A 56357-nucleotide genomic window follows, 5' to 3' on the forward strand; every position below is an offset into this window, starting at 1 on the left:
CTCATGTGCAGCATTCTTATGCACAATCGCACATGAGACCGCGGGTGCAGCGCGCATCCGGCATTCCCTGCGCCCTCAATTTTCGAGGGCAAGGAAATTTCTGGCAAAGCTCGGGCGCAATGCGTCGCGAGAATGCGACATCATGTTTGGGCCTCGGTGCAGCGACAAACATCGCTGTCGTCCCGGCCTTGAGCCGGGACCCATAGCCACAGGAAGAAGTTTTGCGAACGGTCTCTGTTGCCGAGCCTTCACCGAGAGATCACGCGGTATGGGTCCCGGCCTGCGCCGGGAAGACGATGAAAGCGGCTTTACGAGTTCGTGCCGGAAGCGGCGCGCGGTGAAGCCTCGGCCAGCGATCGTCCGACGTGCCGCAGCATCCTGCTCGCCTGCGCGGCGCTATGGTCGAGCAGCCAGCGGCCGAACGCGTCGGGCGACAGCGCACGGGCGTAGAGAAATCCCTGCACCACGTCGCATCCAAGTTCGGTCAGCAAATTCAGCTGCCCGTCGCTTTCGACGCCTTCGGCGACGACGGTGAGATGCAGACTCTGGCCAACGCGAACCACCGATGTCACGATCGCCAGCGCGCTGGGGTCGCTCTCGACATCGTGCATGAAGCTGCGGTCGATCTTCAGCTCGCGGATCGGCAGATGCGCCAGCCGGCTGAGGCTCGAATAGCCGATGCCGAAATCATCCAGCGACAGGCCGACCCCCAGGTCGCGAAGCGCATGCATCGTCTCGATCGCAACCGAGCGCTCGTTCATGATCACGCCTTCGGTGATCTCGAGCATCAGCACTTCCGGCGGCAGGTCATGGTCTGCGAGAATCCCGGCGACCGTTGCGGCCAGGTTCGGATTCTGGAAATTGATCGGCGACAGGTTGACCGACACACAGGGGATATCCACGCCGGCGCCGCGCCATTCCGCCATTTGTTGGCAGGCCTCGCGGAGCGACCACATGCCGATCTGTTCGATCAGTCCGCACTCTTCGGCGAGCGGGATGAACTTCGAAGGCGAGACTTCGCCGAGCACGGGATCATACCAGCGCGCCAGCGCCTCGACGCCGTAAATGCCGCCGTCGCTGGTCCGGATCTGCGGTTGATACTGCAACTGCAGAACGTCGTTTGCGAGCGCGCGCCGCAGCGCCGCGCTGTGGGCCAGCCGCTGTTCGGCCAGCCGGTCCATGTCGGCGCTGAAGAAACGAAACGTGGAGCGGCCGGCCTGCTTGGCCTTGTACATGGCGGCATCGGCCTGCTGGATCAGCGTATCGATATCGGTGGCGTTGTCCGGATACATGCTGATGCCGATGCTGGCGGACATCGCGACCTGCTTGGCGCCGATCTGAATCGGATTGACCAGCGCCTCCGTCAATCGCGACGCCATCAGCGAGGCTTCGGCCGCGTTGCGGTTCGGCAGCACGATCACGAATTCGTCGCCGCCGAGGCGCCCCAGCATGTCGCCCGGCTGGATCTGCGCGCGCAGGCGCTGGGCAAATCCGACCAGCAATTCGTCGCCGGCCGAGTGTCCGAGCGTATCGTTGACGTCCTTGAAATTATCGATGTCGAGAAACGCCAGCGCAACGTGTCCTCCGTCGGCGCAGGCGTTGGTCGCCTCAAGGATCAGATCGCGCAGGCGCGCGCGGTTCGGCAGGCCGGTCAGCATGTCGTAATAGGCGAGCCGCGCGATCTGGGCGCGGGCCTCCTTGCGCTCGATCGCGAGCCCGCCGAGATCGACGCAGGCGTCGACGATCCGCTGATGCCAGCGGCTGGGCGCGCGACATTCCCGGTAATAGAACGCGAAGGTCCCGATCACGCGCCCGTCCTTGCCCTTGATCGGCGTGGACCAGCAGGCGCGCAGGCCAACCTCGAGCGGGCGGGTCTTGAACGGCTGCCAGCGCGGGTCGGTGTCGATGTCCTCCGCCAGCACCGGCTTGCCGAAATAGGCCGCGGAGCCACAGGAGCCGATGTTCGGACCGATCGCGACGCCGTCCAGCGCCCGCGAATAGTCCTCGGGAAGGCTGGGGCCGCCGAGCGGGTGAACCAGTCCGCCGGCGTCGATGTGAAGCAGCGAGGAGACGACGTCAGGCGCGATCTCTTCGACGCGCCGGCAAAGCCGGTCGGCGATGTCGGCGATCGGGATTTCATCGGCCAGCGCGCTCAAGATCAGCTGCTGCAGCGAACGCAGCTGCTTGGTCTCGGTGATGTCGGTCAGCAGGGCGAACATGTAGTTGGACCGTCCGCGGCCGTCACGGAACGTCTTGACGTTGGCCGAAACCCAGATTTCGTCGCCGTTCTTGTCGTAGGCGAGGACTTCCTCTTCGCCGCCGGCTTCCTCGCCGACCCAGCGTCGCAGCTTGGCCAGCGTCCTGCGGTCGGTATGGCGGCCCACCAGCAGTTCGCCTGCCTGCCGGTCCTTCGCCTCTTCAAGCGAGTACCCGAACATTCCCGTAAACGCGGCATTGGTGTAGACGACCCGCAGATTGCGATCGGTGACGACAACGGCGCGGCTGGTCCGGTCGGCGACCAGCGAGAGCAGGGCCAGCCTTTCACGCCGGGCGACCTCCTTGGTGATGTCCCGCACGAATGCGATGGTGCGGCATTGACCGTCGATCTCGATGTTCGAAAGCCAAAGCGCCACACGAATCCGGCTGCCATCCTTGCGCGCGATCGTGATCTCGGCGGTGCGTCCATGCGGAACGTCGTTGCGGCTCACCTGGTCCGAGGCCGGCGTCGCGACATGATGATGTTGCAGGTCCTTGAGGCCGAGATCGCCGACATGGCAGCCGAGCGCTGCTGCGCGGTTGAGCCCGAAGATCAGCTCGGCCGCGGCGTTGCAATAGCTGACGTGAAGCTCGCGATCCAGGATCAGCACGGCGTCGTTCGCCCGCTCAAGCGCGGCCAGCAGAACGTCCGGCGTTTCGGCCACGGGGTAATCGCCTGTGCTCATCATCCAACCCTGATACCCGCCTGGAGCCCATCGGGGCCTTGGTCCGATAGGGCGGCGGCGTCATTTTGGTGAAAAGCCTAGGGAGCATGGGTGTTGAAATGGTTCTTCGATCCCGCCCCGGCTGGCGGAAAGAGATCATCCTTAAGGATTCGCTAATAAATATCCGAAGCAACCGGCCCCAGCGGCCAGGCTGCAGCGCAATTTCCGTGTGCCTGGCAGAAAAAGGAAAGGTGCCGGCGGCGGATCGCGTCGGCACCCATCCATTTTCGTATGCTTGCTCGTATTCCTGCGCCCCCCGCCACGAAGCGAGGGCCGTTGACGGCTCAGTAAACCAGACCGGTTCCCGGCGGCTTTTCGAGCGCTGCGGCGAGCGAGCGGTATTCCTCGCTCGAGGTGCCGGCAAGCGCCGCGATCTTGTTCAAATGGTATTGCGCGGATTCGCGGTTGCCCTGTTCGACCTGCCACAGGCCGTAATATTGCCAGGTCTTGACGTGGGTCGGATCGGCCTTGAGCGCGCGCTCGTACCAGATCTGCGACACCTTGTAGTCGCCGAGCTGGCGATAGGAGTAGCCGATCAGATTGGCGACCGCGGCGCTGTCGTCGCGGCCGAGCGCCTTCAACTGTTCGATCGCCGAGGCGTAGTCGTGGCGATCGTAGATCGCCGTGTAAGCGGAGCGATAACCGGTTGCAAATGCGGCTTCCTGCGTGCTCGGGCGCACTTCGCTGGATTTCTTCTTCTTGGCCTTTTGCGCCGGCGGCGGCGGATCGTTGTCGGGTGCGGCGTAGACCACGCTGACGACGGGAGCCGCCGTTAGCGCCAGCGTCAACATCGCCAGCGTCAGAAGCCTAATAGCAAGTTTGGTCATGCGTCTCTCCAGTTGAACAGATCAAGAAACCCGACTTCGAGAAAATCAGTAGAAAAGGATGGTGCCATCCATCCTATACCGAAGCTCGTTGATTTGAACACCTGGCGGTTGGGAACATTCCCAAACGCTTAATGCCATTCCCGTGATTTTTGCGCTGCGGCCGTATTGCGCTGGGAACATGACGAAGATGTCATGCAGATGAATGAAGTCCGGCGTCGCGCTTCACGACGGGTTCAGCGCGTGGTCGCTAGCGTCGTCTGCATGATCAGCGAGGGGTCGGTCACGTGGCCGGAGAGTCCTGCGATCCATGGAAGAGGAGACAACCATGTTCAAGACCATTTCCGCAGCGCTGCTTGCCGTATCGGTTCTCGCCGCACCCGCGCTGGCCGGTTCGCCCGGCAAGACCATGCACGCGCCGATCAGGGCGGAGCAGGCGAACGCGAAGTTCTTCAATGCCAATGCGCGGATGGGCCGCCATCACCACAAGCATTATCGCCACCATCATCGCCACCACAAGCACATCGGCTTGCTGAAGACGCACACCACCCCGAAAGTCGTGATCAAGCACGTTCCGCACGGCAAGCGCGGCTGATAACTGATCCGCGGGCGCGGTTCGATCCCATTGCCCCCGACGCGTCGGCGGGTATCAGGCCAGCCCACGCGCCATTGCTTCCCCAATGGCCGTGGGTTGGCGCCGTTTTCAGCGGTCCAATCCGGGCGCGATAACCGAGTTGCGAATTCCATTTCGGCGCCGCCCGGTCTAAGAGATAGCCTCGGGGGCAGGTGGAAGACTTACGCTTGGGGACATCAGCAAAATTTGCGGCGACCGTGTTGCTGCCGATCGTGCTCGCGGCCTGTGCGGGCAGCGACGAGGGCAGGAGCATCACCTATACCGACGACCGCGGCGTCTCCAATCAGCCGTTTCCCAACAATTACAAGGGCGAGATAGTCTCGTTCATGAAGACCTATCTCAACAATCCGGTCGGCGTGCGTAACGCCGTGATGGCGGAGCCGATACAACGCGTCGTCGGGGGACGGCTGCGTTACGTCAGTTGCCTGCGCTTCAGCCCGCGCGATTCCGACGGCAATTACGCCGAACCGCGCGAACGCGCGATACTTTACGTCGATGGCCGGCTCGACCGCATTATTGAAAACGCCAGTGAGCCCTGCGCCGGTGCGGTCTATGCGCCATTCCCCGACCTGGAAAAGATGGCGCGGTAGCGATCAGCGCTCAGGTTACGCGCGTTGCTTTGCCGCCGCGGGAGAGGGGCTTGCCGACGCGCCGGTCGGCTTATCCTGCATTGATTTGATCAGGTTGTTGCGCACCGTGACCACCGCCTTCTGCAGCTTGGGGAATTCCTCCGGTGAAAGCCCGGAAGCCTTCACCAGATTCCTTCCCCCGAGTTTTTCGCGGAGGCCGCGCCCGGCCTCGGTCAGGCTGACCAGCACCTGGCGTTCGTCGGCGGCATCGCGCTGCCGGCGCAGATAACCCATCGTCTCGAGCTTCTTCAGGATCGGGGTCAGCGTGTTGGATTCGAGAAACAGCTTTTCGCCGAGACTTGAAACCGTCTGATTGTCGTTTTCCCACAACGCCACGATCGCAATGTATTGCGTGTAGGTGAGGCCGAGTTCATCGAGAAGCGGTTTGTAGGCCCGGCCAAAGGCGAGGTTGGCCGAATAGACCGCAAAGCACAGGAAGTCGGCGAGCTTGGGATCCGATGGCCGGGGATCCGCAGACGTTGGGCTCGACGATGTTGGGTTCGAAGACTTGGTCGGTTTCATCCTGATGCTCCCGGACACACCTGATCGTGACGTCCGATGAGCATATATATCGGATACGATTAAATCGGAAGGGTTGACATCAGGATTTATGACGCTAATTAGATCGCGTTCGAATAAATCGTATTCGATTCATCTCGTAGGAGACCCAAATGTCCGACAACATCAACCTTGGTCGCCGCCGTTTCCTCGGCGCCGCAGCCACGACGCTGGCAGCCGCCCAGCTCGCCCTGGCTGGCCCGGCCGGCGCCCAGTCCGGTAACGCCAAACCGGTGACGGCGATCAAGCCTGGGACGCACACGTCGTTTCCTGCCATCAAGCAGGTCAATGCCGGCCTCCTCAATGTCGGATACGCCGAAGCAGGACCCGCCGATGGTCCCCCGGTCATCCTCCTGCACGGCTGGCCTTACGACATTCACGCCTTCGTCGACGTCGCGCCGATCCTGGCCTCGGCCGGCTTCCGGGTGATCGTCCCGCATCTGCGCGGCTACGGCAGCACGCGGTTTCTCTCCAGCGACACGCTCCGCAACGGCCAGCAGGGCGCGCTCGCCGTCGACGTCATTGATCTGATGGATGCGCTCAGGATCGAGAAGGCGGTCATCGCCGGCTTCGACTGGGGCGCGCGGACCGCCGACATCGTCGCGGCGATCTGGCCGCAGCGGGTCAAGGCACTGGTCGCGGTGAGTGGCTATCTGATCGGCAGCCAGCAGGCCAACAAGGCGCCGCTGCCGCCGAAGGCCGAGCTTGCCTGGTGGTACCAGTATTATTTCACCACCGAGCGCGGCCGGGCCGGCTACGAAAGATATACCCGCGATTTTGCCCGGCTGATCTGGCAAACGGCTTCGCCGAAGTGGAATTTCGACGACGCCACCTTCGAGCGCAGCGCGGCCTCCCTCGACAACCCGGATCATGTCGCGATTTCGATCCACAATTACCGCTGGCGGCTCAGCCTGGCCGAGGGCGAGGCGAAATACGACGATCTGGAGAAGCGGCTCGCCGCCTTTCCGGTGATCCAGGTGCCATCCATCACCCTCGAGGGCGATGCCAATGGCGCCCCGCACCCCGATCCTGCCGCCTATGCCAAGAAGTTCTCAGGCCGATACGCGCACCGCCTGATCACCGGCGGCATCGGCCACAATCTGCCCCAGGAGGCACCACAGGCCTTTGCCGAGGCGGTGATCGACGTCGCCGGCTATTGAGCCGGGACGGGTTTCCGGGGGCCTGAAATCGGGCATCCCGGAAACCCCCGAATGACGCTCTTCGGCGAAGGGTCCCTCCGGCTAAGCGGAGGGTCCTCCGTTCCGAAAGATGAACGGAATTCAATCACTTTTTGGCGACCCTTGAACCTTGCCTTAGTCATCTCCGACATCAACAAAGCGGGATACCTGCCAGTTAACGCAGGAAAAAACCTTATATGCGAGGGAACCAAAGCGCTTTGTTGCCGCGCCGTCACAGTTGAGCACCGTCAGGTGCTCCGGCATTGCCGCAAAGCAACCTAATTGAGGTCACGTTGTTTGGTTTGATGACGGAACGTTAGTCACGGGGAATGAAGATGAAAAAGATTTTGCTCGGCGCTGCCGCGCTGGCCGCAATGGCGGCTCCTGCTTTCGCGGCGGACATCCAGCCTCGCCCTTATACCAAGGCGCCGGCCTACACCGCGCCGGCGCTCGTCTATAACTGGACCGGTTTCTACATCGGCGGCCACGTCGGCGGGGCCTTTGCGGGCACCGACTCCCTGCAAAGCAGCGACGCGCGCTTCCTCGGCGGTGTGCAGGGCGGCTTCGACTACCAGTTCGCGCCCAACTGGGTGGTGGGTGCCGAAGCCCAGTACAGCTGGCTGAACGGCGGCAGCAATAATGGCGTGCTGTTCCCGGGCGGTACGCTGGTGACCAGCAATACCGACCAGCTCGGTTCGGTGACCGGCCGGGTCGGCTACACTTGGGGTCCGGCGCTGCTCTACGCCAAGGGCGGTTATGCCTGGCGGGACGGCAACAATCTCGGTGTCACCGTGGGCGGCCTGCCGGCGGGCTTTACCACCAACGGCAACCGCAAGGACGGCTACACCGTCGGCGGCGGTCTCGAATACATGTTCGCGCCCAACTGGTCGGCCAAGGCCGAGTACCAGTATTATGATTTCGGCAAGACCACCTTCACGGCTGGCCCCGCCGACATCACCGGCCAGAGCTTCCGGAACGACGAACACACCGTCAAGGTCGGCGTGAACTACCGGTTTGGCTGGGGTGGCCCCGCGGCCTCCAAATACTGACGGGCTTGCTACGTAACCAGACGAGAAAAGGCCGGCGGGAAGCCGGCCTTTTTGTTTTCAGGAGGCGCTGCAGGAGGGCACGAACGGCTATCCGCAGCTGTTGGCACCCCGCAAAAATAATTTTCGCGGTGCACGCAACTTTTTGTCATCTTCGGCTATTATGGTCCAGTCGGCTGGTTGGACAATCAAACATGCGTGCTTTTGCGTTAGGGCTGATATTTTCCGCAGCGTCGCTGCCATGCCTTGCTCAGACTGTCCTGAAATCAGAACCGCTCATCCTTGCTCCCTATGAAATCGCCTTCGTGCAGGACGCCAACTGTCCGGTCGGGAAGGTGCTCAAGGTGACCGGCGCGATCAGGGGACTGAACCGTCGCAAGGCTTGCGTCGTGCTCGCCTCGGAACAGGCTTCACTGGCAGCCGCGACGCCTTAAGAAGGCGATCGTTCGATTTTTTCCTCCGGCCGTAAGGCGGGGCCGGTCGCCTGCGCCTCTATCTCCGCCAGCAATACCCGCGAAGCGGCTGCGTCAGGCCGCTTTCGAACCCAACTGCAGCACCGATCGGGCGTCGCGCTCGGCCTCGGCCTTGTTGCGCGCCGGATCTTCGTCCGGGTCCGGCTGGCAGGGCCTGATTTCGTAGTCATTGTCCAGCACCGGTCGCGGTTCGGATCTTTCCTCATCGGAAACCGCATCGACCACGAGCCCCGACTGTCGGGCCAGCCCCCAGACGTCGGCCTCGGTCGGATAGGCCTTGCTCAGCTTGGCCTCTTGGCAGAACAGCGCGTAGGGCATGCAGGGGGGCTCCAAGAAAAACGGTCAACGTTGCAGCCCCATTTGGGTTTCAGGCTTGGCTGCTATGCCATTCCTTCAGAGCTCGGGAAGGCAAAAATGGTCCGTTTCGGCGGTATTTTGGCGGAGTCCTTGAGTCGTAAACGAGTCATGAATCCCGGAAAAAAGAATCCCCGAGACTCCTCGGCTAGAATCGCTGGATGTTTCGGCCATGAGAACGATCCTCCAGACTCACTCCTGCGAGCGTGTCCAACTCACGCTCACGGTCGCGCTGCTGGTGGCTTGCGCGGCCAACATCGCGCTGGTCTACGCCTGGCTGTAACGGCCTAGTTCGGCTTGAGCCGAACAGGCTTCTTTTTTGACGCGTTTTCTGCACGCGAACCGGGGTCCACTTCGCTTGAAAACGCTATGTCGATTGACCTCGCGTCCAATCCACTCATCATGCAGACAATAAAGCGAGCCGCGGCGAGCGGCCCGACGACATTGCAGGGACGAGGGCGGGAATGATCGAGACGCTGCAAGCGCGGGTCAATGGCGATGCGGTACTGGTCCGGCGCGGCCGCTACCTCACGACCAGCTTCCTACTTGAGGTCGGCCAGTCAGCCTTTCTGATTTCGATCCATGAGGGTCGAATCGTGTCGGTGACGCCAGGGCCGCTGGTGATGCCGTCTTCGGCCTTCGCGCTTCGCGCCTCCGAGGAAGAATGGAAGAAATTCTGGAGCGAGCGCCCGCCGCCGGGCTCCAACGATTTGCTGGCGCTGATCAAGCGGCGCGTGCTGAGGGCCGAAGGCGATCTGCAGATCTTCATGGCCCATCTGCGTTACTTCAAGGAAGCGCTGGCCAAGCTCCGCGCTACGGGAGCCGCCGCATGAGCGCGAGGTTCGAGCCGATCGTCGGCCGCTACATGCATCTGGAATTGTTCGGCCGGCCGCACCGCATCTATGTCGAGCAAGCGGGCGAGGGCACGCCGTTACTGTGCCTGCACACCGCGGGCAGCGATGGCCGGCAATACCGCGCGCTGATGAACGACGCGCGCGTCACCTCAAAACATCGCGTGATCGCCTTCGACATGCCCTGGCACGGCAAATCCTCGCCGCCGGCTGGCTGGCACGACGAGGAATACCAGCTGACCTCGGCGCAATACACGACCATGGTCCTGGAAATTTCGGCGGCACTCGAGCTCGACAAGCCGATCCTGATCGGCTGCTCGATCGGCGGCCGCATCGCGCTGCATCTGGCGCTCGAACACCCCGAGCGCTTTCTTGCCATCATCGGCCTGCAGGCTGGCGCGCATGTCGATCCCTATTACGATCTGAATTTCCTGCACCGGCCGGATGTGCATGGCGGCGAGGTCTGCGGCGCCATCGTCTCCGGACTGGTGGGCCCCGATGCGCCGGACAGCGAGCGCTGGGAAACGATCTGGCACTATATGCAGGGCGGGCCCGGCGTCTTCAAAGGCGATCTCTATTTCTACAAGCTTGACGGCGACATCCGCGGCCGCGTCGCAGAGATCGACACCGGGCGTTGTCCGCTGTTTCTGCTGTCCGGCGAGTATGATTACTCCTGCACCCCGGAGGAGACGCTTGATGTGGCGAACAGCATCAGGGGTTGTGAAGTCACCATCATGAAGGGGCTCGGCCACTTCCCGATGAGCGAAAATCCGGAGCTGTTTCTGACGCACCTGCTGCCGGTGCTGGAGAAGATCGGCAGGGCCTAAAGGGTTTTCAAGCGAAGTGGATTCCGGTTCGCGTTAAGAAAACCCGTCAAACAAAAGGACCTGAAACAAAAGGACCTGAAACCAGAGGACCTGAAACCAGAGGACCTGGGCGAACGGCTATTTGCCCCGCGGCGGCGGTCCGGTGTCTTCGTGCAGCGCGGCGTGGACCTTGGCCATGGTGGCGCTGCAATAGGCCTCGCGCTCGCGGTTGAAGCGTTCCTGATGCGCGCGGAAATTGGCGACACGGGCGCGGATCTCGGACTGGAAGTCGACCTTGGGCTCGGGACGTGCGCTCTGGACCGGCTTCGGCGGCGCGACGGAGATGGTTTCAGCCAGCATCGCCTCGATGTCAGGCATCGACACCGCAGGCGTGGCTTTGGGCACGTCAAAGCTAGCGGGCGCTTCCGGGCTTACGAAAGAGGCCGGATTCGCGAGGAATTGCGCGGCGTCCGGCTTCTTTCCGGTCACCGATTGCACGAATGCCATCGTCTGCGCGATCAGGAGGTCGCGTTCTTTCATCCATTTCATCGCACACCTCAGCCTAAATCATTCCAGCAAAAGGCCTTTGTGGAATCAAGGGCAAGTGTTGAACTTGGCTAATGAAGGCATTCGATTTGCCGGCGAGGTGACAAAAGGGCGACACAACAGTGGGGATACGCTGCGTAAAGCCTCCGCCAGCGGGTATCGGGGCGCCGCTGGGCCCAGACACAAAATGGCGAAACAACCCCATGCAAAGCAGAATAGGCAACTCGCAGCCCGGGTGTGCCTTGCGAAAGGCATGAGGAAACAGGGTCGGCCGTCACAGCCTGACCCTCATCTTGATTAGCGCTCGCGTGGATTGGTGTTGGGCACGAACGGCGCGCCGATCACCCGGACCGGCGTTTGGTCGACAAGACGGGCCGGTTGCCGAGCCGCCGGCGAAGCCGCGGCGGCGTTGGACGACGACGAAGACGTCGCGGCGGCGGACGACGACGATGTCGCGGCGGCGGCATAGACCGGCCTGGTTTTGCTCACGGCGGAGGCGGGTTCCCAAAAGCCAGCGGCGCCTGCGATGACAGCGCTCACCAGCGTCACGCCGGTGAGCAACACCAGATTGCAGTTTTCTTCCCGAATTCTCATGCAGCAAAAACGTGACCGGCCGGGGTTGGTTCCGGGAGGCCACGGGAACCCAAAATGCCGCAGGTATCGGATGGAACAAAGATTAAATGTGCACTTCGTAACACAGGGCCCGGAACGATTCCCGCGTTGCAACGTAAGGTCTGCGGACAGGCAAGCGGGAGATAACAGCGGTGGTGGGCAGGCAGTATCTGACGCGTCAAGCAACTACGCTTCTCAAATTCGCACGAACAGTCACGGACCCGAATGTGGCAGCGGGCCTGGTCGAGAAGGCCGCTGATCTCAAATCCCGGGTCGATGATCCGAACCGGTCGGACAAGAGTCCGAGAGCGCCGGATGTCGAGCGGATCAGCAGTCGATAGCTCAGCTACGCCGCCATGCAGGAAGGCCGCAGAATCTGCGCTCCCAAGCAGACGCGCGATCGACGAACCGCATTCCGGAACTCCGCTGAATCACCGGAACAGAACTCCGTTTCCCAAAAATGCAAAAACTAACCTGGGCAAGTTCCTGCAACAGGCTCGCTCGGCACGCGTTAACCCGGCAACGGAAAGGAGCGCACATGCGAAAGATAGCACTCACTCTCGCGGCCGTTGCCGCGCTTGCGACAACCGCTGTCGTCAACTCGCCGGCCGAGGCCCGCGGCGGGCGTAACGCGGCGATCGGCTTCGGTGTGGCCGCAGGCGTGCTGGGCGCCGCCGCGGCAGCCAACGCCTACAACAGTGGCTACCATTATGGACCGAGGTACGGCTATTACGGCGGTGGGCCGTACGGCTATTACGACGATGGCCCGCGATACTATCGCCGCCACTATCATCGACACTACCATCATTGGTAACGAAGAGGCCCGGAGCAATCCGGGCTTTTTCTTATGCGCTGTTCAGACGAACAGCTTCGCGACGGCCAGCACGATCAAAGCTGCGATACAGAGATACATCAGGCCGAATAGGCGCCGGTCCTGTTTGGCGTGCCGTTCGGAAATCTTGCCAGTCATGAAATCAGTAAATGGATCTTGCACGGTGGCCCTCTGAAGCAAGGCCGTACAGGTTCTGATTTGCGATTCCCGGTCAAGAGTCGCTTGAGATTTTTTGATCTTGCGGTCTGCATAAAGCGGCTCCAGAGAGCGGCGCCAAAAGTGCTCACTGTGAATAGCGAGGATAACGGGAAACTCGCCGTGGCTGTGAATATCGAGGATTGAGGGCAGAAAGCTGCTTTAGGTGCCGGACAATTCGAAGCGCGCACTTCAGAACCGTATTCATCAAGCCATTGTTCGGGAGGTGCCATGTTGAAGTATAATGGTGTCAGCTCGCCGGCGGCTTATGTCTGCCACGTGGTCTGCTTCTTTATCGGTTGGGCCGCGCTCGCGCTTTTCACCCTCAATCGGGTGAAAGTCGATCACTCCGAAGGGCCGAGCTGGAATCCATTTTCAAGATTGCCAGACGGCTCGCCTGCGATTTCCGAATACGCGGTGGATGTGCTCGGCGTCGGCGTCATGATGGCTGCGCTCGGGCTCGCGTGGCTGATACGGCGCTGGATGCTGATGTAAACGGTGCAGGCGTTGTTGTCGTATATGTGACTTTGAACGCGGACTGGTGCCGGTTGAGAGGATTAAAACTCCCGACCTTCGGTTTACAAAACCGTCCCGCATTCAATTATATCAATACCTTACGGCGATCGTGACCTATTGTCGGAAAATGTCATTTTTTGTGAACAGTTTTACAAGGCCGCTATCCAGAGCCCGCGCGTTAGGTTAAGTGACCCAAGGTTGGGACAACCGCGGAGTGATCATGACAACGGTGCAGGCCATTGCATTTGGGGCCATGCTAGCTTGGACCCCAGCGCTTATCATTATGGCGTTCTTGTTGTGGGAAGTTCCCGACCTCGACGAGAAGGATTAGCCTCGTTGCGTCGCCGGTGTCACCCGCGCTTTGCCTTGCCGTCGACCTGACGCTAGAGCGACAAACCATTTCCATTTTCGATCGATGCCCTGGACCACTCTGAGCAATGCCCGATACTCCATGATCTGGCTCCCTCCTCGGTCTCTCGCCTTACGGCTTCGCTGAGCGGGCTGTTCGACTTCAGCCGCTCTTTGCTCGGGAATAAGAACTCCCAAACGACTGCCCGCTATGTAGACCATCCGTGGATTCTGATGCCATCGAGGCCGGCGTGATGCCGGACGAGCCCGCTTGAGATCGGCGCGCGGCAGTCTGTTCGCCTGCAGCGATTGCTGTTCCAGAATTAACCCGCAACGCGGACATCAAGCTTAACACGCGAGTTTCGTTGCGACCGTTCTAAACAGGGTTAGCGTGGCTGCAAGTCGCGCAAATTGGTCGTCCCCCAGTTTGGCTTGCGTACTGCGCGGACCAGGGGTCGCTTCATGAAGACCGGTATCATCGAGTTCAGCGGACGCACAATCGCCTGTCTCATTCGCAACCAGTCCGAGACTGGAGCGGGGCTCGAGGTAGTCAGCCCGGTGGGCATCCCGGCGCAATTTACACTTCTGATCGCCGCTGAGCGCATCAGCTGCACGGTGATATGGCGAACCGAGAAGTTGATCGGCGTCAAATTCAATGGGTATTTCGAGGGAAGCCAGAAACGGTTCGGCGGGAATCAATGATATGCCACCCAGCGTCGTCCTACGCGGTCGACCTTAGCGGGATGGCGCTGGCCCGCTATGACATCGCCGCTACCAATTCGCAAACCGCGGAGCGGCGCGCGCGCCAAATATCTTGACCATCGAGATCTGGTCTCATGACCACCGGCGCGTTGGGCGGCGCATTCGCGCGAGTTAGCTGTTCCCGCTGAGATTCCCGCGCGGACCTTTGGTTCAAAAAGCAGGCCGCTGGCTCAAACAGCCGATTAGGGATTAGGGGGCGAAATATAGGCCAGTACTGCCTTTTTCTGTTCCGGGACTACTCACTCTGGAGGATGAACAGAGAGCGGCAAGATCGCGGCGCTGGCGAGGACCAAAAAGGGCCACCCAAAAAATTGAAAGGGACCAATCACCTAAGTGGATGAGGGAAAGGGTAAGGTCCGTCGTTTACCCGGTACAAAGCCCGGCAAATTTTGGACATTTTCAAAGCAATCCCAGCTCAACACCAGCTTCTTACGATAGTGACGGGATGCTACCGAGCGAAATTCTCGGCCTTGTGCCACGACGCCAAGAGCGTCCGAACTAGGATATCAGACATCTTGCACGGTCATTTGCTGGCCATGGGGCGCGAAGCGGTTTGTACTGAATCACGATCAGGATCAGGATCAAGATCAAGGTTACTAGCGGCTTGCCTGCTCCGGCTAATCACAAGACCAAGGCAGCCCATTGCGATTAAAACAGCTCCAGCGATCATTAGCCAATGCGGCAAGTCAATCGACGACAGCAGGTCCATTTATTCCCCTTCGCCTTCAGTCTGACCGTACAGCATCATTTGGTTTTTTGGGTATTGGCGGATGTCTCCCCGTCGAGCCAATCTTGCTCCTCGGCCAACGCGAGCCAAGCGGCTTCCATCCGCTTGAAACGCTTGTGAGCGGGCTCGTTCTCTGCAGCCTCAGCCAGACGCAGGCAGTTCTCCGCGTTCTGCCGGTAGATTTCAGATTGCTTTATCATTGCCGCGCCTCTTCGGCCCCATTTCTCTATCGCTTTTGGTCAGTCCAGCGGCAGTTGTAAGGAGCTTATCGGAAGAGCTCAGTCTTTATGTTCGGTCCAACTGCGTTCGCCGCACTGACATTCAAACATTCGTACCGTCAAGCCACGAGTTGGGTCCATCATCTTGTGAACCACTTTGGGCTGCGCGCCACACCTGCACCTGCGATGCTCGGGCTTCTCCGGTCCTGAGAGTTTATCGCTGCTTAAGTCGTTCATTGCTCACCCCGCCAAAGGTGAGTCAGTAAGTGCTAAAATGCACTTTGGTTCCCACTCGCTCGCGGAAAACGCGCTCATCACCCAAATGGGTTATATTCAAGTACCACTAACGGCGAGGCCGCAACCGTTAAGCAAACAAATCCGCGCCGGCCGGTGTGTACTTCACGAACGTCCTGGACTCGTGCAGCAGCCAGCCGCGCGCGACCGCGAGATCGAGACCAGCTTTGTACCCGGCCGGGCTGGCGCCTTCCTTGAACAGCATTGGCCCGTTGATCTTCTCAATGTGGATCCGGCCGTCTTGAATGGCTTCCGTAGCGTTGACGATTTCCAGCAGCTTGCGCGCGGCCTTCTCAGCGGCGGAATAGGGGCGGTCGCTGCTTGGCTTCATGCGTGCTGCGAATCCATATGTGCATCCTGAACGTGACGGCCGGTTACCGCTAATCTATCGCGGCGCCCGAGACAGCGTGCCCGTCCACTGGTTGATTGCGTCGGCAGCGGAAGGCCAGCGGCATGCATTGCGTATTTCCAAGCCGTCCAGGCGCGCTGGCGCCGATACTCGACGAAGTCGGCTTCCGTACATCGTGGCAGATAGTCTTCCACGCCGTTTCAAATCCGCCCCGCGCCTGGTCGAGAGAAGCCGCTACGGATTGCGGTTCGCAGGTGCGATCGGCACAACGAAAGAGGCCGCCAACCGAGGTACTCCAAACTAGTTCGGAACGATCAACCGAGTTGCGGTAATTTGGCTAACCGTAGGCCGCCTTTTTCCGCGTTGCCCACGGTTGGAATGGCGGCCCCAACTCAACCCCCAGCCCCAGGTTGGGGCCGCTTCTCATCGGCATCGCAAAATGAAGAGGCCGCCAACTGAGGCGGCCTACAAGGCGAACAATAGAATGCTGATGCCACCACGGCCGCGCGCTTTGCTACTTTTGAAACGGGGCGAGTTGCCGCCCTTTCCCCACACGGTGAGTGTATGAGCTCCAGCGAAAAAGCGGCCGTCAAAGTGTCAGTGGCTCCCAGCGGCCAAAGGCGAGAGCAGGTGATCGTTGGGGTGGCCTTCTTTGTTCCTGTTGTCCTTGCAATGGCAGGTTGGTTCTACCTGCTTAGCAAGCTCCTTGCGAAGACCTACGATTGGTTGTTTGCATAATTGCAGCGGAGCGCGCAGCGCAGCCATTGGTCGATTGGGTATTCTTGCGGCGGCTTTTGCCGGCCAATGAAAAAGGCCGCAGGCGTTGCGCGCTGCGGCCCGTCCGGGAAAATTGATTGTCAGTGCAATGACAATACTCCCAACCCCGGTAACGTCGAATCTGCCGCAAGACTTTCGAGCAGGGGAGTCTTAATTGGTGTTCCGAGAAGCGAAACATCCTGGATGTTGCTAGGCGGTGACAGTTCCTCGCACCACTCAAGAGACGCTGGTGCCGGTTGAGAGGATTGAACTCCCGACCTTCGGTTTACAAAACCGCTGCTCTACCGCTGAGCTAAACCGGCGAATGGAAGCGATGGCGGGCCAGGCCAGATAACGCGCGGGGTTCCACCAATCTTCGGCGGTCGAATACCAGACTTGCCCGGAAAGGGCCAGCACCTCGAAAGCCGCTGCCATAACCCCTGCACATGAGAAAGGCGGCCTTCCGGCCGCTTTTTTTCGCTTCTCGATGCGCCAGCGTTATTGGCAGAGATGCCGCCGGCCGTCTTCGCCGCGGAACAGGGTGCCGGGGATGCAGACGAAGCCGTTGCGGCGGGCGTATTCTTCGCCACCGATCGGTTCGACTGCCATCGCGGACGCGGTGCCTGCGGCGGTGTTGCCCGGTCCGAAGCCGCTGCGGTCATTCCAGCGATTGTAGCTGTTCTGCCAGCTGCCACTCTGGCGATACGCCTGATCCGTATTCGCCTGACGCTGATAGCTGCCGGAGTTCGTGACCTGCTGCGCCATGGCCGGGCTCGCCAACGCGGATGCGATGATCGCAGCGGCGCCGAGGATCTTGATTGTTGTCATGCGGTTCTCCTTCTTTTCGTGACGCGAGGTTTCTCGTGACACCAGTTTTCGTCACGCCAAGCCAGGTCCGGGGTGCAAGGTCGTTCCGTATTTTCCCTGGCCGCAATTCAATTCGGCGTTATTGGCCCGGACTTACCGCTCACGCCTCGTCAGCAGGGGCGCCAGCGTCCGTCGGGGCCCATATACGTCGCGTCGGGTTGAATGCCGCAGGCGGGACGCAGGCTCTGCGGGCGTTGGACGGGATAGGCATAGGAATCGTCATAGGCCGGCCCGCCGTAATAGGCGTAGGAATCCCTGTTGCGGAACGGGGCGGTCGCAATCGCGCCCGCTGCGCCAACCGCACCGCCGACGACACCGGCTGCGACTTCGCCGGGCCAGAAGCCGGATGATCGATGGCGATAGTTGTGATCATTCGTCCACTGCTGCGCCATCGCAGGCGTCGCAATCGTCGCCGCCAGCAATGCCGTTGCGCCCAGAAGTTTCAGCTTTGTCATTGGTTGCTCTCCGCGAATGTTGTGCGGGGCCAACCGATCGCAGGGCTGGATGTTCCGATTTTGGGTTGTGCGGCGTTCAAACCGGTGTGATGTTCCTGTTCCCGCATTTTTGACGCCCACCCAACACCTTAAAAGAGTCCCTCAGAGAATTTTATGCCGACGCGTGACCTCGATTACCGCTGCGACGACGTCAATTTGCGGGGCTATCTCGCCTGGAACGACAATGCCGCAGGTCCGCGGCCGGGCGTGCTGGTGTTTCACGAGGGACTGGGGCTCGGCGAGTTTGCGATGGAACGCGCGCGGCGGCTTGCGGACCTCGGCTATATCGCGCTCGCCGCCGACATGTTCGGTGACCGACGGCAGGCGATCAATCTGCAGCAAGTCGCGACCGTGGTCGGCGGCCTGCGTGCCGAGCCGGAAAAACTCCGCGCCCGCGGCCGCGCCGCGCTCGCGGCGCTGGCGGATTTGCCTGAGGTCGATACCAGCCGGCTCGCGGGAATCGGGTTCTGCTTCGGCGGCTCGGTGGTGCTGGAGCTCGCGCGCGAGGGCGCCGATCTCAAGGCTGTGGTCAGTTTCCACGGCGCGCTGGCGACGAAAATGCCCGCGCAACCCGGCCGCGTGAAGGCCAGTGTGCTTGTCTTGACCGGCGCGGAGGATCCGCTGGCGCCGCCCGATCAGGTCGCCGCGTTCGAGAACGAGATGCGCGAAGGCCACGTCCGCGACTGGCAGGTCATCCTCTATGGCAACACGCTGCATGGATTCACCAATCCCGCCGCCGACGGTTCGATGATGCGCACCGCGCTCTACAATGAGCAGGCCGATCGCCGCTCGTGGGCATCGATGCAAGGTCTGTTTGATGAAGTGTTGACCTGACAAGAGCAGTTGATTGGTGTTTGATAAGCGCTTGTAGCGCGCAGGGGGCATATGTTCGGAATTCTGGGGCTTGGGTTTTTGCTGGGCATGCAACATGCGCTCGAAGCCGATCATATCGCCGCCGTCTCCAGCATCGCCGCGCGCCGCAGCCGTGTCGGTGACATCGTCAGGCACGGGCTGACCTGGGGACTCGGTCATACGCTGACGCTGTTCGTCTTCGCCGGCTGCGCCATCTTGCTTGGCAGTGCGATCCCGGAGAGTGTGGCGCGTCCGCTCGAGGCCGCCGTCGGCATCATGCTGGTCGGCTTAGGTGCGCATGTGCTGTGGCGGCTGTGGCGCGACCGCGTGCATTTCCACAAGCACGGCCATGGCGACGGCACCGTGCATCTTCACGCCCACAGCCATGCCGGAGAAACCACGCCGCATCTGCGCACCGCGCACGCCCACGAACACGGTTTTCGCTGGCGCACATTGCTGGTCGGGTTGATGCACGGCATGGCGGGCTCGGCTGCGTTGCTGGTGCTGACGGTGTCGCAGGCGTCGAGTCCGGCGGCCGGCCTCGGTTATGTCGCGCTGTTCGGGGTCGGCTCGATGATCGGCATGGGCGCATTGTCCACCGTCATTGCCGTGCCCCTCGCGCTGTCTGCGCGCTGGCTCACCTGGGCCAATCGCGGCCTGCAGGGCGCCGTTGGCATTGTCACGATCGCCATCGGAGTTACGACCCTCGTCGAAAACCTGTTTGCGTGAGCTATTTCCTCTCTCGTCATTCCCCGATGCGCAATTGCGCATCGGGGAATGACGAGAGAGAGCGAGAATGACGGCTCGCCCCGTTAACAATTGCTGATCGGGTTCGCTCGCAATTGAACGGCGGGGGATGCTGACGCGTTAGCCTTACCGGCAGTTTGGTCCGGCCCCTTAACCCTTGGGGGTGCCCGTTCGACTAAATTGCGGTCAGAGGAAAACGGGGTCCTAAGCGATGCGCATTGGCGTGACACTGGCAATTCTGATGGCGACGACGTCGACGGCCTTGGCCGGCGGCGGCTTTGAAATCGTGATTCCGGGTCGCCCCGGTGTTCCCGTCATCATCAACGGCGTCGATGCATCCTATTCGGTGGTCGAGGGCGACTGGGGCCTCCTCAGGGGCACGCATGTGCAGCCGACCGTCTATGGTGGCCGCTATGACGATCCGGTTCCGCGTGTCGGTCATTATTATCCGAGCGCGGGTCATCTGCCCGGTTACGGCCGTCTGGAAATCGAGCCGCCGGCGAACCGAAGGTTGCCGCAGCCGGCCGAAAGCTATCACCAATCCTGGTCTGCACAGTCGGCGCCGCTGCCGGCGCAATCCAACGTGCCCGTCAATCCGCCCGAGATCATCTACGCACCGCAGGACGACCGGCGTCCACGTCGGCATCCCACGGGACTACTTCCGCGCCCATAAGACCACGCCAACAAGAACACCAACAGGCAAACACCTACAGGAGAGAGTAATGCGTCATCTGATTTCAGGACTAGTCGCGGCAGTCGCCGTGACGGCCGCTGCGCCCGCGATGGCGTGCGGTTACGCCAACTGCGGTTACGCTGCGCCCGTCGTCTACGCCGCACCGGTTGTTGCGACCTACACCTCGGCGGGCTGCAATCCCTGTGGCGGCGTGGGTTGGGGTTATGCCCGGCTCGCCGATCCCGTGCAGCAATATTACTACGTCAACCAGGGCCCGACCTATTCCGGTCCCGGCGCCTGGGCTCCGGCCCGCGTCTATCAGGAAGACACCGTCGTCGGCTATCGTCCGTATTACGGCTACGGTAGCGGCGTCGTAGCCCCGCGGGCCTACGGCTACGGCTACCGCTACGGCGTTCGTCCGGGCATCCGCTACGGTTATGGCGCTCGCTATGGCTATGGCGTCCGTTACGGCTATCGCGGCGCGCGCTTCGGCCGTTATTGATCCGAACGTTCGAATCAATACGTCGGCGCCCGTTCGCATCCCTGCGAGCGGGCGTTGTTTTTATTTCATCAATCCCAGCCTGGAGGCGCCGATATAGAGCGCCAGCACCGCGGCGTTCGAGACGTTCAGGCTCTTGATCTCGCCGGGCATGTCGAGGCGCGCCACAACGCTGCAGGTCTCGCGCGTCAATTGCCGCAAGCCCTTGCCTTCGGCCCCCAGCACCAGCGCAAGCGGTTGCTGTAGTCCGACAGCGCCGAGGTCTTCGCTGCCTTCGCTGTCGAGGCCAACGGTCATGAAGCCACGGTCATTCAACTCGTTCAGCGCGCGGGCGAGATTCTGCACGGTCACCAATGGCACCATTTCCAGCGCGCCGGACGCCGACTTCGCCAGCACGCCGGTCGCCTCGGGGCTGTGACGCGCAGTCGTCACGATCGCCTTGACCGCAAACGCCGCGGCCGAACGCATGATCGCGCCGACATTGTGCGGGTCGGTGATCTGGTCGAGCACCAGCACGATGCCCTCCTGATCAAGCGTATCGATATCCGGCGAGGGCAGGGGATCGGCCTCCGCGAGCAGGCCCTGATGTACGGCATCGGGGCCCAGCCGCTGGTCGATCGCGCTCGGCCGGACGAGTTCCGGGGGCACGCGGGTGTCGATATTCTCGTCGGCGAGACGCCGGGCGGCGTTCTCGGTCAGAAACAGTTTGCGGATCTGGCGTTCCGGATTGGCCAAAGCCGCCGCAACCGTATGCCACCCATAAAGAATCACCGGCCCGTCCGGGCTGGTGTCCCGGTCGCGCCAAGCCGGGCGACCGCCCGGTTTCCGGCCTTTTTCGAAGGGTTTGCCGCCGCCACGGCGGAACGGCGGTTTTCGGTCGCGATCGCTCATGGGCCAGCTTGTGTCACGGGTTCCGGATTATGGCAATTTGGCCCCTCGAGGCGCGTTTTTCGAGGCTTCCCTTGGTTGACTTTGCCATGGCCCTTCGCCCATAAACGCGCCCGACCGGGAGCGCGCCATCGGCTCCTGGTATTAACGTCATCCATGGCCTGTCCGCCGCCAATCAAGCGGTTGGGTTTGCGATGCAGTTAAACGGGGGAGTGTCCCGAGTGGCAAAGGGAGCTGACTGTAAATCAGCCGTCTTATGACTTCGAAGGTTCGAGTCCTTCTTCCCCCACCATCGCCCGAAAATGGCGTTGATTTTACTTACTGTTTTGGCCTGCGGCCCGCACCTTCCCGCTAGGTGCGGGCGGTGATGTTCCGGTTTCGTCTAGTTTGTGGCCCGCCTGGGCGGCAAGTCGAACGCGGTTTGCGTCCCGCGTGTAGATGCCGGACGTTCGGCCGCCGTCAACCCACCCGAATATGGCGTCAAGCTCCTTTTCGGTCGCGCCGTTCTCGGCCGCGATCGTCGCCGCGATCTTCCGGACGCCATGCGCGCTTTTTTTGATCCCGGCTTGCCGGGTCGCCTGGGAAAACTCGTTGCCGAAACTTTCCTTCGTGAACGGCCGGCCTCGGGCGCCGCAAATCCATGTCAGGTCGCCTGTCGGTCCGATGTCGAGCGTCCGCTGTAGCGCCGGCAGAATTGGAAGCGTCACGGTAACGAGCTTGCCGCTCTTTTCGGTCTTGAATTGCACAACCCTGGAAATGGTGCCGTCCGGATTCTTGATGTCCTTTTCGTGCTGCCTGCCGATAATCGCCGCGTCGCCGCGTCGCGGGCCTGTGTAGAGCAAAACGTCGAGCCAAACTCGTTGCCGGGTGCCTTCCGGCCATTTTTGTCGGTATGTCTCGATATCCTCCCGTGTCCACGCCGGGAAGCCCTTACCCTTTTTCCGCTCGGGCGCCTCTATGTCGGCGTCGGCGGTTGGATCGGATTTGACGTGTCCGCGCTTCTTCGCCCATCGGAACATTCCCTTCAAGGTGTCGAGAAAATTCCGCGCGGCCGCCGGCGTGTTCGACCGGCGATCGATCCCGGCCTGGATATCTTTCGCGCGCATTGCGGCAAAAGGTTTCGCCCCGTTCTCCTTCAAAACGTGCGACATGATGTTTTCGCGTTGACGGCGGGTCGATGCTGCGAGCCCGGTCCAGGCGCCCGTTTCTCGGTAGCTATCCCAAAGCCATTGTAGGGACGCTCGCGAGGCCGTGGGCTTGCTTCCGATCGGCTCGCCATTCACGGCCGCTATATACTCCAAATCGAATTCCGGAGTCCCGTAGGGCGCGCGAAGGCGTGTCCGCGGACCTTTCCCGATCCGGACAAACCAAACGGTTTTGCCGTGGCGGTTGGTCTCGCGTTGAAGATGCGGCGGGCGAGGGCGGGGCATGCCTTGCATTAGAGGGTAAATCCGGGGTCCGGTTCAATCTCAAAATCTGATTTTTCCGTTCTCGGCTCGGGCACCAAGCCGACGACTATAGTCCCGTCCGGCCGAATGGTGACGTCGGCAGCGCCGGCTTGCTTCGCGGCGCGGATCGCGCGCGCAACGTCGGCCTGGGTGACCTTTGCATGTCGTCGGCTCATCGTTTCACCTTGGTGGGTATCTGCGCAGCCATTAGCGACGGCTGGCTATAAGCGTAATGTTCCATTTTGCCCCTCAGCCCACCGGTTCGAGTTTGGCGCCGTCAGGCGCGAGCCCGTATTTCGCGAGTAGTTCGGCCGGCGCCTTGCAGCCGACTTGCCCAGGCTCAGGCCCCACGTGCTTTGACCAAACGCGCATCTTGGCGAACATTTTCACGGCGCTTTCGATGTGCAAATCAATACCGGCGGCTTCCGCGAGGTAGGCAACCGCCGCGTGATCGGACCAGCGCTGTTGATTGAGCCAGGTAATCGCCTGCGGGATAAACCGCGTCCCGAATTCCGGATCGAGCCCGCTTTTCACCAGCGCATCGAACCGCTGTTCCGCCGGCTTGCGCGGGTTAGGACCGTCGCGCCGAGGATATTCCGACCAGAAGGCATCAAATCGCGAAGCAGGCTTTGCAGGCTTAGGCGCCTTGGCTGCTATCGCTTCTTCCAAATCGATTTGCACGCGGGCCGGTCGATCCTTCGACCGAGAGAGAGGGTCCGAGGTACAGGTCCTAGGTCCTAGGTCCGCAGTCGAAGCCTCGCGAGGTTTCGCGAGGGCTCGCGAACCGTCAACGAATTCAGGCAGACGAGACTTCGACGGTTTGTCAATCTTCTGATGTTCCAGCCACTTAACGATTTCAAGATAGGCGGAGCCCCCGACGGAGTATCGCCGGATCTTCCCGGCGAACTCCAACTCGTCAAGCCAGTTATCCACAAGGCCGCTGGCGTCGTCGTCGTATGGGTATAGAAGGCTCGCGAGCATTCGCGAGGCGGCGCGAGACCTCCCCGCATCGTCAACGATCGTCCAAAGCTGAACGAACAGCAGCCGAGCGTCCCGCGAAAGCTTGCCGATGCTTTCCGACTGCGGAAATTCCGGTTTGATGGTTCGAATTCTGCCCATTAAGCAGCATCCCCGGTCGATCGTTTAATCTTGTTCCGGCAGATGCCGCAGAAATAGCGGAAAGCCCTTTCGCGGCTCCATGGCATTTTATCGACTGCGGTTTCCATTGCGCCCTGGACCTCGTAGACGCGACGGTACCGGCGCCGATGCGATGGCGGAAGAACTCCTTCACCCATAGGATGATCTGCGTCACCGCCCGCCCTAAAACAACTGGGGCTCATCCAATATCTACTACCTTTTGCGAAAACGACCAGAGCGTGCAGCCGTTGATGCCGTAACGGAGAAGGCAGTGAGGCCGACATCGACGAGCTCATCGGGCAGTCTGATTGTCTCTTTCGGATCCACGGACCGGCCAGCGCGTCCCGCTCGACCAAAGCAGTGATCCGGCGTACGACGCCATTCGTCTCCCCATTCTCGATCTAGACATTCCCTTCGCCCTCGACCGCAGCTCGGTCCTGGTGCTGCGCGCCGATTTGCAGATGCGTTTGATAAGCAATCGAGACAGCTCCTCGAAAGTCTCAAGGGTTAGAACGGCGATCTAGGTCTCACAACGGTGGTCTAGGTATCGCTAACTCGCTTGATAAGCGCCAAGCCATTTGGCACTCTTTGGTGAGCGTCCTCCGGCATCGAGGTTTTTTATGCTAAAATCATTGTTTGCAATTATTGGCGCGGCTTTCTCGATTGTTGTTCTTTCGAGCAGCGGCGCCTACTGCGGCACCTATCCCTTCGGAGATGAACCGTATCGCCTGAATTGGGGATATGACCCCGAGATACAATCCGGGTGCTGGAAGTGGAATTGGCAGCAGTATCATTGGGACAATCACTGTCCGGTCTATGTTAATCCCAAGGCGTACATGTATCCGCGATCGCGTCGCGTGGTCTTGCGAACACGGGGTTAATACCAGATTGCGCGCTGGTCATTCTTAGTTCGCTCTGGAAGCTGATTTCTTGATCAGGAACGCTGAATCGTGCAAGCGACCTGGTTGTGCTTGCCGAAGTTCAGCAGCGCGTTTTCCCTGAAGCCGTCCAGCCAGAGCCCCCGGCCTGCATAGCGATACCCCACACCCATCGGGACAAGCCGCACATGCATCGAGCGGCGTGGCGAAGTGACCAGGGACGCGGTAACAACCTCGCCAACGACACTTACCGCTATCGGACAAAGCGGATACTCCCTGCCGTTCTCGCAAGTGAAGACAATTTCGGAACAGCCGCCTCGGCCCGTCGTCATCAAGCCGAGGTCCGCAGCGGCGCTCGGCTGCGGACCGATGCCAATCGCAAATCCGAAGCAGGCTGCAGTCAATACAAACTTGCCAAATCCCGCGCCCATCGCTGCCCCCAAACTCTAAAATATGGATCAACAGAGCAAGAATCGCTCAAAAGGTCAAACGTATCTTCGGCAGTCTGCCCGGTGTGCGGGTCGGTCCAGGTCCCAGTCCGGGCCCAACGCAATGCCACATCCATCGCTCACCTGGCGGTGCTGTGCCCCAACCCCAGTTACGCTCACTGAAATTTTAGGATTTGCGTTCGCCCGCGGGTACTTGACTTCAATCGTCAAAACAACGTCGCCCACGAATTCCGGCAGTGATTTGTAGAACGAGACTTCGGCCGGCACTTTGAGCGCAAGGCACGCTTTGTAGTGGGCGGCCTTTACGGAGTTTTGTCCGTGACCAACCTCGAGGTCGGGGGCCGGCCAGCCGAATGGCGTTTAGGCAGATCCGCATTTGCGCGTCCTTGTTGACAATGCCTTGATCGAACGTTCGATCATTTGTGTCTGCGCGCTGGCGACGCCATTGAGGATGCAAAAAGCCTTGCTGAGTGCCAGCGACAGTGCGGGCATCGAGGGGGGCTCCACGGGACGAAACGACGTACTCAGCCGACTCGTTGTTCTGCCAGTTTTACCCGGTCATAGTTCTCTAATTCAGCCTAACTGTCTGCTTTGGCGACGATCGATTTGGTAGCCGCAGCCTGAACATCGCAGACTTAGCCCGTCACCCCTTCCCGGGTCTTGGAGAAGGCCGATCGAGGCATTCCCTAGGGCATCGTCGTGCAGTCCCTGATCTATCTGTGTGTCCATGGGCACGTGTTTCGACAGGTCGATCGTGCGCTGGTTGCGACATTGGGGGCGCCAAAGCCACGCCGGATATGCCGGCAAGAATGTGCACGGCGGGTGCTCCATTGAACAAAAACAAGAGGTTAAAGGCATGAACGATCGTACCTTGGTTGACCCGTAGTTTTACTGGTTTTTCCCGATCCGCCTAGCTGACTCGCCTCGAGTGCGCTGTCTTTACTACAATCACACTGAAAGCATTGATTAACCAAACAGTTTTGTTGACCCTCCTTGCGGTTAACAATACCTTAACGCTCAATTTTGAAGCCACTTTTCTAGATCCTTGATTCAAACGCCTGCCTTTCGCTTCGGAGATATTTCATGAACGCACCTTTTCAGGTTGCTCAGGCTTCCGGCGTGGGAATCAGCAACAACAACGCGGCGCCGCGCATCTTCAGGCTAACAAAACCGCTTGGTGATCAGTCCGTCGTCGTCAATCTCGGATACGAACAGAAGGTCAAAGTCGACTTCTCCGGCATCGCCAACGAAAAGATCACGCTCGTACGTGTAGGCGAAAAGCTGATCATCCTGTTCGACAACAAGTCGACGGTGACGGTCGAGCCATTCTTCGATTCAAGGCATGACGCTCTTAACAATCTCTCGGTCGAAGTGGCGCCGGGTCGGGACGTTTCGGTCAGCGAATTCGCGAGCCTGTTTCCGATCACGACGGATCAGTCCGTCCTGCCCGCGGCCGGTGAAGGCAATGGCAATGCTCAGGGGAGCGGAGCGAACTTTAACAACAGCGCTGTTGATCCGCTGAGCACGGGCGGTCCGCTCGACCTCCTCGGGCAGGAGTCGCTCGGCAATTTTGCTTCGGCTCTGCAGCAGTTTGCCGGCGTACCGAATGATACGCCGATAGCAACGGCACCTTCTGCGGGCTTCACACTCTCGAATACATTGCTGATACATGACGAAACCTTTGCTGTTCAAAATGCGTTTGGCGCGAACGATCAGGGAGGTGCGCTACCTTCGGTATTCCAGCAAAATGGACTGATCGGTTGGGCGCAGAGTCCTGTTTCGGCAATTGCCTCTACGACAGCAGACTTCGGGACAAACGGGGCAGGGTCCGTCACCTATGCGTTGACAACTGCGTCGGGCGGAGCGTTCAATGGCGTAGCCTCCGGGCTACAGGCGACGATAACCGGAAACACGATTTTCCTCTTCACCGAGGGCAGTCTGATCGTTGGTCGCGAAGGTAACGGCAACCTGGCCAACGCGGGCGGTGCCGTCGCATTCCAAATCTATCTGGATCCCGCCACGCGCCTACTCAATGTCGCCCAGTACGAGGCGATCCAGCATGGCGGAGCGTCAGATCCAAACGACATCGCCTCACTCGCCAACGTGGTCTTCGTTCAGCAGACCGTTACCGACAGTCTCGGACTTACCGCGACGGCGGTGTCGTCCAATGCATTGGGCGTGGCATTCCTCGACGACGGCCCGAGCATCAGCCGCGATGACGGCGGTGAGCGGCCTTCGTCGGCGGGGTTCCTCGAACTCGATGAAACAATCGGTCAGGGCGAAAGTCCGCAGATCGACCGCTACAATTCGGGTGAATCCGAGTCGAACGGCGGGCCGTCGAACGGTATCGTCGACGACACCGGCGTTTCCACAATCACTGTGTCGACGGCACCCCTCCAGGGTCAGGCGATTGGCGAACTGTCGACCTCGGTGGGTGCTCTGGCTGCTTTGTTCCCCGCTGCAAATATTGCGTTCGGGACCGACGGCCCGGGAGCCAACGGCGGTGTCACTAACGTCCTGACGCTGGTTCTTTCGGCAGGGACCGTCGGCACGACGCTGACGGCAACTGCGCTGGAGGGCACCGCGCTTGCCGGCATGTCCGCAGCAGAGCGGGCGATCGTACTGGTTCAGGTGGATGCCGACACGATCGAGGGCAGGATTGCCGGCACCGCCGCTGCCGGCGACGAGTTTGTTGCTTTCCGTATCACCCTTGAAGGCGGCAGCGATCCGGCCACAGCGAAGATTACGGTCGACCAGTTCCTGGCGATTGACCATGGCGGTTCGGAGAATCCATCGATCTTCGACGAGCAGGCGTTCCTGCGTCTGGTTGGTGCGGGTACGCTCAACCTGCAGCTTACCACCACGGTCACCGATGGTGACGGTGATCAGGTCAGCTCGCCGGTCCAGGTCACTCTGGTCAGCAACGAGACTTCGTTCATAGCATTCGACGATGACGGCCCGACGATCACGCGCGGAGAGGGCGGAGAGACCCCGTCTCTGGTAACACTCAATCTCGACGAGACGATCGGCGCGGATCGCTACAACACGGGCGAGGTGCCGCAGGACAATAACGGGGAGGTCGACGACAAGGCGACCACGGTGACGGTGTCGGAAACGCCGACCCAGGCGCAGGCGATTGGTGAGTTGTCGACCCAGCCGGGTGCGCTGGCCAATCTGTTCGCGGCCGCGAATGTCGATTTTGGAATGGATGGTGCCGGGCCGCAGGGTGGCATCAGTAACGCATTGACGCTGGTTCTTTCGGGAGAAAACGTCGCCACGTCTCTGACGGCGACCGCGCTGGGGGACACCGCGCTTGCCGGCATGTCCGCAGCCGAACGTGCGATTGTTCTGGTTCAGGTGAACGCCACGACGCTCGAAGGACGTATCGTCGGCACAGCCGCCGAAGGCGACGAGTTTGTCGCCTTCCGCATCACGCTCGAGGGTGGCAGCGATCCGGCGACAGCCAAGATCACGGTTGACCAATTCCTGGCGATCGACCATGGCGGTTCGGAGAATCCGTCAGTTCTGGACGAGCAGACGTTCCTCAATCTGGTCGGCGAGGGCACGCTCAACCTGCAGCTCACCACCACGGTCACCGATGGCGACGGCGATCAAGCCAGTTCATCGGTCCAGGTCAATCTGATCGGCAACGAGAACTCGTTCATCGCTTTCGACGATGACGGTCCGACGGTCACACATGGAGAGGTCGGAGAGACGTCGTCTCTGGCAACACTCAATCTCGACGAGACGATCGGCGAGGATCGCTACAACACGGGCGAGGTGCCACAGGACAATAACGGGGAAGTCGACGATAAGGCGACCACGGTTACGGTGTCGGAGACGCCGACCCAGGCGCAGGCGATTGGCGAGCTGTCGACGACGGAAGGTGCGCTGGCCGGTCTGTTCACCAATGCGAGCGTTGATTTTGGCACGGACGGGCCGGGCGGCGATGGCGGCATCAGCAAGGAGCTGGCGCTGGTGCTGTCGAGCGATGGCATTGCCACGACCCTGACGGTGACTGCGCTGGATGGTACGGCGCTGGAGACCATGACGGCCGGGGAGCGGGCGATCTCGCTGTTTCAGGTCGACGCCAACACGATCGAGGGCCGGATTGCCGGTACCGCAGCCGATGGCGACGAGTATGTCGCGTTCACGATCAAGCTGAACGGGACCGATCCGGCGACGGCGACGATCACGGTGGACCAGTTCCTGGCGATCGACCATGGCGGTTCAGAAAATCCATCAGTGTTCGACGAGCAGACGTTTGTGAATCTGGTTGGTGAGGGCACGCTCAATCTGCAGCTCACCACAACGGCGACCGATGGTGACGGCGATCAGGCCAGTTCATCAGTCCAGGTCAATTTGATCGGCAACGAGAATTCGTTCATCGCGTTCGATGATGACGGTCCGACTATGGTCGCGTCCGGGTCAATTGTTGCGAACGTTGACGAAGATGGCCTGCATGCGCCGGGTCTGTCGGATTCCAATCTGGATAATTCCCGCGACGGCGAAGTCGATGGCAACGAATCCGCCGTCGCGACCTCTGCTGTGTTTGGAACACTCGGCGCGCTGGTCAATTTCGGCACCGACGGTTTTGGCAGTTTCGGTCTCAAGCCCGTCGCCGTACCGGTCGATAGTGGGCTGACTTCGGGCGGCAAGCCAATTCTCATCGTAACCGACGCCAACGGCTTGCACGGCTATGTCGATAACATCACGCCGGGATTTGACGGCGGCGATCGTGAAGTGTTCACGCTGGCGGTTGGTTCAGACGGATCTTACACATTCACGCTCAAGGACCAGATCGACCACCCGACGCTGGATGGCGCGCAAGTCGGCGACAACACGGAAAATACCAAGGTAATTGACCTGTCGTCCTATGTAGTGGCGACAGACGGCGACGGCGACAGCGTTTCTCTTGGTGCTGGTACGTTCACCGTTTCGGTGCTCGACGATATTCCGGTCATCACGGCGCGCGCGCCGAACGAGACGACGGTTACGACCAATGAGACGATTACCTACACGCTGCAGGCAGGCAACACCGATGTCCGCGGCATGGATGGCCAGAGCAATCATGATATCAAGCTGAGTGGCGTCGACGTCTACGAGGGTGACAACAGCGTCAACACGACCGGCAGCAATATCGGTATCGGCGATGGCCAGATCGTTGACGGCTACGAAGAGTCTGGTCCGAAGAACAATCCGAACATCTCGGGGCCTGAAATACTGACGATGGAATTCCTCAACAGTTTTGTTGTCGGTGTTCCAAATAGCAATAGCTATGACGTCTCTTCCACCACCTTCAAGATCGATGTCGCGGAAGCTCATGGCATCGAGTCCGCCAACGTTTTCGTGTCGGCAACCGACAACAGCAGCTTCGTCGCATTGACCTTCACTGTGAACGGCTCGCCCGTCACGGCAACGGCCGTCTATCAGGGCGCGCTGCAGGTCGGTTACGTGCTGGAGGGAGTGCCGGATCTTGCTACGGTTCACGCAGCCGGCGCGACGCCGTTTGATGTGTTCAAGGTCGGCAACTACAACGACTTTCAGTTCGATACGACTTCGTCCGGCAATCCGGAGACATTCACCGACGGCAATTCGTTCAAGGTCTTCGGAATTGAATCGACGATCACGACGACAACCGTAGTCACCGAGACGTTCAAGATCAGTGAAGACGAGAGCCCCGGAGTGAATACCGCGGCCGATCCGAACGCCGCCAATGACGTCAATCCATTGGTTGATGTTCCGCCCGGCGCGATCGTTGAAGCGAATGCCATCGGTTACGCGAAATCGTCGACCAGCGTGCTTGCTACCGGCTCGTTGTTCTCAGGTAGCGTCGGCGCCGACGAGGAGGGCACCTATTCGTTCGCGATTACCGACAGCGCCGGGAATCCGATCACTTCTGTTGCTTCCGGGCTGACGACGCTGGACGGCATCCATATCATGCTGTCCACCGACGTAAACGGGGCCGTGGTTGGTTCCGCCGGCCAGACCGAGATATTCAAGGTCTACGTCGATAGCGAAGGTTTCGTCTGGATCGGCCAGTATCAGCCGATCGCCCACGGTCTCGACGGATCGAGCCTGGCCACCCACGACGACATAGCGTCGGTTACGGCCGCCCTTCACATCAAGGCCACGCTTACGGATTTCGATGGTGACTCGACGAGCGTCGTGTCTGGCGTGGCGCTGCAAGTCCAGTTTCAGGACGATGGACCTCAGGCTTTCCTCGAGGCGTCGCAGACTGTCGCGGAAGGCTCAACTGCGACGGGCCAACTTGATTTCGTCCAAGGGACGGACGGCGCCTCAGTCACTCACGTCAACGGGATCGTGCTTGTTTTCGGAAACGACGGATATTCCCAGATAGTTCCTGGCTCCCATGGCGGCTTCCAGGTCACTGCCACCGGCAGCTATAGGTTTATCGCCCAGCCCGACGATGTTTTTGTTTCCGGCGGGCTCGAGAGCTTCAGCTACACGGTTACCGACGGCGATGGCGACACTTCGGTTGCGAATGCAACATTCTCGGTCACCGACGATGCGGACGTGACCACGATTACGCTGTCCGACGTGTCGGTGGTCGAAGGCACGGCGACGGCGACGATCAATGCGACGGTGTCGAACCCGGTGACGGGTTCGGCGCTGGTGATCACGCTGGACAACGGCGCGACGATCACCATCCCGGTCGGCCAGTCGGCAGGGACCTCGACCGCGTTCGCGGTGGTGCACAACGGCGACGATCCGTACATCGATCCGCAGAGCTACCCGGTCGCGATCCAGGGCACCACCGGCGGCAATTACGAGGCGCTGAACACCACCGATACCGCCACGGTGTCGGTCACCGACGATGCGGACGTGACCACGATTACGCTGTCCGACGTGTCGGTGGTCGAAGGCACGGCGACGGCGACGATCAATGCGACGGTGTCGAACCCGGTGACGGGTTCGGCGCTGGTGATCACGCTGGACAACGGCGCGACGATCACCATCCCGGTCGGCCAGTCGGCAGGCACCTCGACCGCGTTCGCGGTGGTGCACAACGGCGACGATCCGTACATCGATCCGCAGAGCTACCCGGTCGCGATCCAGGGCACCACCGGCGGCAATTACGAGGCGCTGGACACCACCGATACCGCCACGGTGTCCATCACCGACGACAGCGATCCGGTGACGGCGACGCTGACAACGTCCGCCACGACTATATCGGAAAGCGGCGGTTCGATTACCTATACCGTGACATTGACGGGTTCGCCTGGTGCCATTGACCCCGACACCAACCTGGTGTTCGCGCTGGCCAATGGTGAGCAAGTCACCATTGTGGCGGGTGCGACCAGCGGCTCTGCGACCAGGTCTTACACCGATGCGGAAATCACGAACCAGGTCTCGATCGGCAATTCGATCGCCTCGGTGTTCAGCGGTGGCACGGAATACGAGCAACTGCAGACCACCGGGACGACCACGGTTCCCGTCGCTTACTCGCCGGTCGGAAATACGCTCGCCGCGGTAGTTGACGATGAAGGACTTGCGCACGGTCTCGCGGGCGGAACGAACGACAATACAACCACCAATGCCGCCCACCTCAGCGGAACGTTGACCGGCTCGGGAGGCAGTGGGGGGCTCACCTTTGGCTTTGCCAACCTGAATGGCGGGACTGGAACAGTCGGCCAGGAAAACGTCAGCTATGGGTGGTCGGGAAATACGCTCACCGCGACGATTACCTCAGGTGCGCGGTTGGGATCGGTCCTGTTCACAGTCGACGTCACCCCGTCAACAGGAGCCTATACCCTCAACCTGAAGCTTCCCATCATGCAAGCCACCGGGGCCAACGAAAACGATGCGTTGCTTGCACTCCAGTATCGTGTGACGGACAGCGCCAGCAACAATGGCGTTGGTACGCTCAACGTCACGTTCAACGACGACGCGCCCGTCAATTTTGCCGCGCAATCGATGGTGATCGAGAACGGGGCCAATTCGATCGGCAGCGGAGCTCTGAATTTCCACCAGAGCATCGGTGCCGATGGTGGAAGCCTGGTCTTTACCGGTACGAATAACGCGCTGTTGCAGACGACCGGCGCGGTCACCGTGAAATCCGGCGGACAGGATATTCACCTGTTTGGATTTGCCACCGGTGTCTTGACGGGAAAGATAGGCGCCGACGCGCTCGGGAACGGCGGCACTACCGTCTTCACGGTAACCCTGTCGCCCAGCACGGTCGATCAGAACCAGGATGTTTATACCGTGCGATTCTTCCGTCCTCTGGACGATGGTTCCGGCGGCAGCATTACGCCGTCGAATTTCTCGGACCCGTCGTCACAGAATTTCAAGGTGATCGAAGGAGCGTTGAACGACGATATCGTGATTTCCGCGGCTGCTTCGCCACACCCTCGTGTGAACGGAACCAACAGTGGCAGCACCACAAGCTTCGGTGCCGGCGGCACTACCGTCGGTAGCGGTGAACTTCTCAGGTTTGACTTTGCCACAGGTGCGACGGTAGACGGTGGCGGAAACAACAGTATAACTTCGACGCTGGCCCATTATGATGTTAACGGGTTCAGCTTTACGGTCGACACGTCCGGTACGTCGCAGATCCTGTTGCGCGCCTATGATGCCAATTCCGACACCGACTTTAGCAACGATGGGCAGGATACCATCACACAGATCTACAAGAACGGTGTCCTTGTGCCCTTGGGGGCAGCGGCCCCTGGTGGTGGCTACATCATAAGCGCAGCAGACGGCGATCAGATTTCGGTCTTTACCGTAAACGGGTACAATCGAACCGAGGTGATCTATTCGTCGGGCGCGGAATTCGCCGTCGAAAGTGTCGGCTATCTGAAGTTCACGAGTGGCGAGGCCAAGCCGCTCAGCTTTAACGTCACCGCAACCGATGCAGACGGCGACACCTCAACCGGTACGATAGCGGTTACGACCACACCGCTCAGTACAACGATAAATGGAACGGCCTCGCATGACCTTCTGGTTTCCGGAAATGCCGGCGAGATCGTCAATGGCTTGGGTGGCAACGATACTGTCATCGGCGGACTCGGCGCCGACACTCTGGACGGCGGGACTCACAGCGTCGGCGGCGGGGACACGGTCAGCTACCAGAACTCGTCGGCGGGCGTGACTGTCGACCTCACCCTGGTCGGCACAGCACAGACATCGACGGGTGATGCCAGTAGTGACAAGCTCAGCAATTTTGAGAAAGTTATCGGCTCCGGTTTTGCCGATACGATCACCGGTGACGCAAATGCCAATGCCCTGATTGGTCTCGGCGGGAACGATACCTTGAACGGTGGCGGCGGTGATGACATCCTGATCGGTGGGGCAGGTGCCGACACCCTCAACGGTGGGACGCATGGCAGCGGTGGAGACATCGCCAGCTATTCGGGCTCGTCCGCAGGGGTAACAGTCAACCTCAACACCGTTGGAGCGCAAACGTCGCTTGGAGATGCAAGCGGCGATATTCTCATCAACATCGAGAACCTGATCGGCTCCAGTTTCGGGGACGCGCTCATCGGCGATACCAATGCCAATATTTTGACGGGCGGATCAGGTGCCGATTATCTGACCGGTGGCGGAGGAGCCGATCGCTTCCACTACGATTCATCTTTGGAAGGAATCGACCACATCGTTGATTTCACGGCCGGACAGGGCGATGTCTTCGAGATTTCTTCCGCCGGGTTCGGCGGTGGATTGCCGACCAGCGGTGACGCTACTGGCATATTCTCGGCGGACGCGACGAATACCTTCAGTTCCGGCAGTGAACGCCTCCACTTCAACACCGCGACACATGAGTTGTTGTACGATGCGGACGGCAGTGGAGCGGCGAGCGTCGCGGTTACTCTCGCCGTTCTCGACAATGCAGCAACTTTGGCGGCGAACAACATTCAGTTCACCAGCTGAAGGCTGAACTGGGTCTATTCGGAAGGGGCGCGGATGCGCCCCTTTTCTTTGATCACATCAAGAGCATCAGGCCGCCGCCCGACATATTTTCGCTGTCCGGCTCGAAACCCGTCCAGTCGGGCGTCCCTGCGCCAGCCGAGGCCGCCGGTGCGGCTTCCACCTGCCCATCCGGAATCCCGCGCTTCGCATAAGGCGCGGCGAACAGATGCACGCCATGCTGATTAATGGCGAACAGCGGCGTAAAGCTCGAGGCGTCGGAGTCTTCAATCAATGCGGAAAGCCGGTTGTCCAGGATCAGCCAACGGCCGTCGAGACGAGCGGCCAGCACGGCATGATCCTGACGGACGGCGCGGTCGCGAACCAGCACGAGCTGGAGGTCGTTCTGCGAAAATCCCGCCGCGGTCAGTGCAACATATTTGGCAATCGCATAATCCTCGCAGTCGCCTCTCCCGGTCGCAAACGTCGCAAGTGGGGTGCTCCAGCGATCAGCTTCGCCATGCTGGGAATAATCGCTGACATAGCGGATCGCCGCGTTGACGCCGTGATTGGCTTCTTCAAGTTTGTCGCGTCCGGACTTTGAACTGACCGCGCCGATCAACCGTTGGAACTGAGCAGCGTTGGCAGGACAATTTCCGGCATCGTTACGGCATTGATCCAGGACAGCCTGTTCCTTTGCCATGGCGGCTTCGACGCCCCGCCACTTGCGCCAAAGAAGGCCGTCAGGCGCGCGGAACGTGAACAGCCCGAATGGCTCCAGGCCGACGGTCGGCACTTCCTTTACCGCGAGCGGTGCATCCGTCGCGGTATGCGAAGGAGGGAGCGAGGCAAGGCGAACGGCATCAGGTCCGCGGCCGCGCTGACGATCGAGCTTCGCCAGTACGGCGTTGATGCTGAAGAAAGTCGCGGGCGGCCGGTCGGAGCCGGGCATGAAATCGCTGGTTGTGTCGACAACCAACGGTTCATCCGCTGAGAATGAAGGGGAGGCTGCGCAAACGATGGCCGCCACAGTAAGCGCAGCAATCAATACAGACGAGCGAAGCTTCCGCAAATTTAAGTGCGGTATCATGACGTCCCCTGTCCGGAACGTCAGTCAACGTCTTTGCGTCGATCTTCCGCCCCAATCTGTTATCGGGACGCAGCCTGCGCCTTCGCTTCTTATGTGAAGTTAAATATGGGGGCGCTTGGAGAGTAATGTCGAAAAACCGGTCAATCACCGGTTTGTGCGATCGTTCAAAATTGAACAATCGAAGGCAACGATCCGTTAAGCAAACCGCCCTCGCTCAACGTTCGCGCAGGGCGTCGTCGCGCAAGGTACGTGCCGGCTTGAGCAGATAATCCAGAACCGATTTCTCGCCGGTGAGGACTTCGACCGTCGCTATCATGCCGGGAATGATCGGCAGGGAATTCTTGGCAGTTCCGAGATGGTTCTTTTCGGTGCGGACCATCACGCGGTAAAATGTTTCCTGACGCTCCGATTTCTCGGCCTTGTCGTCGACGATGGTGTCAGCGCTTATGCGCTCAACCTTGCCTTTGAGCGAGCCGTAAACGGAAGAATCATAGGCAGAAATCTTGACCACCGCGTCCTGGTTGGGGCGAATGAACGCAATATCCTGCGGCCGAATCCGGCCCTCGACCAGCAAGGAATCGTCCAGCGGAATGATATCCATCACGTTGGCGCCGGGTTGCACCACCGCGCCAAGGGTGGTGACGTTCAATTTGTTAACGATGCCGTGCACTGGAGCCTTGAGGTCTGTACGCCGCACGCGGTCCTGCGCCGATTTGATGTTCTCATCAAGGACGGCCAAATCGCCCTTTGACTTGGCGAGATCCTCGTCGGCTTGTGATCGAAATGAGGTTACTGCAAAGGCGATCTTCGATTGTGACTCGGCAAGCTGCCCCCGCATTTCAGTCGCCTGACGGTCAAGCCGCAGCATTTCGATCTCAGGCACGACCTTCTGTTCGTATAATCGGCGCGTGAGGGTGAGTTCCCGATCGAGCAATTTGAGGGAGCCGCTGAGACGAGTTACCTGCTGATTCAACACATCAACATCCTGCGCCAGCTTTTGTGCGCGCATTTTGAAGACGCTCGCCTCTGTCGCGACGGCAGCGGGTACTACTTGATCAAGCTGATCAGGGAACGTGACTTCGGTTCGTCCTCGTGCTTCCGCTTCGAGGCGCGCCACGCGAGCAGCCATGGCTGCGCGCCGCTCTCTGATTTCGCCGAACTCCGACGCGAATTTGGTGTCGTCGATACGCATCAGGGATTGTCCCTGTTGTACGATCGCCCCTTCCTGCACCAGGATATCGCCTACGATACCACCTTCGAGAGTCTGGACCACCTGAGTCTGGCGCGAGGGCACGACCCGTCCATTGCCGCGCTTGACCTCATCCAGAACGGCAAAATGGGCCCAGACCAGAAAGGTCGTCAGCAAGGCGAGAAAGGTGAACAGGAGCATACGGGACGTCTGCGGCGTGCGCAGAGCAGCCGCGGCGCGGACGTCGTTGGCAAAGGCAAAGTCAGATGGAGGCATTGGGCTTTTGTACCAAGGTTGCCCTTTGAGTGGGCTGCGGGTTGCCGTCGCCTGCAGGCGCCGTCGGCTGACCTTTGAGGATGGCCAAAACTTTGTCACGTGGCCCATCCGCCACCAGGCGGCCGTTATCGAACAACAACAGACGATCAACCATTCCGAGAAGCGAGAGGCGGTGAGTGGAGATGATGATGGTCATCTGCTCTCCGCGCATTGCTTTCAGTCGCTCCAGGAATTCGGCTTCGCTCCTGATATCGAAATGCGCCGTTGGCTCGTCCAGGAACAGAACGCGCGGCTTTCGGATCAGTACGCGCGCCAGTCCGATAGCCTGCTTTTGTCCGCCAGACAGACTGCGACCACCTTCCGAAATGGGCATATCGTAGCCCATCGGATGGCCGGCGATGAAATTTTCTACCCCCGACAGTCGCGCTGCCGCGAGGACTTCTTCATCGCTCGCCTCGGGCCTGCCCAAAGCAATATTATCGCGCAATTTTCCAAAGAACAGGTCGGTATCCTGCATCGCAAATCCGATGCCGGCGCGAAGATCCGAAGGGTCGTATTGACGCGAATCGACGCCATCGACGAGAATTCGTCCCTCCTGAGCTTCGTAGAAACCGAGCAAAAGGCGCCCGACTGTCGTTTTTCCCGATCCGACACGTCCAATAATGCCGATCCGTTCGCCGGCCTCGATCTTGAACGAGACCTTATCCAGCGCTTTGCCAGGAGCGTTTGGATAGGCGAAGGAGACGTTCTCGAAATTGATGCGGCCTTCGCTGACTTTCCTGGCAACGTAGGCCCGCTGCGGAGACCGTTCGCGCTCCAGCGACATGATGCGGTCGATCGCTTTGAGCGCCGCGAAGGTTTGGGTCCCGCGCGTTATTACCGAGGCAATGCCGGCGATCGGGGACAGGACGCGGCCGGCCAGCATATTGGCCGCGACGAGGGCGCCAACGGTCAGCTTGCCATCGAGGATAAGAAAAACACCGACAACCACCAACAGAAGGCTGGTTATTTGCTGTGCAGCGTTTGCGCTCGTTAAGGTGAGCGATGCCCAGAAATGAACATCCTCGCCCGACCGTGCCGTGGCGGCGACCGACCGCTCCCAGGCCGTCTGCATCCGGGCTTCGGCACCGGTCGCGCGGACCGTTTCCAGGCCGGAAAGCGATTCGACGAGAACGCCGTGGCGCGCAGAGGATTCCGCCTGCAGTCGTTTCATTGCGCGGTCAAGCGGACGCTGCATCGTCAGGCCCAATGCGATCATGATTGGTAACATGATGAGCGGAATCCAGGCTAACGGTCCCGCGACGATGAACAGCACACCGATAAAGAGGAGTGCGAAAATCAAATCGGTTACAGATACCACACTGCCCGAAGTGAAGAACTCGCGCACTGAGTCGAAGTCGCGGAGCTGATTGGCAACGATACCGACCGAGCCGGGACGTTGTGCCAGCTTGATGGCCATCACGTGTTCAAAAATATTCGCAGCGAGCACGACATCTACGGTCTTGCCTGTCACGTCGATCATGCGGCTTCGCACGGCACGAAGTACAAAGTCGAAAACTATCGCGAGGCCAAGCCCGATCGATAGCGCGATGAGCGAAGGGATCGCGCCGTTAGGGATGACCCGATCGTAGACGCTCATCGTGAACAATGGCGTGGCAAGCGCGAGCATGTTGACCAGAAAGGCAGCCAGCGCGATGTGGCCGTAGCTGCGCCAGTACAGCTTGACGACTGACCAGAACCAATGGGTCCGCGGGAGGTCTCCCGCAGCGACTGCGCGTGCGTCAGCTTCAGCTGCCGCCCTGACAAGAAACGCATAACCGGTGTAGTTTGCGATCAGCGAACTAACGCCAGCAATCCGAGGATTGCTCCGATCCAACGCCGGATCGAGAACCTTAACGCTTTGGTTTTTCGCGTCGATCCCGAGGAGGATCAGCGCAGTCCCGTCTTTCATGATCAGAACGGCGGGAAGAACCATTGCAGGAATGTCGAGAATGGCGCGCTTGACCGCCTCAGTTTCCAGGCCGGCACGCCTGGCTGCCCGGTCATACAAGGCAACGGAAAGTCGACCATCAAGTATTGGAAGCCCCCCGAGCAGTGCCTCACGGCTTACTGCGCGACCGTGGTGGGCAGCCAGATAGGTCAGGGAGGCGGCGAGGGGATCGCTTCGGAGCGTGTCTGCGTTGGTCGAAGCAACGACCGTCGCTTCCGGCTCATCATTGGATGGCCAGCCTTTGGCCGACTTGGGCGTCCGAAACAACAAAATCTAAAGCCTCTGATCGAAAACGAACCAGACCAGCGAAATATCGAGCGCGGCCAGAAACTGTCACGTTACAGCAGTCTGCGAACCGAATCATTCGCGAGGCGCGAATATCCTGACAAACAGTTAATCGGGCCCCATTAACTATGATGCACTGGCCGTTATTGCGGCCCGCACTTGCAAGTCTGCAACGCTCACTTTTCGGGAGCGAAGGCTGTCAGCAGCCAATGAGGCTTGCCCTTTTCGGCGCCGGCGTACGCCATGGCGTTGGGGCCATTCGGGTTCACGAAAGCAACCGACCCCTCCGGCTTGTGGCCTCGTTTTTCGGCGAACCATTCCATTGCGCCGATCATTCTAGCTGCAGACGTCCCACGGGGCCAGCGATCCTTGAAGCCATCTTGGGGGTCAACTGCTGCATAGGAGGTCACGCCAACCTGAGCACCGACAGGAGCATTAGATACGCGGAGAGGTTCCGACCCCGTCTGCGGCAGCATCACTCGCAGCGTAGGAAATTTGTAGGGAACCAGTCCGCCCGGTCCGATGTCGAGCGGAGCAGCATCCACGGGAGGCGGGGCCTTGAGGTATTCCAGAAGCGTTCCCATTGCCGCGAGCAGCTGGTAGTCGGCGAAAACGATAACGCCACGCGAGGAGGTGAGCGATACAGCCGCATTGAAGTACTGGTTCTGTGCGTTCAAGAGATCAATCAGCGAGCGCTGACCAAGCTCGTATTCCTTGTCGAACGCGGCAATCGTCTTCCGGTCGGCCTGCAGCTGCCGGACCAGGGCGGCGACCCTGGTTGCAGTAATCGTCCGCGCCGCCCATGCCTTGTCGATCGACTCGAGCGCGTCGCGCTGCAACCGCGCATGGCGCATCGTGGACTCGGTGTGGCGCTCGGCCATTTCCGAGCGGCGCCAGACATCTTGGCCGCCCCGGAAGATGTCCCAGGACATCACTACTTTGCCGCTATAACTATCGTGGGTAGCGCCCAAATAGGGATACGTATTATCGTTGTGAGTTGCGCGGCCTTCGAGGGCGAAATTTGGAACGAAGGCGCCGTCCGTCACTCGGTACGCATGCTTTGCGGCGGTAACATCCGCTTGCGCGGCCAGAATGGTCGGATTGAAACGGGTAGTCACCGCCAAGGCTTCATCCTTGGTGCTTGGCAATCCGGCGAGGGGGCCGGGGAATCTCAAATTGAAGGGCTCAAGCCCAACAACCTTGCGGTATTTTGCCCGCGCTTCTTCCAGACTCCTGCGAAGCTCAGCGAGAGTGGCGCGCGCATTTTCGACGCGCTCCCGGGCCTGCTCGAGGTCGCCTTCGCCGGCCCGCCCGCCCGAGAACCGCGTATTCACGTTCGAGAAGATCTTCTCGTGGCTGGCAACGTTCTGCTCGCCAAGGCCCACCAACCGCAGGTACCGCACGACATCGACATACGCCTCGGCAGCGTCCAGAGCGATCAACTCTGTCCGCTCGCGTACGCGAAACGCTGCAGCGTTGACTCGGGCAGATTGGCGCCAGATGTCGTGGATAGAAGCAAAGCCATCGAAAAGGACTTGCCGGACGACCACTGATTCCTGCGAGCCATTCCGCCACGCTCCATTTCCGGCGATCGGAACGGGCAATGCGCTTGAACTTACAACCGGATTGCTCTGGTCGAATTTTTCCGGACCGTAGCGAGCTTCGATCCGCACTTGCGGCAGCAGGGTGCTTTGGGTCTGCCGAAGCTCGGATTCGGTTGCGCGCCGATTTGCTGACGCCTCGCCCACGCCGGGATTGGTTTGGACGGCTTGTTTCAGCGCATCATTTATTGAATACGGCTCAGCTGCCAAGGGGCCGCCGGCCAAAATGAGGCCCGCGATCGCCAAATATGCGGATTTCATTTGCCCCATCCCCGTTAGCCAAAACAATAAACTTGCGTCTAAAATAACGTCGAAAAGCTTAAATTCTGATCTCAGCCTAACAAAAGGAGTGGTAGTCACCTATGATATTTTTGCAACATTGGGCGGGAAGAGTCGGAACCGGGGGCGGATGTGAGGCTCAATCCCACGCCATTTGAACGTGAGCATTAGACCCGTTGCATGGTCCGTTGCGATGGATGCCATCCTTCTTGCAAAGTCCAAAGAATAGCTAAACACGCTCCCGCTTGTGTGCCCTGATATGTTCGCCCTGGAAACACGAGCCCCGTTTCCGGAAGGCCATGACGCTGCCGAGGAAATCTTTGACCTTGCCAGTAGTTCTCCTGATGAAGATTCGGGAAAAACCGGCAATATTGCCCCGCGTTTTTTAAAACGCTAACCCCACTTGCCCGCCGGGAATAGCGGGGCTTTTTCGTGAGATCAGCGATACGACGGCCACGACACCGGGTGGAGGAATCTCGGCCGAGCCGCGGTGCGGGCGTCGCTGAAAATCCTCTAAGACTTTCAAAGGGTCGAAAAGGCCCGCACTTTTCCATAATGTCTTGATTTTGTTCGTATATGTTACTACTTCTTCCCCCACCTGGCTCCGCCAGCTACGGCTAGGCAGGCCCTATCGTAGCGAAGGCTGCCTCGCCGAAGCCCGGAGGGCGTAGGCGGGCCACGGGCTTCATCCTCTACTCAAGCCATTGAATCAAATGAATAAACTCCTCGGTGTAAATCGCCGATGGCACGATTAGGCCCGCTGGAGGCCAGTTCGAACGAGCTCCTCGCTGGTGGGCTCCTTTCTCCCTGCTCAAAACCACGGTGCGAGACCGCCTGTCAGCCTCCGTGGTGGGCGATCCCGTTGGGATGCCGGGGTGGTCACTCCACGCTTACGGTAGTTGTCCACGGCCCGCGTACCGCCGGGAATTGCAGAACGGGACGCACTCGATCATTTCGCGGATGGTGCCGGAGGCACGCCCAGCAGTTTGGTGAATCGATAGGCAATCGCCGCCTGATTGAACTCCCGTGATTGGAAATGCCGGGAGGCGGCCTGTTTGTGCGCGGCCAGAAGGCTGGGGCTTTCGAGATACCTGACGATTGCACCAGATAGGTCTCGTCTCGGCGTCCGTTGTCGCCGACAGGATCTGTCCCGTATCGCCATCTTCAACAGCCTCCCGGCAACCGGGATGGCTGGATACGATCGATGCCAGACCGGTTGCGGCGGCCTCGATCAGGATACGGGGAATGCCCTCGCCATACCTTGTTGGCAAGCAGACGACGTCGCATTGCCGCAGCAGGTCAGGCATGTCCCTGACGTGACCGAGAAAGCGGATCTCCTTCATCTGTTCGAGATCGCTGTGCGGAATCGCGTCGGGATCATGATCGTCCGGGAGCCCGGCAACGATGAACTCCACGTCGGGACGATGAGCCAGGTCGCGCGCCGCCATCAGAAACGCACTCAGGCCTTTCGACTTCAAAAGCCGGGAAGCGAACAGAATTTTTGTCGGGGGACCGGTTCGCGGCGTCTCCAGCGGATAAAACAGATCGGGCTCCACACCGGCGCCGTCGATGAGCGAAGAATTCTTGTCGTTGGCGATGCCACGCTCTGCCCAAAAATCGCAATCGTGCTCGGTTTCGAAAGTGAAATGCACGCAATCCGGTCGTGCCAACATGCGAAACGCAAAGAGCGTCAGCGCGCTTGCGACCGGGTAGCGCCGTTGGCCGGGCGCTTTCGGCAAGGACATCATCCGGCCCAAACCGGGAATGGTAATCAGAATTCGTTTCGGAAAAGCGTGGAGGAAACGCGAGGCGATCGACACAAATCCGGAAAACTGGCGGGCTTGAGCGTGACAAGATGCACGGCGTGCGGCTTGAACGAGCGGATCGTTCGCGCGGTCCGGATCATCAGCGCCGCATCGCCGAGCGGATCGAATTTGAAGCGCTCGATGGGTACGTGAATGTATTTCCAGCCCTGAATGCGGTTTTCGGCAATTTGATTGCCGCCGGCAATAACCGTCACGTCAACACCAATGGACGTCAGATGGGTGACGACGGAGAGACGATGCCTAAGGAAGTAGGCGCCATCGTTGCAAATCACGAGAACCCGATATCCGGTGCCGTCGTTTGATTTCCTCGGCCTGCTTGAGTTCGTGAGCGCCGTTCTGGAGCTGATCGGGGCAGTGATTTCCGGCGTTGTAAAGCTTGCCAGCGATGTGATTCGCCGGTTGACCGGACCGCCAAAACTCCAGCCCTGAGCGTCGTAGCCCTAGGTGGTACCATCAGGCGCCTCCGTGGTCGGGAACGGCTTGCCGGGAATATAGAGGGCGATCGGGCGGATCTCGTAGACCGCGGTCGGATTGACCTTGCGCAGGTCGCGGGCCACCGCGATCGCGGCGTCGGCATCGGCGCAGTCCACGACATAAAGTCCCAGCAACTGCTCCTTGGTTTCGGCAAACGGCCCGTCGATCACGACCCCGGCGCCCGGTCCTCGCAAGGTGCGGGCCTTGCCCGTCGCCCCCAGCCGCGCCGACGGCCCCAACAATTTCTGTTCGTTGAGCCGGTCATGAACCCCAAGCAACTCGGTCATCAGGGCGGCGTCCTCCGCCGCCGTCCAGGACATCACCTCGGCTTCCACGTGGTAGGCCAGAATGGCGTAAAGCATCGATATCTCCTTGGCTAAAGCGTTTTCGAGCGAAGTGCGTGAACCTGCGCGGACGTTTGGCAAAAGCCTGTCTCGACAATTCCGTTTCAGCAAAGTGTCGGACGATCGCCGGGTGAGGCACGTCACGAAACATTCCGGAAACACGATATAGGGGTTCGGTGCTTGAACGCGCGGCGGCAGGTTAACGACTGATGAACAGAACGCAGCAACTGCGCATCATCCACGGAGACGGTCATGCAACGCAAGCCAGCCTCGATCATCAGTGACGCCACCCGGTCCCATTCGGCGTCGCCCGCATCGACGCAGCCCGGCGATTGGCACGATGTCTCCGGCCATCACCGCTATTACGGCAGTTCGGCCACCAATGGCGGCGAGAACATTGTCGAAAGCCGCCGCGGCGCGCGTCCGCGATCGGTCAATCTCTGCGGCTTCTGACCGGCCTTCGCGTTAGCGAGACCACCCCCAATGGCCGACGTCACCCTAGGCGCGCTCTTCATCCTGTTCCTGCCGTTTCTGGTGTCGCTGTTCGGGCAGGGTGGAATGGCGAAGATGCTCACGCTGGTGACGAGCATTCTGGCGCTGCTGCTCAGCGTCAAGGAATACGGCGCCGTACTTCCCTGGATCACCGGCATGGCGATCGCATTGGCCTCGGTATGGGAACGAATCCGGCAGCGCCGGATGGCGTGAGCCGTCGGCTCAAAAGCTTCTGAACCTCTGAATCGAACAGCCCGGCCCTATTGCTCTCGTCCCGGGCTTGCGGAACAATGCCGCCAGCGATGGAGGAAGAGATGGGGGCAGCGTTCGCCGTAGCGCTTAACGTGCCGTGCTGAAGATCGTCTTGCTTGGCACGTTCGTGAGCGCCGGCTGTGTTGTGGCGGCCTTTGCACAATCCGGCAATGCCGGCGGCACCATCGGCAATGATGAAAAGGCGCTCTCGGGCACCAGGCAGGAATTGCAGTCGAGCGGACCGGACCGAGACAGCAATACGTGCGTCGTCGCCGATCCGACCGGAACGCCGCTCAACATCCGGACATCACCGAACGGAAAAATCGTCGGCAAGATCGCCAACGGCGAGCGCATTCGGATTTCGGACCAGACAACCGAAAACGGAAAGCAGTGGGCCTATATTTCGAATGCCGCTTCCCGGCCGATCGGTTGGGTGTTTCGAAAATTCCTTGTGTGCAGATGAATTGCTCTGGTCGCGAGTTGCCACAATTCTGCGCCCACAACCAAAAAGGCGCGGCGGGATTCCTCCCGCCGCGCCCCAACTCTTGAACTCGCTGGTCCAGGGCTGAGAGCGCCCCGTTGCCAGGCCTCTAAGTGCGAGAGCCTAGCGGGCGATCCCAGCGAGGTGACAGCGCTTGGTAAGAGACACTGGATCACCTCCTTTCGTTGTTTGTGGAAATAAGAGTATAGGCAGCGAATCTGTCGCTGTTAAGGGGCGGACCGGCACGGATTTTGGCCGGAACCGGACCAGTTTGCCGGGCGGCCGGGCGTCGTTTGGCGGTTTCCCGGCGGTTTCCCTGCGGGTTCCGGGGTGGTTGAGGCCGCCCGCATGGCGTGTTAGTTGATCGCCCAACGCGGGTGTAGCTCAATGGTAGAGCAGCAGCCTTCCAAGCTGAATACGAGGGTTCGATTCCCTTCACCCGCTCCATTTCATTTCCCGCCGTGAAGAAACCGATACCAGGCATGGCGTCAGCCGGGAGCGAGCAACCCTTAGCTGACGAGCAATCCTTGCTTGAACAGAGAACCAGGCGGCGGCAGGTCTGATGCGCATCATCTATTTTTGCCTGGGCTGGGTGATGGTCGCGCTCGGCGTGATCGGCCTTGTGATGCCGCTGATGCCGGGGGCGGTTTTTCTGATCGTGGCGGCGGCGTGTTTCGCGCGCTCCTCGCCGCGTTTCGAGGCCTGGCTGCTCGAGCATCCGACACTGGGCAAGCCGTTGCGCGATTGGCGCGCCGCTGGAGTTATCCCGCGCACCGCCAAAATCATGGCTTGCGCGGGGATGGCGCTCGGCTTCGCCGTGTTCTGCTATACCTTCGCGCCGTCAGTGCCGCTCGCGCTGGCCGTGGCGGCGGGTTTTTTGGCCTGCGCCGCGTACGTCGTATCGCGGCCTGGGATGGCCGATCAGGATACGTCCGCCTAACGTACCAAATTCGGTGTCACGGCAGAGAGTCAAACCGAACTCTCCCAGCGCTTGTAGATGGTACGGCAGCAGCCTCCCAAGCTGAACACGGAGGTCCGACTCCTCCTAACCTGTTCCTGCAGGGCCGTTTCCAAAAGGATGTTCTGCATTGACATGCAATTATAAGATGCAGACAATACTTGGATTTGGGGAAGCGAATGATTACGCGAATTGTCTTAGGGGTTTTGGTTGCTATTGCGTCAACGTCGACTTTGAGGAGCGAGGTAGTCACGGCGAGTCGGAACGGCGAGCCGCCGAGCGATCTGATTGCTCTCGGTTCGAATACTTTGGCGGTCGTGGACCACGTCAACGCAAAGATTTTCTTCGTGACTCCGTCCGGAGATGAGCTGGGTCAGCGAAGTTTTCCACGCGACTTTCGGGTTGATCGTCATCTTTATCTAAACGATCAGGTCCTCCTGAGCGACACCGCAACAACTCGAGCCCTCTCGATCAAGCGCGGCGATGTGCAAGCGGCCTCTCTCCCGGATATCAAAGTTCTCCCGACCCATCCGCAAGATGTACGTCAGCGGGCAATTCGGCGCACGCATCGACGCATTGGAATTCAGGTGCCGAACCTCGCTAAGGAACTGGACGTTAGAGCCGTCACGAGCGGATATCTCGCGTCCGCCCTCTACCTGGGACAGGATGAAAAGGGGCGCTCCTACACGCTGGCACGAGAGCTGCAACTCGCGACTACTCAGGACATGGCGGATGGCAAGACCGTTCTTTACGACGGCAAGCCAATTACGCGCAATACAATCAAGATTACCGTAATGGTGGGACGTCATGACGCCGAAGGTCAGCGTACTGAAGTTGCAAAAATTCCGATCAACGTAGCGTACAAGCTGGCGTTTGGGCGCTACGTTGCTGTGGCGCCCGATGGCAAAGTGTATGCGATGCTCTTGAAATCATCTGGCCTAGGACTACTCGAGGCGAAGTTCACAAAGGAGACACAGCAAAAGAAAAACAGGAAACCCATTGCTGCAGGTGCGGCAACGGCGGCGGCGGCTGACCTGTTGGCTGCTGCCATTCCGATCGTATCGTTAAGGAGCCTTGCGGAACTATCCGCCGACTCTGCAGATGAAAAGGATACTCCTGGTCAGGAGGCGGACTCGGGCCGCGCTGTCAACACGACGATCGCCGCCATGAAAAAGGAAGCAACTAAATGGCTCAAGTTCTCGTGGACACCGCAAGCTTCTAATCTTGCCGACGGAAATTTTGAGAACTGCAAAAGTAATATCAACGCGCCTTTTGAGCTGCCGCATCAGTTCAAGGTTGCTGTGGTCGGCACGCCTATACCCTATGTTCCTTACAACTGGGGTGGGAAAGTCTCCCTCAATCAGATTAAGCATGAACTCGAAAGGGGCTACCGTGCTGGCAACATATGCAGCAAAGCCGACGATGCATCGCCCAACACGACTGGCATAGATTGCTCGGGCTTCGTTGGCCAAGTCTGGGGCGTATCGTCATTTGGAACATCAAATGCCCATCGGCGCTCCCTTTCTTTACCTGGTATCAATAAGATGAGGTGGGGGGACGTATTCAACCGTTCTGGCAAGCATATTCGCATGTATGTTGGCGAGGATACGGAGCGACGTGATGAAGAAGGCTTGCGGTTCCGCTCCATCGAGTCTGCCAGCATGTGTGGAGGTGTCTGCGAACGAAGTCACAACATCGAACAATACAATGGCTATGAAATTCGGCGCCGAAAATGAGACCGGCCATGCGATTCTTGGCGACGTTGGTCACACTGGTGTTCGCTAGTGATGCCTCGGCTCAGACTTTCAGGCCCGATCGCGCGGCGTTTTTCAAGAGCTGCGCTCAGATCACGGATTACGAAAAAAGGGATGGTGTTCTGATAGACCTTGGGAAGCGCAAGCTGAAGGACCAGCACATCAGAACCATCAATTTTTTGTTCGATCATTGGGAAAGAGTTGGCAACGAGGACAAGCGGCAGCTCGCTTACATCATCGCGACCGCTTATCGAGAGACGCATGGCCGCCTTGCACCTATTCGCGAGGCTCCGAGATGTGGCTTGGACGAGGAGTGCCGGGAGGCTGCGATAGCTCGAGTGCTTGCCAAATATGCCAGAGCTCGGGGCAGGCCGCCAAAACCCAATTACGCGCTGCCCCACAGCAACGGTCGTCGATACTATGGGAGAGGGTATTCACAGCTCACTCTGCCGGAAAACTATCGCAAGGCAGACAAGCTTCTGGGGACCGGAAGTTTGCTTTATGATAAGCCGGATGAGGCCCTTAATCCGGAGTATTCTCGCCGATTTCTGATCGAGGGGCTTTTGAAGGGCCTTTATACGAGGTGGAAGCTGTCCGATTTCTTTTCTGCAAACAAAGCCGACTGGATCAATGCGCGTAAGGTCCTTAACCCCGGCTCTCCGAACAAAGAGGTCACCGCCGCGTACGCCCAGGATTTGAACAGGTGTCTCGCTGAAGGACCGTGACCGCCGCCACGAGCACAGTGGCGTCCGCATGCCAGTCCTGATCCCAAGTAGCCTTGTGCAGCTGGCCGTCTCGAACGATGCTCACGAGCCCCGCAGAGCCTCATCAGGAAACCCTCCATGCAAGTCGACGTCAAAACCGCCACCGACCGCCTCATGCGCTTCCTCGCTGTCGAGGGCGTGACCGGAAAGGAGGCCGCGATCGGACGCGAGCTCAGCGCGGCGCTGCAGGAAAGTGGCGTGCCGGCGAGCGCGATCCGCCTCGACGATGCCAACACCCGCATTCCCGTGCCGACGGAGACCGGCAATCTCATTGTCGATCTGCCCGGCCGCGGCGCGATGCATAACCAGCCGCGGATCATGTTCATGACCCACATGGACACCGTGCCGCTGTGCGCCGGCGCGAAGCCAAAACTGGCGGGGCGCAAGATCGTCAATGACGCGAAGACCGCGCTCGGCGGCGACAACCGCGCCGGCTGCGGCGTCCTCGTCACGCTGGCGGCCGAGCTTGCGAAGCAGAATCTCGATCATCCGCCGATCACGCTGCTGTTCTGCGTGCGCGAGGAGAGCGGGCTCTATGGCGCGCGCCACGTCAAGACCGACGAACTCGGCTCGCCGGTCATGGCCTTCAACTATGACGGCGGCTCGGCCTCCAATGTCACGATCGGCGCCGTCGGCGCGGATCGCTGGCAGGTCGAGATTTTCGGCCGCGCCTCGCACGCCGGCGTCGCACCCGAGCGCGGGATTAGTTCGACCATGATTTTGGCACTTGCACTCGCCGACGTGAAGGCCGGTGGCTGGTTCGGCAAGGTGGTGAAGCGCAAGCTGCAGGGCACCAGCAATGTCGGCCCCGTCACCGGCGGCGAGGGCCGGCCGGCCGGCGACGCCACCAATGTCGTCACCGACTATGTCCATGTGCGCGGCGAAAGCCGCAGCCACGACAGCAAGTTCTTCAAGGAGATCACGAAAGCCTACAAGGCGGCGTTCGAGAAGGCCGCTAAGAACGTCAAGAACAGCGACGGCAAGTCGGGCCGCGTCAAGTTCAAGGCCGAGACCGACTATTATCCGTTCCGCATGAAAGAGAGCCTGCCCGTGGTCAAGCGCGCGATCGAGGCCGTGTCCGGCATCGGCGCAACACCTTCCATCCGCGCCGCCAATGGCGGGCTGGATGCCAACTGGATGGTGCGCCACGGCGTTCCGACGGTGACCTTCGGCGCGGGTCAGAACGAGCCGCACACGATCGACGAGTGGATCAATCTCGACGAATACGACAAGGCGTGCGCGCTCGCAGTCCAGCTCGCGACGATGCGGTGAGTGTGTGCCAAAAATATCCGGGCGAGCTGTGCGTAAGCCTGCGCGGCGCCTCATTCGCCGGGAACCAGGCTCCCGAGCGCCGGCGGCGATGCACGCCGATGCTTTCGGCGCGAAAGATACAGCAACAAGCCGGTGACCACGAATAACGGCATCAGGGCCGCGGCCAGCATGAACACGAGCTTGCCCGGCCATCCTCCGAAGATGCTGCCGCGGTGGATATCGAACATTCTTACCAGGATTTTTTCGCCGGCCGACTTGTCCGCGTAGAGCTCCGACGAAACCAGCCGGCCCGTGACGGCATCGATGCGGAATTCGTCGCGCGCGCCATCCTGGGATGCATCGGGCGCCCGGGAGCGGATCCGGACGACCGTCCCCGTACCGGCCGGCAGCGTCAGCAGTGCCGTCGTGAAGCGGCCGTCCCGTTCATGCAGGAATGTCGACCAGACGCGATCGAGCGCAATCGGGGCGGTGTCGGTCGCGGCCGTGCCCTTTGGCGATTTCGGCTGCATCTTCGGCTGCGCCTTTGCCTGCATCGATGCTGCGGCGACCGGGGGGCGCGACAACAGCCAGGTGGCGCCGTCCTTGAACCAGTCGAACGAATACCAGAGGCCACTGAGCCCCATGATCAGATAGGCCACCAGCACCCAGGTGCCGACGACGGAGTGCAGCGAGCGGTAGAAACCCCGGCCATGCAATGCCAGATTTGGCTTGAGCCATATTTTCACGCTGCCGGCGCGGCGCGGCCATCGCAGCACGATTCCGGAGATCAGGAGCACGATCAGGCCGATCGTGACCGCGCCGTTGATCGGCCGGCCGTAGCCATTGCCGTCGCCGGGCAACAGCAGCCAGCGATGCAGTTTGCGGACGGTGACGAAAAAGTCCTCGCCGCGCGGCGAGCCGAGCAGGCGGCCGTCATAGGGATCGACATAGACCGAGGATGGCCGCGAGCCGCCTTCGTTGCGGGCAAAGCGGATGCGCACCGCCGCCGACGGATCACTCGTCATCGTCACGGCCGAGACCTTGCCTAAATCCTGGGCGGCCTGCAGCCGCGCGACCAGCGCATCCGGCGTCAGCATCGGCGTGGAGCGGGCCTCGACCCGCATGATGCCGGCATTGAGGCTGGCGCCGATCTCGTCCTCGAAGCTCATCATCGCGCCTGACATCCCGACCACGGCCACCACCAGCGAGATCGCAAGACCAATGACGGAATGGACCTGCAACAACGCGGGCTTGATCGAGTATGTGCTCATGGCGGAAAAAAACATGGATGGAACAAACATGTCGCGGGGATTGGCGCCGGAATCGGCAGGGCTCGTCGCATTCGCCGCCTGTTCAAAACAGCGTTGCCGAACAATACCGAAGAGATGTCCGCCCCGCTACCCGGGGCGGACATACGTAGTTTGTAATCATTCTATGTTGCGCGCACGTGCCCGTAGAACACGCAACGCCTGTTGTCAGAACTTCACCGTCGCCGACAGCGATACCCGCCGCGCGTCGCCCATGGCGACGTTCAGATTGTTCACCGCGGAGGGATAGTAGACGTTGTCGAACAGGTTCTTGACGTTGAGTTGGTAGATGACGGGCAGGGTCTGGTATTTGGTCTCGTAAGTCGCGAACACGTCCGCGACGACATAGGAGGGCAGGACGAAGGTGTTCGCTGCGTCGCCGGGCCGGTCGCCGACATAATGCGCGCCGGCGCCGACCCGGAGCCGGCCGGGCAGGGCCGTGCCGAAGTCGTAGACCAGATAGAGCGAGGCCGTGTTCAGCGCCACGTTCTGCAGCGCCTTGCCGGTCAGGACCGGGTCCTCGGTTACCCGCGCGTCGGTATAGCCGTAGCTGCCGATCATGCTCCAGTTGTCGGTCAGCTTTCCGGTGACGTCTAGCTCGACGCCGCGCGACCGGACCTTGCCGGCGGTGCGAAACTCGGTCACGCCGGTGGCGCTGTTGAGCTGCGATACCAGCACGTTCTTCTTGTCGATGTCATAAAGCGCCAACGTGCCGGAGAGTCGTTTGTTGACGTCGAACTTGACGCCGGTCTCCCACGAAATGCCTTCTTCGGGCGCAATGTTGGAGCCGATCACCACACCACCGGTGAGGGGCGCAATCGTCGAAGTCGGCTTCAGCGACTGCGTATAGCTCGCATAGAGGGAGATCTCTTCGGTGAGTTTGAGGATCGCGCCTCCGAGCGGCAGCACCTTGTCACCGCTGAGATTGGTGTTGGCGACGAAGGGGCGCCCACGCCCTGCCAGTTGTTCGAATTCCATGTAACGGATGCCGCCGACCAGCGCGAGCCGGTTGGTGACGTGAAGCGTGTCCTGGAAAAACAGCGCCCTTGTGCCGAGCTTGTCGGTCTGGTCGCTGTCGCTGGCCGAAACTGTCGTGCCCGGCTGCAGCAGGCCATAGACCGGGTTGTAGATGTTGAACACGTTGGGGGTGGCCTGCCGGATCAGGTCCTTGCGGTAGATCGTTCGATACTGGGCGTCGCCACCAAACAGCACGTCGTTGCGCATGTCGCCGAGCCAGAACCCGCCCTGCAGGTAGGACGTGCCGTAACTGACGTTGCTGAGCGAACCCCTTGTGCCGTCATTGCTGCGGGTTATGATGCCGGTGACGGGATTGACCGCGGTGATGCGTAGCTGATGGGCGCTGAAGCTTTCGGTGTTGTAGCTGTAGGCCGCGTACAGCTTCCAGTCCTGGTTGATCCGGTGATCGATCGAGGCCTGCATCAGGTCGGACGTCCCCCACATGTTGTTGTAGGGCTCGTCGAGCCGGCGTGTCGCCGGTATCGCAAGCGGCTTGTTGGTGCGGGAGTCGAGCGCGGTGCCGCGGTCGAATGGAGAAAGGAAATCGCGGTGCTCGTAGTTGAGCTGGACCGTGGTGTTTTCGCCATACCAGGCCAGCGACGGCGCGATCAGCGTTTCGCGGCGATTGCCGAAATTGCGCCAGTAGTCCTCGTTGACGCCGTAGGCGATGAAACGATAGGCCAGACCGTCCTTGCCGATCGGGCCGGTGATATCGAAGGTCGCATCGGCGCCGTGTTTCGAACCAAAGGTCGAGCCCAGCACCGAAATCGAGCCGTGCTGGTAGAGTTCCGGACGCTTGCTGATGGTGTTGACGATGCCGCCGGGATCCATGATGCCGTACAGCAGCGAAGCCGGTCCTTTCAGCACCTCGACGCTTTCGACGGCGGGATTGAGGCTGCGGCCCTGAACCAGCGGCATGCCGTTGCGCATGATCGAGCCGTCGCGGTTGTCGCCGAAGCCTCGCCTGATGACGGCATCCTGGGTGCCGGCGAGCGTGTTGGTCTGGGTGATGCCGCTGATATTGATGAGTGCGTCGTCGAGATTGCGAGGCAGCTGATCCTTGATCACCTGCTCGGGTACGATATTGACTGATTGCGAGGTGTCGAGCGGGGAGGCGCCGGTGCGCAGCGTGGTCGAACTCGGCATCGCGCGATAGCCGAGTTTGGCTTCATACTGCGCGGCCGCTGCCGCGGCGGCGCGCTCCGACGGCGTTGGCTCCGCGGGCGCAGCATTTCGATTTCTCTGGCGCGCGGCGGCCGCTTGAGTCCGCCGCGAAGAGGTCCCCGCTGCGCGCGCGGGCTTAGCTCGTTGCGTCGGCGATTCCACCGTCACCGGCGGCAAAGGAACGCTCGATTGCGCGCTGGCGACCGTCGTGGAAGCGGAGAAATCAACCAGCAGGAATGCCGCGCCGATAAGCAGATGCGCACAGCTCTTTTCGGTTCGATTTCGATGGTCCTGCACGAGCCGGCAATCAGCGCTAACACTCACTTCGATTCACTTCCATGCAGAGACAACATTTGCGATGGCTGCCTCTAGCAGCCGCCGCGAACAAAAAGAACTTTGCTGGAATTGAATCTCTCTAAGAACCGGCGGGCTTCAGGCCAATGTCTGCAAATCCATCACGGCGATGAATTTGTAAGCGGCAGTTGCAGAATAATCATGCGGGCAAGCCCCTTCCAGCGCTGCGACACCATGTCGAGATGACGCAGCAACTGGCGGCGGGACAAACCGTCGGAAAACGCTAGCGGATTTCGCAATCATTGGCGCTTCGGCGCCCGCAATTCCCGGCAGCGTGATCTGACACAGTCGGGCCGGTGGATCTCACGCCGTATGGCCGGGATCGAAATCCGACGGGGTCTTCTTCCTGCGCTGCGGGACCATTATTGCGGGATCCGGCTGTCCCGGTACCCCGCGCGGTCCGAGTTGCTCGCGCTGAATGTCGTCCTCAGATTGCCTCGGTCGGCCGTCATCGACTTGCCGGCGAATTTTGATGCTCTCGTCGTAGATTTGCCGACTGGTTTTGGTTTCCGGCATGTGGGCACCCGCTTTCAGTTGCTGAGTTCCTTGCGGTTCGACCGTTCGAGTTCACGTGCTTGTCTGAAATCGTCGATGTGGTGAGTGTTGGGTACATAGGCGGCTTCCTTGGCGAGCAAGTGATAGACGCGCGCCACCGTGCGCTGTCTCTTCTTGACGTGCCCGGGCGGCATCTGCCGTGCCTTGCCGATCGCCTCGCGCGCGTGAGCGAGGAAATAATGATGTGAGTCAGACATTCGCGTTCTCGTAAAAAAGCGCCTCGGTGCCCATACAAACCAACGTCGTCGGCGAAGTTTCGTTCTATTGGGGAGGAACGGAGAATCCCGAAAAGGGCGCGGAACCCGTGCCACCGACGGCCCACCCGGTCCCGGACGGCCCTTCCGCTTCACCGTGGCTTTGCCGCTTTGCGCCCCTTGGCGGCACGGGAGCTTCGTCGCCGGCTGTATTCCGTTGCCGGCCAGCGCTTGTCGCTGATGGCGGCGCGCACGACCTCGATCACGGTCTTGCGCACCTCTAGGAAGGCCTTGGTCTGCGGCCGGTCCGCCAGCGCGATCAGTCCAAGCGAGCGCGTCAGCGGCGGATCGATGATGCGCCGCGCATGATATTTCTCCGCCGCAAGGTCAGAGAGCACGGTGGCGCGGGAGAGAATGGCGCAGCCGAGGCCGGCCTCGAGCGCCATGCGCAGCGCCGGCAATGAATCGACTTCGAGCGTCTCGCTTGGAATGACCTGATTGCGTAGAACCTGGGTCTGGATGATGGCGCGCGAGGCCGGCATCGGCGTCAACCCGAGTACGCTTCGTTGCGGAATCGCGGAGAAGGCGATCGGACCGGTCGATCGGCCGATCAGGCTCGGATGTCCGACGAGGTAAAGATCTTCATCCAGCAGCAACTCGACATCCAGACGGGCGTCGCGGGGAGGATTGTAGGCGAGCGCGAGATCGACGGTGCCCGACAGCACCCGCTCGGTCAGCGCCGGTGACAGCGCTTCGACGATTGTCAGGTAGACGCCCGGAGCATTGGTTCGGACCGCCTTCATGAGATCGAGCGCGACCAGGGAGATCCCGGTATGGCTGAGGCCGAGGTAGACCGGACCGGCCGCGGCCTCATTAAAGGTCCGGACATCCTCTTCCGCCTTGCCGAGCGCCGACAACACAGCGCTGGCGTGCTCGTAGAGCCTGCGTCCGGCCGCCGTCAGCGCGATGCCGCGCGGCCTTCGTTCGAGCAGTTTTACGCCGAGATCGTTTTCGAGCGCGGCGACGTGATGGCTGAGCGCCGACTGGGCAATGTTGAGCGTTTCCGCGGCCCTCGACAGCACGCCGGCGTCGGCAATGGCGATGAAGTATCTGATCTGCCGCAATCCCAACGCCACCGTGATCGCTCCGCCATCTAATTATTAGAATAG

52 protein-coding genes and 3 tRNA genes are annotated in these 56357 nt (G+C 60.4%); 28 read left to right on the top strand and 27 right to left on the bottom strand.

Translation table 11 applies throughout. The features are described 5' to 3' along the window. Positions 1–308: 308 nt before the first annotated feature. The gene (locus JQ611_RS32935) at positions 309–2942 is read right to left on the bottom strand and encodes an EAL domain-containing protein (RefSeq protein ID WP_212467799.1); all 2634 of its coding nucleotides are present in this window, start codon (positions 2940–2942) and stop codon (positions 309–311) included. 323 nt (positions 2943–3265) lie between these two features. Next, positions 3266–3808: a lipopolysaccharide assembly protein LapB gene (locus JQ611_RS32940; protein ID WP_212467800.1), complete on the bottom strand. Its 543-nt coding sequence runs from the start codon at positions 3806–3808 to the stop codon at positions 3266–3268. A gap of 325 nt (positions 3809–4133) precedes the next feature. Here JQ611_RS32940 and JQ611_RS32945 point away from each other — a divergent pair, with 325 nt between their 5' ends. Both JQ611_RS32945 and JQ611_RS32950 read left to right on the top strand, forming a co-directional pair. Continuing rightward, the gene (locus JQ611_RS32945) at positions 4134–4400 is read left to right on the top strand and encodes a His-rich protein BRANT (RefSeq protein WP_211998036.1); all 267 of its coding nucleotides are present in this window, start codon (positions 4134–4136) and stop codon (positions 4398–4400) included. A gap of 206 nt (positions 4401–4606) precedes the next feature. Beyond that, positions 4607–5029 (top strand): hypothetical protein, encoded by a 423-nt coding sequence (locus tag JQ611_RS32950; RefSeq protein WP_212385483.1) that lies wholly within the window; start codon positions 4607–4609, stop codon positions 5027–5029. A 15-nt stretch (positions 5030–5044) separates the two neighbouring features. On the opposite strand, the gene JQ611_RS32955 is transcribed toward JQ611_RS32950, so the two are convergent. Further along, a complete protein-coding gene (locus tag JQ611_RS32955) occupies positions 5045–5590 on the bottom strand; it encodes a MarR family winged helix-turn-helix transcriptional regulator (protein ID WP_212270247.1) in 546 nt (181 codons plus the stop codon). 149 nt (positions 5591–5739) lie between these two features. On the opposite strand from JQ611_RS32955, the gene JQ611_RS32960 reads away from it, so the two are divergent. The 3 genes from JQ611_RS32960 (at position 5740) to JQ611_RS32970 (ending at position 8284) form a co-directional block, all read left to right on the top strand. Beyond that, positions 5740–6786, top strand: coding sequence for an alpha/beta fold hydrolase (locus JQ611_RS32960; RefSeq protein ID WP_212467801.1), 1047 nt, complete (start codon positions 5740–5742; stop codon positions 6784–6786). Between the two features lie 353 nt (positions 6787–7139). Beyond that, the gene (locus JQ611_RS32965) at positions 7140–7853 is read left to right on the top strand and encodes an outer membrane protein (RefSeq protein ID WP_212270245.1); all 714 of its coding nucleotides are present in this window, start codon (positions 7140–7142) and stop codon (positions 7851–7853) included. A gap of 191 nt (positions 7854–8044) precedes the next feature. Beyond that, complete coding sequence (locus JQ611_RS32970) at positions 8045–8284, top strand: hypothetical protein (RefSeq protein WP_212036121.1); 240 nt, start codon at positions 8045–8047, stop codon at positions 8282–8284. Between the two features lie 93 nt (positions 8285–8377). Here JQ611_RS32970 and JQ611_RS32975 read toward each other — a convergent pair whose 3' ends face one another. Then, positions 8378–8641 (bottom strand): hypothetical protein, encoded by a 264-nt coding sequence (locus JQ611_RS32975; RefSeq protein WP_212467802.1) that lies wholly within the window; start codon positions 8639–8641, stop codon positions 8378–8380. Positions 8642–8849: 208 nt separating this feature from the next. Between JQ611_RS32975 and JQ611_RS32980 the strand changes: the two genes are divergently transcribed. The 3 genes from JQ611_RS32980 to JQ611_RS32990 all read left to right on the top strand — a co-directional run bounded on the left by JQ611_RS32980 (position 8850) and on the right by JQ611_RS32990 (position 10355). Next, a complete protein-coding gene (locus tag JQ611_RS32980; RefSeq protein WP_212385477.1) occupies positions 8850–8960 on the top strand; it encodes a glucose transporter in 111 nt (36 codons plus the stop codon). Positions 8961–9141: 181 nt separating this feature from the next. Continuing rightward, the gene (locus tag JQ611_RS32985; RefSeq protein ID WP_212467803.1) at positions 9142–9510 is read left to right on the top strand and encodes a hypothetical protein; all 369 of its coding nucleotides are present in this window, start codon (positions 9142–9144) and stop codon (positions 9508–9510) included. After that, on the top strand, positions 9507–10355 hold the full coding sequence (locus tag JQ611_RS32990; RefSeq protein WP_212467804.1) for an alpha/beta fold hydrolase: 849 nt from the start codon (positions 9507–9509) through the stop codon (positions 10353–10355). Before JQ611_RS32985 ends, JQ611_RS32990 begins: the two co-directional genes overlap by 4 nt. Positions 10356–10472: 117 nt before the next feature. Here the strand turns inward: JQ611_RS32990 and JQ611_RS32995 are convergent, their stop codons facing one another. Together JQ611_RS32995 and JQ611_RS33000 are read right to left on the bottom strand one after the other, a co-directional pair. Then, positions 10473–10883 carry a hypothetical protein gene (locus JQ611_RS32995; protein ID WP_212270239.1) on the bottom strand — a complete coding sequence of 137 codons (411 nt, stop codon included), beginning with the start codon at positions 10881–10883 and terminating at the stop codon, positions 10473–10475. Positions 10884–11177: 294 nt separating this feature from the next. Next, complete coding sequence (locus tag JQ611_RS33000; RefSeq protein ID WP_212467805.1) at positions 11178–11474, bottom strand: hypothetical protein; 297 nt, start codon at positions 11472–11474, stop codon at positions 11178–11180. 556 nt (positions 11475–12030) lie between these two features. On the opposite strand from JQ611_RS33000, the gene JQ611_RS33005 reads away from it, so the two are divergent. Continuing rightward, positions 12031–12306 carry a hypothetical protein gene (locus tag JQ611_RS33005; protein WP_212270237.1) on the top strand — a complete coding sequence of 92 codons (276 nt, stop codon included), beginning with the start codon at positions 12031–12033 and terminating at the stop codon, positions 12304–12306. Between the two features lie 42 nt (positions 12307–12348). Here the strand turns inward: JQ611_RS33005 and JQ611_RS33010 are convergent, their stop codons facing one another. Then, positions 12349–12486 carry a hypothetical protein gene (locus JQ611_RS33010; protein WP_212467806.1) on the bottom strand — a complete coding sequence of 46 codons (138 nt, stop codon included), beginning with the start codon at positions 12484–12486 and terminating at the stop codon, positions 12349–12351. Between the two features lie 264 nt (positions 12487–12750). On the opposite strand from JQ611_RS33010, the gene JQ611_RS33015 reads away from it, so the two are divergent. Together JQ611_RS33015 and JQ611_RS33020 are read left to right on the top strand one after the other, a co-directional pair. Then, complete coding sequence (locus JQ611_RS33015) at positions 12751–13014, top strand: hypothetical protein (RefSeq protein ID WP_212270235.1); 264 nt, start codon at positions 12751–12753, stop codon at positions 13012–13014. Positions 13015–13845: 831 nt separating this feature from the next. Further along, on the top strand, positions 13846–14085 hold the full coding sequence (locus tag JQ611_RS33020) for a PilZ domain-containing protein (RefSeq protein WP_212270234.1): 240 nt from the start codon (positions 13846–13848) through the stop codon (positions 14083–14085). A 583-nt stretch (positions 14086–14668) separates the two neighbouring features. On the opposite strand, the gene JQ611_RS33025 is transcribed toward JQ611_RS33020, so the two are convergent. From JQ611_RS33025 to JQ611_RS33035, 3 genes are all read right to left on the bottom strand, one after another. Beyond that, positions 14669–14854 (bottom strand): hypothetical protein, encoded by a 186-nt coding sequence (locus JQ611_RS33025; RefSeq protein WP_212385467.1) that lies wholly within the window; start codon positions 14852–14854, stop codon positions 14669–14671. A 35-nt stretch (positions 14855–14889) separates the two neighbouring features. Further along, positions 14890–15072 carry a hypothetical protein gene (locus JQ611_RS33030; protein ID WP_249133646.1) on the bottom strand — a complete coding sequence of 61 codons (183 nt, stop codon included), beginning with the start codon at positions 15070–15072 and terminating at the stop codon, positions 14890–14892. 382 nt (positions 15073–15454) lie between these two features. Continuing rightward, positions 15455–15715 (bottom strand): hypothetical protein, encoded by a 261-nt coding sequence (locus JQ611_RS33035; protein WP_212385465.1) that lies wholly within the window; start codon positions 15713–15715, stop codon positions 15455–15457. Positions 15716–16297: 582 nt separating this feature from the next. On the opposite strand from JQ611_RS33035, the gene JQ611_RS33040 reads away from it, so the two are divergent. Then, positions 16298–16471 (top strand): hypothetical protein, encoded by a 174-nt coding sequence (locus JQ611_RS33040; protein ID WP_212467807.1) that lies wholly within the window; start codon positions 16298–16300, stop codon positions 16469–16471. A 266-nt stretch (positions 16472–16737) separates the two neighbouring features. Here the strand turns inward: JQ611_RS33040 and JQ611_RS33045 are convergent. The 3 genes from JQ611_RS33045 to JQ611_RS33055 form a co-directional block, all read right to left on the bottom strand. Beyond that, positions 16738–16812: transfer RNA gene (locus JQ611_RS33045), tRNA-Thr, on the bottom strand. A 175-nt stretch (positions 16813–16987) separates the two neighbouring features. After that, positions 16988–17317 carry a hypothetical protein gene (locus JQ611_RS33050; RefSeq protein WP_212467808.1) on the bottom strand — a complete coding sequence of 110 codons (330 nt, stop codon included), beginning with the start codon at positions 17315–17317 and terminating at the stop codon, positions 16988–16990. Positions 17318–17466: 149 nt separating this feature from the next. Continuing rightward, entirely contained in the window at positions 17467–17811 is a 345-nt protein-coding gene (locus JQ611_RS33055) for a hypothetical protein (RefSeq protein WP_212270230.1), read from the bottom strand. Between the two features lie 153 nt (positions 17812–17964). On the opposite strand from JQ611_RS33055, the gene JQ611_RS33060 reads away from it, so the two are divergent. From JQ611_RS33060 to JQ611_RS33075, 4 genes are all read left to right on the top strand, one after another. Further along, positions 17965–18684 carry a dienelactone hydrolase family protein gene (locus tag JQ611_RS33060; protein ID WP_212467809.1) on the top strand — a complete coding sequence of 240 codons (720 nt, stop codon included), beginning with the start codon at positions 17965–17967 and terminating at the stop codon, positions 18682–18684. Between the two features lie 51 nt (positions 18685–18735). After that, positions 18736–19431, top strand: coding sequence for an urease accessory protein (locus JQ611_RS33065; protein WP_212467810.1), 696 nt, complete (start codon positions 18736–18738; stop codon positions 19429–19431). A gap of 229 nt (positions 19432–19660) precedes the next feature. After that, the gene (locus JQ611_RS33070; RefSeq protein ID WP_212467811.1) at positions 19661–20122 is read left to right on the top strand and encodes a hypothetical protein; all 462 of its coding nucleotides are present in this window, start codon (positions 19661–19663) and stop codon (positions 20120–20122) included. Positions 20123–20171: 49 nt separating this feature from the next. After that, positions 20172–20624: a hypothetical protein gene (locus tag JQ611_RS33075; protein WP_212467812.1), complete on the top strand. Its 453-nt coding sequence runs from the start codon at positions 20172–20174 to the stop codon at positions 20622–20624. 60 nt (positions 20625–20684) lie between these two features. On the opposite strand, the gene rlmB is transcribed toward JQ611_RS33075, so the two are convergent. After that, positions 20685–21512, bottom strand: coding sequence for a 23S rRNA (guanosine(2251)-2'-O)-methyltransferase RlmB (rlmB, locus tag JQ611_RS33080; RefSeq protein WP_212270226.1), 828 nt, complete (start codon positions 21510–21512; stop codon positions 20685–20687). Positions 21513–21715: 203 nt separating this feature from the next. On the opposite strand from rlmB, the gene JQ611_RS33085 reads away from it, so the two are divergent. Next, positions 21716–21801: transfer RNA gene (locus tag JQ611_RS33085), tRNA-Tyr, on the top strand. A 22-nt stretch (positions 21802–21823) separates the two neighbouring features. Here the strand turns inward: JQ611_RS33085 and JQ611_RS33090 are convergent. The 3 genes from JQ611_RS33090 to JQ611_RS33100 all read right to left on the bottom strand — a co-directional run bounded on the left by JQ611_RS33090 (position 21824) and on the right by JQ611_RS33100 (position 25403). Beyond that, positions 21824–22660: a tyrosine-type recombinase/integrase gene (locus JQ611_RS33090; protein WP_249133647.1), complete on the bottom strand. Its 837-nt coding sequence runs from the start codon at positions 22658–22660 to the stop codon at positions 21824–21826. A 546-nt stretch (positions 22661–23206) separates the two neighbouring features. Further along, complete coding sequence (locus tag JQ611_RS33095) at positions 23207–24076, bottom strand: hypothetical protein (RefSeq protein ID WP_212467814.1); 870 nt, start codon at positions 24074–24076, stop codon at positions 23207–23209. A gap of 952 nt (positions 24077–25028) precedes the next feature. Further along, complete coding sequence (locus JQ611_RS33100) at positions 25029–25403, bottom strand: hypothetical protein (protein ID WP_212270224.1); 375 nt, start codon at positions 25401–25403, stop codon at positions 25029–25031. A gap of 1101 nt (positions 25404–26504) precedes the next feature. Between JQ611_RS33100 and JQ611_RS33105 the strand changes: the two genes are divergently transcribed. Next, entirely contained in the window at positions 26505–35315 is an 8811-nt protein-coding gene (locus JQ611_RS33105) for an S-layer family protein (protein ID WP_212467815.1), read from the top strand. Positions 35316–35367: 52 nt separating this feature from the next. On the opposite strand, the gene JQ611_RS33110 is transcribed toward JQ611_RS33105, so the two are convergent. The 5 genes from JQ611_RS33110 to JQ611_RS33130 all read right to left on the bottom strand — a co-directional run bounded on the left by JQ611_RS33110 (position 35368) and on the right by JQ611_RS33130 (position 43821). After that, positions 35368–36270, bottom strand: a complete 903-nt coding sequence (locus JQ611_RS33110; RefSeq protein WP_312012300.1) for a transglutaminase-like cysteine peptidase — start codon at positions 36268–36270, stop codon at positions 35368–35370. A 325-nt stretch (positions 36271–36595) separates the two neighbouring features. Continuing rightward, a complete protein-coding gene (locus JQ611_RS33115; RefSeq protein WP_212264425.1) occupies positions 36596–37846 on the bottom strand; it encodes an HlyD family type I secretion periplasmic adaptor subunit in 1251 nt (416 codons plus the stop codon). Beyond that, entirely contained in the window at positions 37833–39989 is a 2157-nt protein-coding gene (locus tag JQ611_RS33120; RefSeq protein WP_249133652.1) for a type I secretion system permease/ATPase, read from the bottom strand. The genes JQ611_RS33115 and JQ611_RS33120 overlap by 14 nt, the downstream gene beginning before the upstream one ends. Positions 39990–40297: 308 nt before the next feature. Next, positions 40298–41983 (bottom strand): TolC family outer membrane protein, encoded by a 1686-nt coding sequence (locus JQ611_RS33125; RefSeq protein ID WP_212467817.1) that lies wholly within the window; start codon positions 41981–41983, stop codon positions 40298–40300. Between the two features lie 908 nt (positions 41984–42891). Then, positions 42892–43821, bottom strand: a complete 930-nt coding sequence (locus tag JQ611_RS33130) for a glycosyltransferase (protein ID WP_212467818.1) — start codon at positions 43819–43821, stop codon at positions 42892–42894. 35 nt (positions 43822–43856) lie between these two features. On the opposite strand from JQ611_RS33130, the gene JQ611_RS42085 reads away from it, so the two are divergent. Together JQ611_RS42085 and JQ611_RS33140 are read left to right on the top strand one after the other, a co-directional pair. Beyond that, complete coding sequence (locus JQ611_RS42085; RefSeq protein ID WP_249133648.1) at positions 43857–44129, top strand: hypothetical protein; 273 nt, start codon at positions 43857–43859, stop codon at positions 44127–44129. Beyond that, positions 44116–44256: a hypothetical protein gene (locus JQ611_RS33140; protein WP_212467820.1), complete on the top strand. Its 141-nt coding sequence runs from the start codon at positions 44116–44118 to the stop codon at positions 44254–44256. Before JQ611_RS42085 ends, JQ611_RS33140 begins: the two co-directional genes overlap by 14 nt. 11 nt (positions 44257–44267) lie before the next feature. On the opposite strand, the gene JQ611_RS33145 is transcribed toward JQ611_RS33140, so the two are convergent. Continuing rightward, on the bottom strand, positions 44268–44663 hold the full coding sequence (locus tag JQ611_RS33145) for a YciI family protein (protein WP_212467821.1): 396 nt from the start codon (positions 44661–44663) through the stop codon (positions 44268–44270). Between the two features lie 234 nt (positions 44664–44897). On the opposite strand from JQ611_RS33145, the gene JQ611_RS33150 reads away from it, so the two are divergent. From JQ611_RS33150 to JQ611_RS33185, 8 genes are all read left to right on the top strand, one after another. Further along, complete coding sequence (locus JQ611_RS33150; protein WP_249119398.1) at positions 44898–45098, top strand: hypothetical protein; 201 nt, start codon at positions 44898–44900, stop codon at positions 45096–45098. Positions 45099–45128: 30 nt separating this feature from the next. Beyond that, complete coding sequence (locus JQ611_RS33155; RefSeq protein ID WP_212264419.1) at positions 45129–45350, top strand: hypothetical protein; 222 nt, start codon at positions 45129–45131, stop codon at positions 45348–45350. A gap of 151 nt (positions 45351–45501) precedes the next feature. Beyond that, positions 45502–45852 carry an SH3 domain-containing protein gene (locus JQ611_RS33160; RefSeq protein WP_212385449.1) on the top strand — a complete coding sequence of 117 codons (351 nt, stop codon included), beginning with the start codon at positions 45502–45504 and terminating at the stop codon, positions 45850–45852. A 391-nt stretch (positions 45853–46243) separates the two neighbouring features. Continuing rightward, positions 46244–46317 (top strand) — tRNA-Gly (locus JQ611_RS33165). 115 nt (positions 46318–46432) lie between these two features. After that, entirely contained in the window at positions 46433–46810 is a 378-nt protein-coding gene (locus JQ611_RS33170) for a YbaN family protein (RefSeq protein WP_212385447.1), read from the top strand. 197 nt (positions 46811–47007) lie between these two features. Beyond that, positions 47008–48564, top strand: coding sequence for a hypothetical protein (locus JQ611_RS33175; protein WP_212467822.1), 1557 nt, complete (start codon positions 47008–47010; stop codon positions 48562–48564). Positions 48565–48572: 8 nt separating this feature from the next. Next, the gene (locus JQ611_RS33180; protein ID WP_212467823.1) at positions 48573–49307 is read left to right on the top strand and encodes a hypothetical protein; all 735 of its coding nucleotides are present in this window, start codon (positions 48573–48575) and stop codon (positions 49305–49307) included. Between the two features lie 117 nt (positions 49308–49424). Next, the gene (locus JQ611_RS33185; RefSeq protein ID WP_212467824.1) at positions 49425–50618 is read left to right on the top strand and encodes a M20/M25/M40 family metallo-hydrolase; all 1194 of its coding nucleotides are present in this window, start codon (positions 49425–49427) and stop codon (positions 50616–50618) included. 50 nt (positions 50619–50668) lie between these two features. On the opposite strand, the gene JQ611_RS33190 is transcribed toward JQ611_RS33185, so the two are convergent. The 4 genes from JQ611_RS33190 to JQ611_RS33205 all read right to left on the bottom strand — a co-directional run bounded on the left by JQ611_RS33190 (position 50669) and on the right by JQ611_RS33205 (position 56324). After that, entirely contained in the window at positions 50669–51868 is a 1200-nt protein-coding gene (locus JQ611_RS33190; RefSeq protein ID WP_212467825.1) for a PepSY domain-containing protein, read from the bottom strand. A gap of 204 nt (positions 51869–52072) precedes the next feature. After that, entirely contained in the window at positions 52073–54409 is a 2337-nt protein-coding gene (locus JQ611_RS33195) for a TonB-dependent siderophore receptor (protein WP_312012302.1), read from the bottom strand. A gap of 560 nt (positions 54410–54969) precedes the next feature. Continuing rightward, positions 54970–55191: a hypothetical protein gene (locus JQ611_RS33200; RefSeq protein WP_212264412.1), complete on the bottom strand. Its 222-nt coding sequence runs from the start codon at positions 55189–55191 to the stop codon at positions 54970–54972. Between the two features lie 149 nt (positions 55192–55340). Then, on the bottom strand, positions 55341–56324 hold the full coding sequence (locus JQ611_RS33205; protein WP_212264411.1) for a LysR family transcriptional regulator: 984 nt from the start codon (positions 56322–56324) through the stop codon (positions 55341–55343). Positions 56325–56357: the final 33 nt, after the last annotated feature.

It is taken from the genome of Bradyrhizobium sp. AUGA SZCCT0182 (assembly GCF_018130185.1).
Lineage (GTDB): Bacteria > Pseudomonadota > Alphaproteobacteria > Rhizobiales > Xanthobacteraceae > Bradyrhizobium.

Bases quoted from the DNA above. Each gene is read 5' to 3' on its own strand.
- JQ611_RS42085 (WP_249133648.1), top strand. From the start codon at position 43,857: ATGCACGGCGTGCGGCTTGAACGAGCGGATCGTTCGCGCGGTCCGGAT.
- JQ611_RS32935 (WP_212467799.1), bottom strand. From the start codon at position 2,942: ATGAGCACAGGCGATTACCCCGTGGCCGAAACGCCGGACGTTCTGCTG.
- JQ611_RS33025 (WP_212385467.1), bottom strand. From the start codon at position 14,854: ATGGACCTGCTGTCGTCGATTGACTTGCCGCATTGGCTAATGATCGCT.
- JQ611_RS32985 (WP_212467803.1), top strand. From the start codon at position 9,142: ATGATCGAGACGCTGCAAGCGCGGGTCAATGGCGATGCGGTACTGGTC.
- JQ611_RS32990 (WP_212467804.1), top strand. From the start codon at position 9,507: ATGAGCGCGAGGTTCGAGCCGATCGTCGGCCGCTACATGCATCTGGAA.
- JQ611_RS33020 (WP_212270234.1), top strand. From the start codon at position 13,846: ATGAAGACCGGTATCATCGAGTTCAGCGGACGCACAATCGCCTGTCTC.
- JQ611_RS33155 (WP_212264419.1), top strand. From the start codon at position 45,129: ATGGCCGACGTCACCCTAGGCGCGCTCTTCATCCTGTTCCTGCCGTTT.
- JQ611_RS33065 (WP_212467810.1), top strand. From the start codon at position 18,736: ATGTTCGGAATTCTGGGGCTTGGGTTTTTGCTGGGCATGCAACATGCG.
- JQ611_RS33000 (WP_212467805.1), bottom strand. From the start codon at position 11,474: ATGAGAATTCGGGAAGAAAACTGCAATCTGGTGTTGCTCACCGGCGTG.
- JQ611_RS33015 (WP_212270235.1), top strand. From the start codon at position 12,751: ATGTTGAAGTATAATGGTGTCAGCTCGCCGGCGGCTTATGTCTGCCAC.
- JQ611_RS33125 (WP_212467817.1), bottom strand. From the start codon at position 41,983: ATGAAATCCGCATATTTGGCGATCGCGGGCCTCATTTTGGCCGGCGGC.
- JQ611_RS33150 (WP_249119398.1), top strand. From the start codon at position 44,898: ATGCAACGCAAGCCAGCCTCGATCATCAGTGACGCCACCCGGTCCCAT.
- JQ611_RS32960 (WP_212467801.1), top strand. From the start codon at position 5,740: ATGTCCGACAACATCAACCTTGGTCGCCGCCGTTTCCTCGGCGCCGCA.
- JQ611_RS33090 (WP_249133647.1), bottom strand. From the start codon at position 22,660: ATGTCGCACGTTTTGAAGGAGAACGGGGCGAAACCTTTTGCCGCAATG.
- JQ611_RS32945 (WP_211998036.1), top strand. From the start codon at position 4,134: ATGTTCAAGACCATTTCCGCAGCGCTGCTTGCCGTATCGGTTCTCGCC.
- JQ611_RS33115 (WP_212264425.1), bottom strand. From the start codon at position 37,846: ATGCCTCCATCTGACTTTGCCTTTGCCAACGACGTCCGCGCCGCGGCT.
- JQ611_RS33190 (WP_212467825.1), bottom strand. From the start codon at position 51,868: ATGAGCACATACTCGATCAAGCCCGCGTTGTTGCAGGTCCATTCCGTC.
- JQ611_RS32975 (WP_212467802.1), bottom strand. From the start codon at position 8,641: ATGCCCTACGCGCTGTTCTGCCAAGAGGCCAAGCTGAGCAAGGCCTAT.
- JQ611_RS32955 (WP_212270247.1), bottom strand. From the start codon at position 5,590: ATGAAACCGACCAAGTCTTCGAACCCAACATCGTCGAGCCCAACGTCT.
- JQ611_RS33055 (WP_212270230.1), bottom strand. From the start codon at position 17,811: ATGACAAAGCTGAAACTTCTGGGCGCAACGGCATTGCTGGCGGCGACG.
- JQ611_RS33030 (WP_249133646.1), bottom strand. From the start codon at position 15,072: ATGATAAAGCAATCTGAAATCTACCGGCAGAACGCGGAGAACTGCCTG.
- JQ611_RS33145 (WP_212467821.1), bottom strand. From the start codon at position 44,663: ATGCTTTACGCCATTCTGGCCTACCACGTGGAAGCCGAGGTGATGTCC.
- JQ611_RS33100 (WP_212270224.1), bottom strand. From the start codon at position 25,403: ATGGGCGCGGGATTTGGCAAGTTTGTATTGACTGCAGCCTGCTTCGGA.
- JQ611_RS32970 (WP_212036121.1), top strand. From the start codon at position 8,045: ATGCGTGCTTTTGCGTTAGGGCTGATATTTTCCGCAGCGTCGCTGCCA.
- rlmB (WP_212270226.1), bottom strand. From the start codon at position 21,512: ATGAGCGATCGCGACCGAAAACCGCCGTTCCGCCGTGGCGGCGGCAAA.
- JQ611_RS33095 (WP_212467814.1), bottom strand. From the start codon at position 24,076: ATGGGCAGAATTCGAACCATCAAACCGGAATTTCCGCAGTCGGAAAGC.
- JQ611_RS33185 (WP_212467824.1), top strand. From the start codon at position 49,425: ATGCAAGTCGACGTCAAAACCGCCACCGACCGCCTCATGCGCTTCCTC.
- JQ611_RS33105 (WP_212467815.1), top strand. From the start codon at position 26,505: ATGAACGCACCTTTTCAGGTTGCTCAGGCTTCCGGCGTGGGAATCAGC.
- JQ611_RS33035 (WP_212385465.1), bottom strand. From the start codon at position 15,715: ATGAAGCCAAGCAGCGACCGCCCCTATTCCGCCGCTGAGAAGGCCGCG.
- JQ611_RS33170 (WP_212385447.1), top strand. From the start codon at position 46,433: ATGCGCATCATCTATTTTTGCCTGGGCTGGGTGATGGTCGCGCTCGGC.
- JQ611_RS33050 (WP_212467808.1), bottom strand. From the start codon at position 17,317: ATGACAACAATCAAGATCCTCGGCGCCGCTGCGATCATCGCATCCGCG.
- JQ611_RS33180 (WP_212467823.1), top strand. From the start codon at position 48,573: ATGCGATTCTTGGCGACGTTGGTCACACTGGTGTTCGCTAGTGATGCC.
- JQ611_RS33060 (WP_212467809.1), top strand. From the start codon at position 17,965: ATGCCGACGCGTGACCTCGATTACCGCTGCGACGACGTCAATTTGCGG.
- JQ611_RS33040 (WP_212467807.1), top strand. From the start codon at position 16,298: ATGAGCTCCAGCGAAAAAGCGGCCGTCAAAGTGTCAGTGGCTCCCAGC.
- JQ611_RS32965 (WP_212270245.1), top strand. From the start codon at position 7,140: ATGAAAAAGATTTTGCTCGGCGCTGCCGCGCTGGCCGCAATGGCGGCT.
- JQ611_RS33005 (WP_212270237.1), top strand. From the start codon at position 12,031: ATGCGAAAGATAGCACTCACTCTCGCGGCCGTTGCCGCGCTTGCGACA.
- JQ611_RS32940 (WP_212467800.1), bottom strand. From the start codon at position 3,808: ATGACCAAACTTGCTATTAGGCTTCTGACGCTGGCGATGTTGACGCTG.
- JQ611_RS33175 (WP_212467822.1), top strand. From the start codon at position 47,008: ATGATTACGCGAATTGTCTTAGGGGTTTTGGTTGCTATTGCGTCAACG.
- JQ611_RS33070 (WP_212467811.1), top strand. From the start codon at position 19,661: ATGCGCATTGGCGTGACACTGGCAATTCTGATGGCGACGACGTCGACG.
- JQ611_RS33200 (WP_212264412.1), bottom strand. From the start codon at position 55,191: ATGTCTGACTCACATCATTATTTCCTCGCTCACGCGCGCGAGGCGATC.
- JQ611_RS32980 (WP_212385477.1), top strand. From the start codon at position 8,850: ATGAGAACGATCCTCCAGACTCACTCCTGCGAGCGTGTCCAACTCACG.
- JQ611_RS33075 (WP_212467812.1), top strand. From the start codon at position 20,172: ATGCGTCATCTGATTTCAGGACTAGTCGCGGCAGTCGCCGTGACGGCC.
- JQ611_RS32995 (WP_212270239.1), bottom strand. From the start codon at position 10,883: ATGAAATGGATGAAAGAACGCGACCTCCTGATCGCGCAGACGATGGCA.